General features: G+C 68.4%; 51 protein-coding genes, 2 pseudogenes and 1 riboswitch. Of the genes and pseudogenes, 30 read left to right on the forward strand and 23 right to left on the reverse strand.

Annotation, left to right across the window (positions count from 1 at the left end):
• Positions 1–479 (reverse strand): LysR substrate-binding domain-containing protein (locus BPODLACK_RS23640; RefSeq protein WP_236577722.1); only part of this gene is annotated, 479 nt, incomplete at its 3' end.
• Positions 480–520: 41 nt separating this feature from the next.
• Here BPODLACK_RS23640 and BPODLACK_RS19430 point away from each other — a divergent pair.
• Positions 521–907, forward strand: coding sequence for a DUF5997 family protein (locus BPODLACK_RS19430; RefSeq protein WP_024497380.1), 387 nt, complete (start codon positions 521–523; stop codon positions 905–907).
• A 19-nt stretch (positions 908–926) separates the two neighbouring features.
• Here BPODLACK_RS19430 and BPODLACK_RS19435 read toward each other — a convergent pair whose 3' ends face one another.
• From BPODLACK_RS19435 to BPODLACK_RS19450, 4 genes are all read right to left on the reverse strand, one after another.
• Positions 927–1,103 carry a response regulator transcription factor gene (locus BPODLACK_RS19435; RefSeq protein WP_375295681.1) on the reverse strand — a complete coding sequence of 59 codons (177 nt, stop codon included), beginning with the start codon at positions 1,101–1,103 and terminating at the stop codon, positions 927–929.
• Between the two features lie 189 nt (positions 1,104–1,292).
• Positions 1,293–2,603: an amidohydrolase family protein gene (locus BPODLACK_RS19440; RefSeq protein ID WP_024497381.1), complete on the reverse strand. Its 1,311-nt coding sequence runs from the start codon at positions 2,601–2,603 to the stop codon at positions 1,293–1,295.
• Positions 2,600–3,580, reverse strand: coding sequence for a PDR/VanB family oxidoreductase (locus BPODLACK_RS19445; RefSeq protein WP_159406001.1), 981 nt, complete (start codon positions 3,578–3,580; stop codon positions 2,600–2,602). The genes BPODLACK_RS19440 and BPODLACK_RS19445 overlap by 4 nt, the downstream gene beginning before the upstream one ends.
• Positions 3,581–3,660: 80 nt before the next feature.
• A complete protein-coding gene (locus BPODLACK_RS19450; protein WP_159406002.1) occupies positions 3,661–4,257 on the reverse strand; it encodes a helix-turn-helix domain-containing protein in 597 nt (198 codons plus the stop codon).
• A gap of 254 nt (positions 4,258–4,511) precedes the next feature.
• Here BPODLACK_RS19450 and BPODLACK_RS19455 point away from each other — a divergent pair, with 254 nt between their 5' ends.
• The 18 genes from BPODLACK_RS19455 (at position 4,512) to BPODLACK_RS19540 (ending at position 25,802) form a co-directional block, all read left to right on the forward strand.
• Complete coding sequence (locus BPODLACK_RS19455) at positions 4,512–5,831, forward strand: amidohydrolase family protein (RefSeq protein ID WP_159406003.1); 1,320 nt, start codon at positions 4,512–4,514, stop codon at positions 5,829–5,831.
• Positions 5,828–6,622, forward strand: a complete 795-nt coding sequence (locus BPODLACK_RS19460; protein WP_159406004.1) for an ABC transporter ATP-binding protein — start codon at positions 5,828–5,830, stop codon at positions 6,620–6,622. The genes BPODLACK_RS19455 and BPODLACK_RS19460 overlap by 4 nt, the downstream gene beginning before the upstream one ends.
• Complete coding sequence (locus BPODLACK_RS19465; RefSeq protein WP_159406005.1) at positions 6,619–7,497, forward strand: ABC transporter permease; 879 nt, start codon at positions 6,619–6,621, stop codon at positions 7,495–7,497. The genes BPODLACK_RS19460 and BPODLACK_RS19465 overlap by 4 nt, the downstream gene beginning before the upstream one ends.
• A 79-nt stretch (positions 7,498–7,576) precedes the next feature.
• A complete protein-coding gene (locus BPODLACK_RS19470; protein ID WP_159406006.1) occupies positions 7,577–8,755 on the forward strand; it encodes an ABC transporter substrate-binding protein in 1,179 nt (392 codons plus the stop codon).
• Positions 8,752–10,083 (forward strand): FAD-binding oxidoreductase, encoded by a 1,332-nt coding sequence (locus tag BPODLACK_RS19475; protein ID WP_159406007.1) that lies wholly within the window; start codon positions 8,752–8,754, stop codon positions 10,081–10,083. Before BPODLACK_RS19470 ends, BPODLACK_RS19475 begins: the two co-directional genes overlap by 4 nt.
• On the forward strand, positions 10,080–10,859 hold the full coding sequence (locus tag BPODLACK_RS19480) for a creatininase family protein (protein ID WP_159406008.1): 780 nt from the start codon (positions 10,080–10,082) through the stop codon (positions 10,857–10,859). The genes BPODLACK_RS19475 and BPODLACK_RS19480 overlap by 4 nt, the downstream gene beginning before the upstream one ends.
• Positions 10,860–10,921: 62 nt before the next feature.
• The gene (locus BPODLACK_RS19485; RefSeq protein WP_328722705.1) at positions 10,922–11,467 is read left to right on the forward strand and encodes a pyridoxamine 5'-phosphate oxidase family protein; all 546 of its coding nucleotides are present in this window, start codon (positions 10,922–10,924) and stop codon (positions 11,465–11,467) included.
• Complete coding sequence (locus BPODLACK_RS19490) at positions 11,464–12,876, forward strand: amidohydrolase family protein (RefSeq protein ID WP_159406010.1); 1,413 nt, start codon at positions 11,464–11,466, stop codon at positions 12,874–12,876. Before BPODLACK_RS19485 ends, BPODLACK_RS19490 begins: the two co-directional genes overlap by 4 nt.
• A gap of 299 nt (positions 12,877–13,175) precedes the next feature.
• Positions 13,176–15,392 carry an MMPL family transporter gene (locus tag BPODLACK_RS19495; protein WP_159406011.1) on the forward strand — a complete coding sequence of 739 codons (2,217 nt, stop codon included), beginning with the start codon at positions 13,176–13,178 and terminating at the stop codon, positions 15,390–15,392.
• A 2-nt stretch (positions 15,393–15,394) separates the two neighbouring features.
• Positions 15,395–16,030: a TetR family transcriptional regulator gene (locus BPODLACK_RS19500; RefSeq protein ID WP_159406012.1), complete on the forward strand. Its 636-nt coding sequence runs from the start codon at positions 15,395–15,397 to the stop codon at positions 16,028–16,030.
• Between the two features lie 191 nt (positions 16,031–16,221).
• Positions 16,222–17,505, forward strand: coding sequence for a hypothetical protein (locus BPODLACK_RS19505; RefSeq protein ID WP_201450630.1), 1,284 nt, complete (start codon positions 16,222–16,224; stop codon positions 17,503–17,505).
• A 181-nt stretch (positions 17,506–17,686) separates the two neighbouring features.
• On the forward strand, positions 17,687–18,850 hold the full coding sequence (locus tag BPODLACK_RS19510; protein WP_159406030.1) for a phosphatase PAP2 family protein: 1,164 nt from the start codon (positions 17,687–17,689) through the stop codon (positions 18,848–18,850).
• Between the two features lie 341 nt (positions 18,851–19,191).
• The gene (locus BPODLACK_RS19515; RefSeq protein WP_096274746.1) at positions 19,192–20,460 is read left to right on the forward strand and encodes an ABC transporter substrate-binding protein; all 1,269 of its coding nucleotides are present in this window, start codon (positions 19,192–19,194) and stop codon (positions 20,458–20,460) included.
• A 149-nt stretch (positions 20,461–20,609) separates the two neighbouring features.
• Complete coding sequence (locus tag BPODLACK_RS19520) at positions 20,610–22,616, forward strand: ABC transporter permease (RefSeq protein WP_159406013.1); 2,007 nt, start codon at positions 20,610–20,612, stop codon at positions 22,614–22,616.
• A complete protein-coding gene (locus BPODLACK_RS19525; RefSeq protein WP_159406014.1) occupies positions 22,609–23,502 on the forward strand; it encodes an ABC transporter ATP-binding protein in 894 nt (297 codons plus the stop codon). Before BPODLACK_RS19520 ends, BPODLACK_RS19525 begins: the two co-directional genes overlap by 8 nt.
• On the forward strand, positions 23,499–24,239 hold the full coding sequence (locus BPODLACK_RS19530; RefSeq protein ID WP_096274748.1) for an ABC transporter ATP-binding protein: 741 nt from the start codon (positions 23,499–23,501) through the stop codon (positions 24,237–24,239). Before BPODLACK_RS19525 ends, BPODLACK_RS19530 begins: the two co-directional genes overlap by 4 nt.
• A 45-nt stretch (positions 24,240–24,284) precedes the next feature.
• Entirely contained in the window at positions 24,285–24,983 is a 699-nt protein-coding gene (locus tag BPODLACK_RS19535) for a TetR/AcrR family transcriptional regulator (RefSeq protein ID WP_159406015.1), read from the forward strand.
• A 186-nt stretch (positions 24,984–25,169) separates the two neighbouring features.
• Positions 25,170–25,802 carry a pyridine nucleotide-disulfide oxidoreductase gene (locus BPODLACK_RS19540; protein ID WP_159406016.1) on the forward strand — a complete coding sequence of 211 codons (633 nt, stop codon included), beginning with the start codon at positions 25,170–25,172 and terminating at the stop codon, positions 25,800–25,802.
• Here BPODLACK_RS19540 and BPODLACK_RS19545 read toward each other — a convergent pair.
• A complete protein-coding gene (locus BPODLACK_RS19545) occupies positions 25,754–27,016 on the reverse strand; it encodes an oxygenase MpaB family protein (RefSeq protein WP_159406017.1) in 1,263 nt (420 codons plus the stop codon). The genes BPODLACK_RS19540 and BPODLACK_RS19545 overlap by 49 nt on opposite strands.
• Before the next feature lie 120 nt (positions 27,017–27,136).
• Between BPODLACK_RS19545 and BPODLACK_RS19550 the strand changes: the two genes are divergently transcribed.
• The gene (locus BPODLACK_RS19550) at positions 27,137–27,718 is read left to right on the forward strand and encodes a TetR/AcrR family transcriptional regulator (RefSeq protein ID WP_159406031.1); all 582 of its coding nucleotides are present in this window, start codon (positions 27,137–27,139) and stop codon (positions 27,716–27,718) included.
• Here the strand turns inward: BPODLACK_RS19550 and BPODLACK_RS19555 are convergent.
• From BPODLACK_RS19555 to BPODLACK_RS19570, 4 genes are all read right to left on the reverse strand, one after another.
• Positions 27,715–28,203 (reverse strand): DUF4442 domain-containing protein, encoded by a 489-nt coding sequence (locus BPODLACK_RS19555; RefSeq protein ID WP_236577724.1) that lies wholly within the window; start codon positions 28,201–28,203, stop codon positions 27,715–27,717. The two genes, BPODLACK_RS19550 and BPODLACK_RS19555, sit on opposite strands and share 4 nt — an antisense overlap.
• A 153-nt stretch (positions 28,204–28,356) precedes the next feature.
• Positions 28,357–29,937 (reverse strand): MFS transporter, encoded by a 1,581-nt coding sequence (locus BPODLACK_RS19560; RefSeq protein WP_159406018.1) that lies wholly within the window; start codon positions 29,935–29,937, stop codon positions 28,357–28,359.
• 109 nt (positions 29,938–30,046) lie between these two features.
• A complete protein-coding gene (locus tag BPODLACK_RS19565; RefSeq protein WP_096274753.1) occupies positions 30,047–30,250 on the reverse strand; it encodes a hypothetical protein in 204 nt (67 codons plus the stop codon).
• 143 nt (positions 30,251–30,393) lie between these two features.
• Positions 30,394–31,578, reverse strand: coding sequence for an ATP-grasp domain-containing protein (locus BPODLACK_RS19570; protein WP_159406019.1), 1,185 nt, complete (start codon positions 31,576–31,578; stop codon positions 30,394–30,396).
• A 233-nt stretch (positions 31,579–31,811) separates the two neighbouring features.
• Here BPODLACK_RS19570 and BPODLACK_RS19575 point away from each other — a divergent pair, with 233 nt between their 5' ends.
• The 4 genes from BPODLACK_RS19575 (at position 31,812) to BPODLACK_RS19590 (ending at position 35,000) form a co-directional block, all read left to right on the forward strand.
• On the forward strand, positions 31,812–32,936 hold the full coding sequence (locus tag BPODLACK_RS19575) for a DMT family transporter (protein ID WP_006436713.1): 1,125 nt from the start codon (positions 31,812–31,814) through the stop codon (positions 32,934–32,936).
• Positions 32,937–32,997: 61 nt separating this feature from the next.
• Positions 32,998–33,864, forward strand: a complete 867-nt coding sequence (locus tag BPODLACK_RS19580; protein WP_006436714.1) for an SCO6745 family protein — start codon at positions 32,998–33,000, stop codon at positions 33,862–33,864.
• Positions 33,861–34,322 carry a nuclear transport factor 2 family protein gene (locus tag BPODLACK_RS19585; protein ID WP_006436715.1) on the forward strand — a complete coding sequence of 154 codons (462 nt, stop codon included), beginning with the start codon at positions 33,861–33,863 and terminating at the stop codon, positions 34,320–34,322. The genes BPODLACK_RS19580 and BPODLACK_RS19585 overlap by 4 nt, the downstream gene beginning before the upstream one ends.
• 9 nt (positions 34,323–34,331) lie before the next feature.
• Positions 34,332–35,000: a phosphoribosyltransferase gene (locus tag BPODLACK_RS19590; protein WP_006436716.1), complete on the forward strand. Its 669-nt coding sequence runs from the start codon at positions 34,332–34,334 to the stop codon at positions 34,998–35,000.
• Here BPODLACK_RS19590 and BPODLACK_RS19595 read toward each other — a convergent pair.
• The 6 genes and pseudogenes from BPODLACK_RS19595 to thiO form a co-directional block, all read right to left on the reverse strand.
• Positions 34,942–37,582 (reverse strand): annotated as a pseudogene (locus tag BPODLACK_RS19595) (LuxR C-terminal-related transcriptional regulator). The gene BPODLACK_RS19590 and the pseudogene BPODLACK_RS19595 overlap by 59 nt on opposite strands.
• Before the next feature lie 129 nt (positions 37,583–37,711).
• Complete coding sequence (locus tag BPODLACK_RS19600) at positions 37,712–38,470, reverse strand: ABC transporter permease (protein WP_006436718.1); 759 nt, start codon at positions 38,468–38,470, stop codon at positions 37,712–37,714.
• Complete coding sequence (locus BPODLACK_RS19605; RefSeq protein WP_159406020.1) at positions 38,467–39,435, reverse strand: ABC transporter ATP-binding protein; 969 nt, start codon at positions 39,433–39,435, stop codon at positions 38,467–38,469. Before BPODLACK_RS19605 ends, BPODLACK_RS19600 begins: the two co-directional genes overlap by 4 nt.
• 64 nt (positions 39,436–39,499) lie before the next feature.
• Positions 39,500–40,321, reverse strand: a complete 822-nt coding sequence (locus BPODLACK_RS19610) for a thiazole synthase (RefSeq protein ID WP_006436720.1) — start codon at positions 40,319–40,321, stop codon at positions 39,500–39,502.
• Positions 40,314–40,514: a sulfur carrier protein ThiS gene (gene thiS, locus BPODLACK_RS19615; RefSeq protein WP_006436721.1), complete on the reverse strand. Its 201-nt coding sequence runs from the start codon at positions 40,512–40,514 to the stop codon at positions 40,314–40,316. Before thiS ends, BPODLACK_RS19610 begins: the two co-directional genes overlap by 8 nt.
• A gap of 2 nt (positions 40,515–40,516) precedes the next feature.
• Positions 40,517–41,593: a glycine oxidase ThiO gene (gene thiO, locus BPODLACK_RS19620; RefSeq protein WP_159406021.1), complete on the reverse strand. Its 1,077-nt coding sequence runs from the start codon at positions 41,591–41,593 to the stop codon at positions 40,517–40,519.
• Positions 41,587–41,696: riboswitch (TPP riboswitch) on the reverse strand. It overlaps the preceding gene by 7 nt.
• Before the next feature lie 47 nt (positions 41,697–41,743).
• Between thiO and thiE the strand changes: the two genes are divergently transcribed.
• The gene (gene thiE, locus BPODLACK_RS19625; protein WP_236577725.1) at positions 41,744–42,445 is read left to right on the forward strand and encodes a thiamine phosphate synthase; all 702 of its coding nucleotides are present in this window, start codon (positions 41,744–41,746) and stop codon (positions 42,443–42,445) included.
• A gap of 453 nt (positions 42,446–42,898) precedes the next feature.
• The gene (locus tag BPODLACK_RS19630; RefSeq protein ID WP_006436724.1) at positions 42,899–43,276 is read left to right on the forward strand and encodes a hypothetical protein; all 378 of its coding nucleotides are present in this window, start codon (positions 42,899–42,901) and stop codon (positions 43,274–43,276) included.
• A gap of 16 nt (positions 43,277–43,292) precedes the next feature.
• Here the strand turns inward: BPODLACK_RS19630 and BPODLACK_RS19635 are convergent, their stop codons facing one another.
• Positions 43,293–43,775 carry an NUDIX hydrolase gene (locus BPODLACK_RS19635; protein WP_006436725.1) on the reverse strand — a complete coding sequence of 161 codons (483 nt, stop codon included), beginning with the start codon at positions 43,773–43,775 and terminating at the stop codon, positions 43,293–43,295.
• A gap of 327 nt (positions 43,776–44,102) precedes the next feature.
• Here BPODLACK_RS19635 and BPODLACK_RS19640 point away from each other — a divergent pair, with 327 nt between their 5' ends.
• The 3 genes from BPODLACK_RS19640 to BPODLACK_RS19650 are packed head-to-tail and all read left to right on the forward strand — an operon-like array spanning position 44,103 to position 49,252.
• Positions 44,103–45,548 (forward strand): hypothetical protein, encoded by a 1,446-nt coding sequence (locus BPODLACK_RS19640; RefSeq protein WP_159406022.1) that lies wholly within the window; start codon positions 44,103–44,105, stop codon positions 45,546–45,548.
• Positions 45,545–46,576 (forward strand): glutamate ABC transporter substrate-binding protein, encoded by a 1,032-nt coding sequence (locus BPODLACK_RS19645; RefSeq protein WP_159406023.1) that lies wholly within the window; start codon positions 45,545–45,547, stop codon positions 46,574–46,576. Before BPODLACK_RS19640 ends, BPODLACK_RS19645 begins: the two co-directional genes overlap by 4 nt.
• Before the next feature lie 6 nt (positions 46,577–46,582).
• Positions 46,583–49,252 carry a serine/threonine-protein kinase gene (locus BPODLACK_RS19650; RefSeq protein WP_159406024.1) on the forward strand — a complete coding sequence of 890 codons (2,670 nt, stop codon included), beginning with the start codon at positions 46,583–46,585 and terminating at the stop codon, positions 49,250–49,252.
• A 43-nt stretch (positions 49,253–49,295) separates the two neighbouring features.
• On the opposite strand, the gene BPODLACK_RS19655 is transcribed toward BPODLACK_RS19650, so the two are convergent.
• From BPODLACK_RS19655 to BPODLACK_RS19675, 6 genes and pseudogenes are all read right to left on the reverse strand, one after another.
• The gene (locus tag BPODLACK_RS19655) at positions 49,296–50,513 is read right to left on the reverse strand and encodes an acetate kinase (RefSeq protein ID WP_159406025.1); all 1,218 of its coding nucleotides are present in this window, start codon (positions 50,511–50,513) and stop codon (positions 49,296–49,298) included.
• A complete protein-coding gene (gene pta, locus BPODLACK_RS19660; RefSeq protein ID WP_159406026.1) occupies positions 50,510–52,768 on the reverse strand; it encodes a phosphate acetyltransferase in 2,259 nt (752 codons plus the stop codon). Before pta ends, BPODLACK_RS19655 begins: the two co-directional genes overlap by 4 nt.
• A gap of 15 nt (positions 52,769–52,783) precedes the next feature.
• Positions 52,784–54,409 carry an FAD-binding oxidoreductase gene (locus BPODLACK_RS19665; protein ID WP_159406027.1) on the reverse strand — a complete coding sequence of 542 codons (1,626 nt, stop codon included), beginning with the start codon at positions 54,407–54,409 and terminating at the stop codon, positions 52,784–52,786.
• A gap of 4 nt (positions 54,410–54,413) precedes the next feature.
• A complete protein-coding gene (locus BPODLACK_RS19670) occupies positions 54,414–54,971 on the reverse strand; it encodes a TetR/AcrR family transcriptional regulator (protein WP_006436732.1) in 558 nt (185 codons plus the stop codon).
• A complete protein-coding gene (locus BPODLACK_RS23940) occupies positions 54,961–55,377 on the reverse strand; it encodes a hypothetical protein (RefSeq protein WP_369403354.1) in 417 nt (138 codons plus the stop codon). Before BPODLACK_RS23940 ends, BPODLACK_RS19670 begins: the two co-directional genes overlap by 11 nt.
• A pseudogene (locus BPODLACK_RS19675) lies at positions 55,349–56,035 on the reverse strand (NAD-glutamate dehydrogenase domain-containing protein); the annotation flags it as partial. The pseudogene BPODLACK_RS19675 and the gene BPODLACK_RS23940, both read right to left, overlap by 29 nt.
• An 86-nt stretch (positions 56,036–56,121) precedes the next feature.
• On the opposite strand from BPODLACK_RS19675, the gene BPODLACK_RS19680 reads away from it, so the two are divergent.
• Positions 56,122–57,069 (forward strand): PucR family transcriptional regulator ligand-binding domain-containing protein, encoded by a 948-nt coding sequence (locus BPODLACK_RS19680; RefSeq protein WP_159406034.1) that lies wholly within the window; start codon positions 56,122–56,124, stop codon positions 57,067–57,069.
• Positions 57,070–57,114: the final 45 nt, after the last annotated feature.

Consider the following 57,114-nt stretch of genomic DNA (forward strand, 5'->3'; position numbering starts at 1 on the left):
GCGTCCTCGCTCCGCTCGGTCGGCGCTACTCGGCCAGCAGAACCACCCGCATCCTCGCTCCGCTCGGTCGGCGCTACTCGGCCAGCAGGGTCGACGAATCCCGACACCGGTTCGTCGAGTGGCCACAGGAACTGCTCGTCGGCGAGGTCGGCCAGCGTCAACTCGTCACCTGCAGTGAGCACATGATCCTTAGGAACCACGACGACGGTGGTCTCCTCATACAGCTCGATGGTGTGATGCGGTCCGGCCTCGCCGTGACGCAGCGCGTCGGGCAGGCGCGTGATCGCCATCTGCACACTTCCCTGTCCGATGGCGTCCGCGCACTCGGCAACCTCGAGGGCGACCAGCTCCAGCGGGGCGTCGGGTCGCCGCTCCTCCCAGATACGGACCCACTTGCCGGGGGTCACGCCGGGGACGTACGCCAATCGAAAGGCCGGAGACCCGGAAACGCCTGCCCGGTCGGGTGTGGTCACGACCAAAGGCTACCGCCCGATACCCTGGGGCAATGAGCTCGCAGTCGATGAAGCCGGCCACCGCCGCCAAGAAGCTGGACGTCTACCTGCCGGCGACCCCTGCCGAGTTCCGCGACGGTTCCATCACCCGCGCTGAACTCGCCGCCCTGCAGGCCGACCCACCGGAGTGGCTGAAGACCCTCCGCGCGGAGGGACCGCACCCGAAGAACCTGGTCGCGGCCAAGCTCGGCGTCTCCAACTCCGCTCTGGTCCGCAACGGGATCACCGAGGCGCTGACCACCGCGCAGATCAACGAGCTGCTGGCCGAGATGCCCGAGTGGCTGGTCGCCGAGCGCGCCACCCAGGTCGAGGTCCGGCGTGAGGAACGACGCGTCAAGTCGCTCCACGAGGACCAGCGCCGGGACCGCGAGGAAGCCGAGAACCCCGAGGACTGACCAGGCGGATCCCCTCCGGCTACCGCACCGGCCGCCGCCCCGGCACGACGAGTCCGCATTCATACGCCACCACCACCAGCTGTGCGCGGTCCCGCGCACCGAACTTCGTCATCGCCCTGTTCACATGGGTTTTCGCGGTCAGCACACTGATCTGCAGGTGCTCGGTGATCTCGGCGTTGCCGAACCCCTCGGCCATGTGGACGACCAACAACTGGAAAGAGGTTCCGCTCCAGACCAATCCGGGCGGACTCCACATCGTCGCCCTGGTGGGTGCCGCGGCCCCGGTCCCGTTGCGCTGACCTCGATACGCGGCGTCCTCGCCGCGCTGGGTCGTCGCTACTCGGCCGACAGGGGCATGACCCTGCACCCAGTCATGGGGCGCGGGTCATCCCGACAACCGCTCGTCGAGCATCGTCGTGAGGTCGTTCGCCAGCGCTCGCGAGTCCGCGGTCACCAGCACTCCGTCGCGGACCACCCAGCGGCCGCCGACCATCACGTCGCGGGGTCGTCTGCCGGGCCCCGCCCAGAGAAGACCGTCGAGCGCGTCCGGGACGCCGGCGTCAAACACATCGGAGCAGTCCCACACGCACAGATCCGCAGCCGCGCCGGGACGTAGGTGTCCGAGCTCGGGGCGGCCGAGGCCCGTGGCGGACCCCTCGGTCGCCATCGCGAGACAGTCGCGGGCCGACACCGGGTCGCCGATCAGTCCGGAGACCTGCATCGCCAGTCGCGCATCCGCGAGGAGGTGGCCGGCATCGTTGCTCCCGCCGCCGCTGGTACCGAGCCCGATGCGTACGCCGGCGCGGCCGAGGGCGGCCACGCGGGCGACACCCCACCCCATCGGCACATCACACCCCGGCGCGTGGGTGGCGTGGGCACCCGACCGCGCCACCAGATCCAGTTCGTCATCGGTGATCTCGCACAGGTGCGCGACGGTGACATCGGCGGCCAGCCAACCCCAGTCGTCCAGTAGTTCCAGAGGGCGCCGGCCGTACCTCTCGGCGGCGATCTCGACGTCGATCTGTTCGTTGGCCTGAGTTCGACGACGCAGTCCGAGACGTGCTGCAACTTCGGACAGTGCCGCGAAGGTCTCCGGCCCGTCGGCATGGACGCCCGACGGACCGACGGCGAGCTGGGTGAGGCCGTCGGGTGACACACCGTCGGTCGCCCCGGCCAGGTGAGCGTCGTGGATGTCGACGACCGACTGCGCGGCGGCATCCGGGTCGTCTCGGGCGGTGCCGCGTACGAACACGATCCGTCCGCCCAGGCGGCGGGCCGCGCCGATGGTCGCGCCCGCCATCGCGACCGGGTCCTGATCGCGCGGCCAGGTGAGGTGGTGGTCGGCGACCGTGGTCACCCCGCACAACAGGGATTCGGCGACGCCGACTCCAGCCGCGGCGGCGGTGAGCTCGGGGTCCACCGCGGCCTCGGTGTAGCGCCGCGCCATCCTCGCGAGCCAGTCCCGCATCGGCAGGAATCGACCGTCCGGACGTGAGCGGAAGGCACTCTGCAGTAGGTGATGATGGGCATTCACCAATCCAGGCGTGATCACGCACCCCGAGGTGTCGACGACCTCGGCATCCGATGGTCCCGGACCCGACGCGATGACCGCGCCGTCGACGACCACCGGGCCACGCGACACGGTACCGCCGTCCACCAGCACCGCTTCCGCCCCGGCGAGAACGATCGGACTCACAGCTCGAGCACCAGACGCCCGCTGGTACAACGGGATACGCAGATCATCATCGACTCGTTCTCGGCGCGTTCCTCCGGCGAGAGCACCGCGTCCCGATGGTCGACCTCACCGCTCACCACCCCGGTCTCGCAGGTGCCGCACATCCCCTCGCGACACGACGAGGGCGCCACCACCCCGGAGCCGTCGAGGGCTTCGAGGATCGTGCGGTCCTCCGGAACCGTGAGCGTCACCCCGGACATCGCCAGCGACAGCTCGAACTCCCGGTTGGGAACACTCTCCGCGATCGCCGCGGTGAACCGCTCGGTGAACGAGTCCACCGCCGGTTGCGGTGCACACGCGTCGGCGACCGCGTCGAGCATCGCCGCCGGACCGCAGGCGTACACCGCGGTTCCCCGGGCCGACCCGGAGAGCGCATCACTCAGAGTCAGCCGGCCCGCCACGCGCGACTCATGCACGATGACGTGGTCAGGATGAGCCGAGACGAGGTCGTCGACATACGCCATCTCCGCCCGCGTTCGCCCGATGTACAGTAGTCGCCACGGCCGGCCCGCCGAACGCGCCTCGTCGATCAGCGCGAGTATGGGGGTGATCCCGATCCCACCCGCCACGAACACGTACTCCAGCGCGCGGGTGAGTGCGAAATGGTTCCGCGGCAAACTGATCCATGTCTCATCACCCACCGCGAGGTCGTCGTGCACCGACACCGAACCGCCGCGTCCGTCGGCCCGGCGCTCGACCACGACCCGGTAGACCCCGGGATCGGCGGGACACAACGAGTACTGGCGCACCACTCCCGAGGGCGCGACGAGGTCGACGTGGGAGCCCGCCGACCAGGCGGGGAGTGGGTCATCGGACACGGCGGTCAGGACGAACTCCTCGACACGCTCGGCGACCGGCCTGCGAGCGGCGACGCGCACACGTAAGGGTTGCGCACGACCAGGAGAAGACGTTGCAACCCCGGAGGAAGACAGGGACATCGGGGGACTCCTCGATTCGGCGAGGCCCGTCCGGCTCCCAGCCACAGGAACCACACCCTCACCGACAGCCGCGACGATCGCTACGCCGACGCCTGCACCACGATCAGATGCGCGACATCAGGGCCGACCAGTCGCCACCGATGAGGAATGCCGCCAGCGTAGTAAAGGCTGTCGCCGGTTCGCAATTCGACGATGCGTCCGTCGGACAGATCGACCTCGATCTCACCGGAGACGACATGTAGCCACTCATCCTGCTCGTGCCGGTAGAAGTCGCCGAATTCCCTTGTACCCAAAGCATGTTCCTGGGGATAGAACGCCGCGTCACCGTTCACCAGCAGACGGGCATGCCCGGCGTCGTCCCCCGTCTGCGGGAGCACGGCACCCTGATCGGCGCGCACGATCTGCGCGCCCGGGGGTGCGTCGGCCGGGGCGTTCCCGGCCCGGCCCGGGTCCGCGGCGAGCATGAGACTCACCTGAGTCGTCCCCAGCGCACGGGCGATACGCTCCAGCGTCGTCATACTCGGCCGCGCGTACCCGCGTTCCAACTGCGACAGGAAGGAATGCGAGATGCCAGCCTGTGCAGCGAGATTCGCAAGGGTCGTATCCTGCTGTTTTCGTCGCCGTCGGATCTCGGCACCCAGCGACGCCTGCGCCGCATCCGGCTCCTCCAGTGCCATTCGGTGCACCTTTCACACTCCGGCGTTGGTTACACATCCGCAGCCGTGGTTAACAGCGAGGCAACAACACGTTCCTATATTCAGGGGTGTTGACGTGGTCAACAATTATCACGAAACCGCTCCCGCCGATCCCAGCCCCGGCGGAACCACCGAGACCGGCGCACCGAGGCGTCGAGATCGATCTCTGCCGCACAGCCCACGAGCGCAACGTCGCACTCACGTCCAGAACCACCGGCCGCCAACGGAGTTCACTCATGCAGGACACCCCGCACGGACCCGTGCACGGCATCACCGCGTCGTTGACCGACGGCACGCTCGCCGATGTCGAGCTGCTGTCCGGTCCCGACGGGGTGGTGCGCGTGGCGACGATCGCGCCCGTCTCCGACCGGAACCCACGAGACCACACCGCCCGGGCCGACCCGCGGTGGCTCGATCTGCGCGACTTCGTCCTCACCGCGTCCGCCGCCGAGCCGCACGCGCACCTGGACAAGGCCTTTTCGTGGACAGAGCTGAATCCGCCGCTCGGCGACCTCGACGCGGCGATCACGGTCTGGCGAGCGGGGAGCGTCCGTCTCGACGAGGAGTCTTTCCGCCGGCGGGCGACGCGGGCGATCACCGCCCTGCTCCGCAACGGGATCACCGCCGTCCGAACACATGTCGACGTGCCGCCCGGCCCAGATCCGCTCCGGGCCACCCGGGCGCTGGTCGGCGTCCGGGAGGCCATGCGCGACCTGGTCACGATTCAGATCGTCGCGCTGGCGAATCCGCTCACCCCGACCGAGGTCGTCGTCGAGGCACTCGACGCCGGCGCGGACCTGGTGGGCGGAGCACCGCACATCGCCGACGACCCGCGCGCCGAGGTGGCCCGGCTGGTCGGCCTCGCCGAATCCCGCGGAGTCGGCATCGACCTGCACACCGACGAGTTCCTCGACGGCGACCACCACACCATCGACCACTTCGCCGACCGCGTCGCCGACTGGCCCGCGGATCGTCTCCGAACCGCCGGACACTGCTGCCGTCTCGACACCATGCCTCTCGACGAACTGGAACGGGTGGCCGACGCCCTCGCCCGCGCATCGGTGTCGGTGGTCGCATTGCCGATCACGAACCTCTATCTCCAAGGACGGCAAGGACCGTCGAAAGGCCGGCGCGGCATCACCGCGATCGACGTGCTCCGCGATCGCGGTGTCCTCGTGGCCGCCGGGGCCGACAACATCCGCGATCCGTTCAACCCGGTGGGACGCGCGGACCCGCTGGAGACCGCGTCACTCCTGGTCACCGCCGGTCACCAGAGTCCCTACGCGGCAATGTCACTGGTCACCGACAACGCCCGTACCGCGCTCGGCCTACCCGTCGCCGGACCCGTCGTCGGGGCACGTGCAGATTTCCTCGCGGTCCGGGGCACCGACGTACTCGACACCATCGCGACCGCCCCCGCGGACCGGGTGGTCCTCGTCAACGGTTCGATCGTGGCCCGCACCGAGACCACCACCTGGACCGCAACCCCGGCCGAGTCCCGCGCCGGCGCCACTGATCACGCCACACCGGCTCCCTATGTCCTGGAGACGTCATGACCCCATCAGCGTCGATCCCCTCAGCGCCGACCCCGTCGGCCACACCACTCGAACTCGGTCATCCACTCGTCGGTTTCGAGCACGCCGAATTGACCTATCCAGACGGAACCCATGCTCTGCGGGACGTCAACCTGACCGTCCGGGAAGGCGAGTTCGTCAGCGTCGTCGGCCCCTCGGGATGCGGTAAGTCGACCCTGCTGCGACTGTCCTCCGGTCTGGAGACGATCACCGACGGGTACATGCAGTGCGGCGCGGACCGTATCGGTTACGTGTTCCAGGACGCCACGCTCCTCCCCTGGCGGTCGGTCGCCGACAACGTCGCCCTGCTCGGCGAACTCGACGGTGTGCCGAAAGCGGAGCGGCGTCAGAGGATTGCCGCTGCGCTGGAGACAGTGGGCCTCAACGGTTTCGAGGATCATCTGCCGCATATGCTCTCCGGCGGCATGCGCATGCGTGTGTCGCTCGCCCGGTCGCTCACCCTCGACCCCGACCTGTTCCTCTTCGACGAGCCGTTCGCCGCGCTCGACGAGCTGACCCGCGAGCGGCTCGGGGTCGAGCTCACCGAGCTGTTCGCCGTCAAACGCTTTGCGGGCCTGTTCATCACCCACTCCGTGGCCGAGGCAGCATTCCTGTCCACGCGGGTGCTCGTGATGTCCGGGCGTCCCGGCACGATCGTCGACGAGATCGAGATCCCGTTCGACTTCCCACGCTCTCCGGACCTGCGTTTCGAGCCCGAGTTCGCCGCGATCGCCGGTCGGATCTCCCGCTCGCTGAGGGAGGCACACTCATGACGGTCCCCACGGGCACCACGCCCGCCGCCGACACCACGGCGGTCGTCGACACCGGCTCGACCACGGAACTTGCCGTCGCAGCCGCACGCAAACGGCGACGACGCTCCCGATCGTTCGTCTCGTTCGCGGCGCCACTCGTCGTGCTGGGCATCGTGATCGGCCTCTGGTACCTCGTCACCTACGCAATCCTCGACGAGGGCAGGCGTTTCCTCATGCCGGCTCCGCACCGCGTGGTCACCGACGGCTTGCTCGGCAGTGCCGCGCCGTCGATGTGGGAAGCCCTCGGCCGGACGACGACGGTGGCCCTGACCGGTCTGGCCATCGCCGCCGTCATCGGCATCGTGTGGGCGGTGGTGATGTCCCAGTCGCGCATGATGGAGACCGCGTTGTTCCCCTATGCGGTGGTGTTGCAGTGCATACCGATCCTGGCGCTGGTTCCCCTCGTCGGCTTCTGGTTCGGGTTCGGTTTCAGCGCAAGGGTTTTCGTGTGTGTGCTCATCGCACTGTTCCCGATCGTGTCCAACACTCTCTTCGGTCTGCGGTCGGTGGATCGGCAGATGCGCGACCTGTTCGCACTGCATCACCCGAGCCGGCTCACCGTGCTGCGCAAACTCGAGTTCCCCGCGGCGATGCCCGCCATCTTCGCCGGACTCCGCATCTCCGCCGGCCTGTCCGTGGTGGGTGCGATCGTCGGCGACTTCTTCTTCAAACAGGGGAACCCCGGCATCGGCATCCTCATCGACAACTACCGGTCACGACTGCAGTCCGAGGAACTGTTCGCCTCCATCGTGCTCGCGTCGTTGCTCGGGGTCGCCGTCTTCTGGCTCTTCGGCCGGCTCGGCAACCGGATCGTCGGCCGCTGGTATCAGCGCTGACACGCCCCGCCCCACCCTGCTCGTCCCGTTCATCCCTGTCCGTCCCCCGACCGTGATCGGCTCTACCGAAAAGGAACTCATGAACACACACGTCTGGCGTCGCCTGTCCAAGGCCACCGGGGTGGTGGCCGTCGCCGCGGCCGTCGCCTTCACCGCGGCCTGCGGTTCCGACGACACCGCCGAGTCCTCCGGCTACACCGGTCCGATCGGTCCGGTCGACCTGAGCGCGAACTGCCCGGACAAGGTCGTCATCCAGACGGACTGGAACCCCGAGGCCGAGCACGGCCACCTGTATCAGCTGCTCGGACCGGACCCGGTGATCAACGCCGGCAACAAGCGGGTGACGGGACCACTGTTCGACCGCGGCCAGTACACCGGCGTCGACGTCGAGATCCGCGCCGGCGGACCGGCGATCGGCTTCCAGTCGGTCACCTCGCAGATGTACTCCGACCCCGAGATCCTGCTGGGCTACGTCGACACCGACCAGGCGATCCAGAACTCCGAGTCGAACCCGACGGTGGCCGTCATGGCTCCGCTGGACATCAGCCCGCAGATGATCATGTGGGACCCGGCCACCTACCCGCAGGTGAAGGGCATCGGCGACCTCAAGCCGGTCGATGCGCGCGTGCTCTACTTCGAGGGCGCCACCTACATGGACTATCTGACCGGTTCCGGCGTCCTGTCACCGGATCAGGTCGACGGCAGCTACGACGGCACGCCCGCGAACTTCGTCGCCGCCGGCGGCAAGACCGCCCAGCAGGGCTACGCCAGCTCCGAGCCCCAGCTCTACGAGGAGGAGGTGGAGGGCTGGAAGAAGCCGGTCTCCTACCAGCTCGTCCACGACGTGGGCTTCCCCACGTACAAGTCCGCGATGGCCGTCCGCGCAGGCGCTCTGGAGGAGAACACCGCCTGCCTCGAGCAGCTCGTCCCCGTCCTCCAGCGCGGCGTGGTCGACTACCTCGCGTCGCCCGAGGCCGCCAACAAGGTCATCCTCGACGCCGTCGAGCAGTACGACACCGGGTGGGTCTACACCCAGCGCAACGCCGACTACGCACTGGAGACCATGGCGCAGCTGAAGCTCATCGGCAACGGCCCGAACGGCACGGTCGGCGACTTCGACACCGCACGCGTGCAGCGGGTGATCGACGTGACCACCCCGATCTTCGACAAGCAGGGCACCCCCGTCGTCGAGGGCATCACCCCGGACACGGTCTCGACCAACCGGTTCATCGACACCTCCGTGGGGTTGCCGTCGTGACCTCCCCGGTGATCGCGGTCGGCACCGACGACGGACGACCCGACTTCGGTGCGGGCGACGTCGACGCGCTGGCCGACGATCTCCTGTCACTTCTCGGGCCGCGCGGGATCAGCACGCTACCCCGCGCGCTGGAACGCGCAGGCCGGGACGGATCGGGGATGAGCCCGATCCTGTCCGCGCAGGATCTCGGGACCCCCGACCTCGTGTGCTACCCGCGCACGGCGGAGGTGGTGCCCGCGATCGTCCGCGCGGCGGTCGCCCGGGGCGTTCCGATCACCACCCGCGGGAAGGGCACCGGCAACTACGGGCAGGTGATCCCCCGGTTCGGCGGTCTCGTCCTGGACATGACCTCGCTCAACGGGATTCACGAGATCACCGATCAGACGATCACGGCCCAGGCAGGTGCGCGGATGATCAACCTGGAGCAGACCGCCTGGGGTTCCGGAAGTCAGCTGTGGATGTACCCGTCGACGGTGCAGTCCACGCTCGGCGGCTTCCTCGGCGGCGGGTCGGCCGGCACCGGCACGATCGTGCACGGTCGCAATCACGAGGGTTTCGTGACGGCGCTCGACGTCGTCTACGGCACCGAGGACGCCGAACTGGTGCACCTGGAAGGTGCTGACGCACAACCTTTCGTCCACACCTACGGGGTGGCGGGTGTCATCGTGAACGCCTCGGTGCGCGTCGAACCACTCCAGGAGTGGCGCTGTCTGTACGCCAGCTTCGGGTCGACCCGGGAGGCCTTCGACGCCGCCCACCGGCTCTCGTCGGTCGAGCCGAGACCGCGACTGCTGTCGGCGGACGGTCCCACCGTCGTCGAGGCGCTGCCCGCCGACCCCGCCTTCGTGCGGGGTCGCGCGAATGTACGCGGAATCATCGACGCGAGAGCACTCGAGGAGTCCACCGATCTCATCGCCCGCGCCGGCGGCCGGGTCGAAGCGGTCCGCGAGGGCATCGCCGAGACGATCAAGCTGTCCACGCTGTCCTACAACCATCCGACCTGGTGGCTGCAGAAAGCGCAGCCGGACAAGTGGTTTCACATGGAGGTGCGCGGCGACGCACTGGTCACCCGCCTCGAGGAGGTGGAGAAGGTCTACGAGGGTGGGATGCTCCACCTCGAGGTCGGTCACGGGATGATGTTCGGGATGCTCAACGGGATCTACCGCAACCCACAGCAGGTCATCGACGGGGTCGCCGCCCTCGAGGAACTCGGGGTCGGCGTCCACTCACCTCACCAGTGGTACGTCGATCTCGACGCCGAACGCGTGCAGACGCTCGCGGCCCGGACCGACCCGAAAGGCCTTCTGAATCCAGGGAGGTGGATGTGACCGCAGCGTTCGGGTCCCGCCGCTACGCCGAACTCACCACCGCCGAGATCGACTCCGCACTCTCCCGGCACTCGATCCTCGTCCTGCCGACCGGCGCGATCGAACCGCACGGCGCGCATCTGCCGCTGGCGACCGACCTCATCGTCGCCGAGGCCGTGTCGGCCGCCGTCGTCGCACGCGGAGCCGCAGCCGGACATGACGTCTGGCTGCTCCCCGCACTCGGTTACACCAAGTCCGACGAGCATGCCGCACTCCCCGGCACGATGTGGCTGCGACCGTCCACTCTGTTCGAGACGATCGTGGACATCGGGTCGTCGATTGCCGCGACCCCCGCACGACGGCTGCTGTTCCTCAATGCGCACGGCGGCAATTCGGCACTGATCGAGGTGGCGGCACGTGAACTGCGTCGACGCTTCGGCCTGCAGACGTTCTTCACCTCCGGGCCCGGTCGGGCCGGTCCCACCGAACGAGGACTGGGAATCCATGCCGGGTGGGCCGAGACGTCGATGATGCTGCATCTGCGACCGGATCTCGTCCAGATGGACAAGGCCGTCGCCGCGGTGGCCGACGCAGTGGCCGATTCGAACCACGTCGGCTTCACCAAAGCCGTCAAGTTCGGTTGGCTGTCGACCGATTTCGCCGAGTCGGGGGTCATCGGCGACCCCACCGGGGCAGACGCCGCCATCGGGGCGGAACTCTTCGAGGAGCGCGTCATCGCCCTCGTGGATGCGCTCGCCGACATCGCGACCTTCGACCCCGGACGGGTGCGGCGATGATCACCAGCGGGGTGGAGTTCGGAAGTGATTGTCCCCCCGAGGAATACCGCACCATCGATCCCATGGTGTTGCTCCGACGCTGGCTACCGCCCGCCGACGCCGCACCCGCACTCATGGCGCTCTCGACTCTCGGGCGCGACGGGTATCCGCGCGTGCGCCACGTGCTGCTCAGTGACGCCGACGACGCCGCGGTGTACTTCCACACCGACAGCCGGTCGTCGAAGGTGTCCGAGCTGGCCGAACTGCCACGGGCCGGTATCGCGGTGGCATGGCCGCAGCGGGGACGCCAGGTGGTCGCGCACGGCACCGTGCGCAGGCCGACGGAAGACTCTCTCCGCGAGACCTTCTCGCGCCGTACCCGCTACCTGCAGCTGCTCGCCTGGTGCAACGATCACGAGATGTCGGCACTGCCCACCCACGATCGACATCGACGATGGGCGGAGTTCGACGCCACCCATCCGACACTGAGCCCGCCGGACACGTGGACGGGTTTCGCCATCGACATCCGCGAGATCGCTTTCTGGCGCGGCGATCCGGACGGCCCCTCGCAACGGATCCGCTTCATCCGCACCGACCATTCCTGGACATCGGAGGTTCTTCCCGGATGACGGCCACGACCTTTCACAATGCGCTGATCCTGCCGATCGCGGGAGACAAGCCCTGGTTCCGGGGATGGCTGACCGCGGACGCCGGCGGGCGGATCTCCGGCATCGGCGAGGGCGCCCCACCGGCGGATGCGCCGGGAGTGCGACACGACCTCGAGGGATGTTTCCTCGCACCGGGTTTCGTGTCGGGTCACAGCCACATCTACACCGGCGGCATGCGCGGTGTCGCCGCGGACAGCCCGCTCTACGAATGGGTGTCCCGCAACAGCCTGATGCTGCTCGGCGCCGACGCCGACGACCTCTACTGGATGACCCTGGCCGGCGGCCTGGACCACCTGTCGTCGGGTATCACCTCGGTGTACAACTTCACCCAGTCGCGGGTGATCGCACTGTTCGACTACGAGAAGTCGGTGCTCCGCGCCGAACGGATCCACCCCGCCGAGTTCGTCAACCGCCAGGTCGACGGGTTGGCGGCGTCGGGTATCCGGTTCGTCACCAGCGTGCGACTCGACGACGAACAGCTCGCCGAGGACGAGGCCTTCCACGGATTCGACGAGGTCGTGCGACATCTCGGCACCGTCGACCCGGCCCTGAACCTGGGTGGCTCGGTGTACGGCTCCGTCCAGTGGTCCTCCGCACCGGTGACCGCCGAACGCGAACGCGCCCTGATGGATCGGTACGGCATCACCAACCAGGCCCACTTCGTCGAGACCGCGGAGCAGATCGACATCCAGCAGGCCAAATTCGACTGGTACGACGCCGCCGGTGTACTCGGCCCCGATTTCGCGTTCGGTCACTTCGTGCATCCGACGGACCGGATGGTCGCGCGTGTGCGCGACACCGGTTCGTCCGTCGTCTGGCAACCGATGTCCAACGGTCGGCTCGGCTCCGGCATCGCCGACATCCCGCGCCTCCTCTCCGACGCCGTCACGGTCGGCATGGGTGTCGACGATCAGTCCTGCACGGACGTTTCGGATCCGTTCGAGAACATGCGCACCGGGCTGTTCCTGCAGCGCGGTCTGCGCAGCGACACCGCGGTGCTGTCCCCGGCGGACGTACTCGCCCTGCACACCATCGGATCGGCCACCGCGATCGGGGTCGCCGACCGGGTCGGCTCCCTGGAGGTCGGGAAGTACGCGGATCTGGTCGTCGTCGATCCGTACTCACCGCACACCGGGCCGATCTGGGACCCGGTCGCCACCTACGTTCTCGGATGCGGACTCCGGAACCTGCGTGAGGTCTTCGTCGGTGGCCGGTCGGTATGGGCACGCGGCGTATCGGACCCGACGCGGTCCGAGGCCGATCTCGAACTCACCGAGCGGATGATCCGCTCGGCGGCCCGCTCGGGGATTCGCCCGGCCGTCTCCCCGCCTGCCGATCGCGCCCGGACTCTCGCCATCCGAAGCAGCTGAACTGACCTTTCGCGACCACCCCCGTCGACGCACGTCACACACGCCCAGCCGCGGTGGCCGGCGCCGCCCCGTGGCGTCCGAATTGCGCAATTAGTCCCAGAATTCACCCTCGTTCGCGTGACTAACGGGAGCGTGCAGGTCACCCTTGTCTTCGTGCCGGACTCGGGGGCCTGTGCAAAAGTGGTACTCAGTAACTAGTGTTAGTCACTAACACATGTGGCGGCGACGCTGCATGTCACTCGATCGGTCGGCACAGACGCCGGCCTCTGGGCTCGAAAACCGAAAGGGTTCACCACGCCATGGCGTCGTATCTGTTCAAGCTCGGGAGGTTCTCCTTCCGGCACAAGTGGGCCGTCATAGCGGTCTGGCTGATCGCGATGATCGCGGTCGTCTCGCTCGTCGGCGTGCTGAAGCCGAAGTTCGCCCAGGACTTCAGCCTGCCCGGGACCGATTCGGGCACCGCCACCGAGCAGGTGCAGGAGTACTTCCCGCAGGTCATGAAGGAGCAGGAACGCGCGTCCACGAGCATCGTCGTGGCCGCGAACGACGGCCTGCAGAATCACACCGAGCAGATCAACAAGCTGGCCGAGGATCTCCGCACGCTGCCGGACGTCATCGCCCCGGAGACCGTGGTGAACCCGGTGATGGCTGCTGCCGTCGACCCGGCCGTCGCCGCATCCGTCCTGGGCGACAACGGTCGCGTCGGCTTGATCCAGGTCCGTCAGAACATCACGATCATGGATCTGACGACCGAGAACAAGGAACAGCTCGTCAAGATTCTCGACGAAAACCGCGGCAATGGTCTGCAGGTCGAGGCCACCGGCGCGCTGATGCAGGTGATGGAACAGGGCGGCGCCGCCGAGCTGATCGGCTTCGCCATCGCGTTCGTGGTCATGATCGTCGCCTTCGGCGCCCTGATCGCCGCGTTCATCCCGCTGGTCACCGCCATCGTCGGCGTGGCGATCACCATCATGTTGCTCACCCTGTCGGCCGAGTTGCTCTCGATCAACCAGTCGGCGACCGCGATCGTCACCATGCTCGGCATCGCCGTGTCCATCGACTACGCGCTGTTCATCGTGTCTCGGTACCGAGCCGAACTGAGCCGGGGCGGTGATGCGGCGGACGCTGCCGGCCGCGCGGTCGGAACGGCCGGATCGGCCGTCGTGTTCGCCGGCCTCACGGTCATCATCGCGGTCGTCGCCCTCGTGGTCATCGGCATCCCGATCATCACCCAGATGGGTGCCGGCGCCGCCGTTGCCGTCCTGATCGCAGTGCTTGCCGCACTCACCCTCATCCCCGCTCTCCTGGGTGCCTTCGGTCGTCACGCCTTCCGTCCGAAGATCCCGTGGATCAAGCACGCCGAACAGTCCGAGGACGGCGACACCCTGGGCGTCCGCCTCGGCCGCACCGTCGTCAAGGCGCCGATCCCGTTCATCATCATCGGACTCCTCGCACTCGCCGCGGCGGCCATCCCGGCCACGAAGATGGAACTGGGCCTGTCGCTGTCGACCGAGGACGAGGCTCCCGCGCAGGCATTGCTGAGCAAGGGTTTCGGTGAGGGCATCAACGGCCCGCTGCTCGTCATCCTGCACGACGACGACGCCCCGATCGCGCCCGCCGCAGACGACGCCGTCAAGCACATCTCCACCCTGAAGGACGTCGTCAACCCCGAGTCGCTCACCTGGATCGGCAACGACGGCGGACAGAACGGCAACACCGCACTGATCACCGTCACGCCGAAGAGCGCACCGTCCTCGCCGGCGACCCACACGCTGATGGAGAACATCCGTGCGTACGCACCGGTTGTCGACGAGCAGGGCGCCGAACTGCATGTCGGTGGACAGACCGCGATCATGTCGGATCTGTCGCAGAAACTCGACGACGCGCTGATCCCCTATCTGATCGTCGTCGTCGGTCTGGCGTTCCTCATCATGATCGGCGTCTTCCGCTCCCTGTGGGTGCCGCTGATCGGCACGCTCGGCTTCATCTTCTCCGTGCTCGCGACCTTCGGCATCACGGTCGCGATCTTCCAGGAGGGCTGGTTCGGCATCATCTCGCACACCCAGCCGATCATCTCGTTCCTGCCGATCTTCCTGATCGGTGTGGTCTTCGGTCTGGCGATGGACTACCAAGTGTTCCTGGTGACCCGAATGCGCGAGGAGTACATCCACGGCATGACCGCCAAGGAGGCCATCGTCGCGGGCTACCGGCACGGCGCCCGTGTGGTGACGTCGGCGGCGATCATCATGATCAGCGTCTTCGCCGCGTTCATGCTGTCCCCGGAGACGACCGCCAAGATGATGGGCTTCGCCCTCGCCTCGGCAGTCCTGTTCGACGCCTTCGTGATCCGCATGCTGGTCGTCCCGGCCGTGATCGCCCTCCTCGGCGACCGCGCCTGGACCCTGCCGCGCTGGCTCGACAAACTCGTCATCAACTTCGACATCGAGGGCGAGTCGGTCCGCCACCGTGGACTCGAGGATCCCGACGACACGAAGACGCCGGTACCGGCGGGCTGACCGTGTCCACGGCACGATCCCACACCGACGTCCCGGGCAACCGCCCGGGGCGTCGGCCCGGGTTGCGCGAGCAGCAGAAGATGCGTACCCGCAACGCCATTCGTGAGGCCGCCCTGCACCTGATCTCCGAACAGGGCTACGCGAAGACGACCGTCGAGCAGATCGCCGAGGCCGCCGGTGTCTCCCACATGACGTTCTTCCGCTACTTCCCCACCAAAGAGCAGGTGGTCGTGGGTGGGGAACATTTCGAGGCCGAGGCTCGTGCGATCGTCGAGTCGATGCCCCGAGGCCTCGGGCACTTCGACCTCATCCGCCGGCTGTTCACCGAACTGGACCGCCTCACCGCCGACGATCCGTGGGTGGGCAATCCCCTACGGATGCAACTGATCCGATCGGAACCACTGCTGCAGAAGACCTTTCACGTCGAGGTCGAGCGAACGATGGCCGGGATGCGACAGCTCCTCGCCGACTATCTCGGCCGCGACGCCGACGACTTCGCGCTCGGAGTGTTCCTCGACGCGGTGGCCGGCGTGACCTTCCGCCTCGCGGCCCAGGCCGAGGAGAGTTCCACGCAGCCGCAGATCGAAACGACCCTGCGGGCCATCGACCTTCTCGAGCAGGGGCTTCCGCTCGACTGATCCCTCTGAAAACAGCCCCTGAAGAGCACCCACCACAGCCGACCCGGCGACATATATTGTCGACGGCCGGCCTGAGGAGGGTCGATTTCAGGGGCACATTTCCGGAACGGCTTTCTCGAGCGTTTCCGAATGTCGCAGTGCGCCGGTGCGACCCGACCTACGATGAGCTGATCCGCGCAGGAGGGCTCAGCATGCGACTCACCCGACGCCTCCAGATCAGGCTCTGGCCACGCACTCTCGCGGTTTCTGCACTGACATTCGCCCTCACCGCGACATCGCTCATCGCAGCCTCGCCACCGACGGCCCGGGGTTTCGCCGAGGACATCTGCTACACGCCGGGGGCTCCACCGCACAGCTGCGGACCGCTGCCGGTCGCCTGCCCACCCGACAACCCGAACGATCCGATCTGCGGGGCACGCGCATTCCTCCGTTACGCCTACACGCTTCGCCAGCCGCTCGGCGGGCGCAGTCTGGTGCACACCGACTCGACCTACATCATCGCGCGCAAGGTCGGATTCTCCGTGCGCGACGCCTACTGGATCGCCGCGTACAGCGAGGCGACCGACCTGGGCACCTTCGTTCCCCGTGACATGCGCGGGAATCCTCTCCCGAACGCTGGAGCACTCACCACGAAGGACATCGGCGGCCTCGTACGCACCCACTTCGCGACCGGCGGCTTCCTGTTCCACTTCCTGCCGACGATGCGCGGACCCCGAACACCCCAGCCGAACGGGTTGCGGCCCAACGTGAACGACCCGCGGCACGAGGTGATGCTCACCCACATCCGCAAGTGGGCGATGGACGGCCCGGGCAGCGCCGCACCGCTGTGCACCGGCGGTTTCACGAACCGCACGGCCACCGGCGACTACGCCACCGGCGCAACCTGTTACGGCGGTGAGCAGCCTGTTCCGATCAACGGTCAGTACAGCCTCGTCGATCCGATCGACATCCCCTTCCAGAACATGACCGGCCGCCAGGTCATCTCCGACGGGGTGACCTCGGACCGGTTCGACTCCTACATCGGCAACCAGTCGGCCAATGCGCGGACCGGCATCTACATCCACGCGCTCGGCGACCGCATCTCGCACCACGTGTGCACCGACGAAGGACGCATCACCCCGCCGACGCCGCGCCAGCGCGCGTTCGACATCGACCTGTTGGTGCCGGGATGCGATCAGGGGCCGCACGCGGTGCGCCACGAGTTCGAAACCGGAGTGGACTTCGGCAAGCTCGAGCAGCAGGACCGCACGACCGAGGCGACCCTGTCCATGGTCTACGACGAGCTGGTGAACTTCGCCCGCCTCCGCGGCACCCTGGACCCGTCGGCGACCACGCCGGTCGTGAAGACCGCGGTCGTGACCAACGGCCTGCTGCCAGCCCTCGAGCGCCGCAACCCGGAAGCCCGTCTCCGCGCGGTCACCTCGGTCGGCTGTCGTCTCGGTGTGCCGGCCTTCCCCGGTAGCCCGGCCTGCTGACACCTCCTCCTCCGCCGGGGGCCGCCTCAACGAGTCCGGCAGGGGGCACCCCGACGCCCCGGCCGTTCGACCGGCGAACAACCTCTACGATCGGGTAGTGATCTCGGACAGCGCCGCCCGTCCCCGCACGACTCCCGCACGTCGCCCGCGGCGACGGACCCTCTCACGGTTGCTGGCGCCGCTGATCGCGACCGCGGCCGCCGTCGCCGCCACCGCTGCACTGGTCGCGCCCACGCAGGCCGCACCGGCGAAACCCGCGCCCGCGCCGTTCCCGATCGGCGACCTGGCACGGCTGTACCCGTCGGACGTCTCCTCATTCCCGGGCGGCATCTACCTACAACCGATCGAGACGTTCAGCGCGCTGCGCCGGGACCATCCCGAGATCATGGCGCAGAACCTCGACAAGGTCGTGGCGATCAACCAGGCCGCGGCCGACGATCCCGCCCTGCAGCGACGCGCCCTCACCGACGCCCACGACGATCCGCTCGTGACGATGTCGGATGCGTTCGGGCAGCAGCTCGGACGCCACTTCCGGGACGCACTGGCCGCCGGCCGGCTGCCCAAGACCAAGGCGATCTTCAGTGACTACCTGGCACGCGGTGGCGGCCTCGCCAACACGACACTCGTCGAGAAGTACGTGTTCGACAACGACCGCCCGTTCGTCGTCGCCCCCACGCGAATCCGGAAGTACACACGCGCCGGCGCGAACGAGTACGACGCCCTCGGAACCAATCCGTCCTTCCCGTCGGGACACGCGGGCATGTTCTTCTGGCGCGGAACCCTTCTCGCGCTGATGCTTCCCGAGTTCGCCCCGCAGTTCCTCACGCGCGCTTCCGAGGGTGGATATCACCGCATCGTCCTCGGTGTGCACTACCCGCTCGACGTGATCGGGGGTGCGATGGTCGGGCAGGCGGCGGCCGCCGACCGGTGGAACGACCCGGGCTTCAACCGACTGCTCCGCGCGTCCGCCACCGAGATCCGTCGTGAACTCGAATGGCGTTGCGGCGCCCCGCTGCCCATCTGCATCGAGCAGGACACCCCGTATCTGACCGACGCCGAGGCGAGGCGCATCTACACCGATCGCCTCACGTACGGCTTCGGTCGCGTTGCCTCACCCACCCATCGGATGGTCGTTCCGCAGCAGGCCGTCGACATGATCGCACCGGCCTTCCCGTCGCTGTCGGACGCGCAGCGTCGCCAGATCCTCGTCGCGACCGCACATCCCGCCGGGTACCCACTCGACGACCAGCGGCCGGGACGCGCCTCCTGGCAGCGACTCGACCTCGTGCGGGCTTACACCGCGCGCGTGACCGTCGACCGCGACGGCGACGTCACCGTTCACTGACGACCCGCTCCACTTTTCTTACTGAATCGTTTGCCCCACTGCGCGTTGCGAACTCGCCGAACGCGCCAGTTCGGCGTGCCGATTGGACCAGTGTGAGTCCAGTTTGCCGGAACAGCTTGACACCGCCGTAAGGATACGGCTAATTTTCGGGTGGTCCACGTCACACCCGACGGGGACTCACCGCCCGTGACCAGGGCGGACGGTGCCGAACCTCGGATCCAGTCCGACGACTGGGTTAACGAACTCAATCACCCTCAAGCCCCGCCGGGGCGATGTCGTCATGCCCTCGTTCTCGGGCTGCTTCGTCGTGCCCGGAGATCATCGGGAAAGGCAGTCGAAACATGCGTTTGTCGAACTCTCGAAGAGCCGGTCGGTTGGCGGCGGTCGCCGTCGCCGCGGCGTGCGTCTTCTCGGTCGTGTCGTGTAGCAGCGACGACGGCGGATCGAATGGCTCCGCCGCGGATTCCAGCGGCGCCAAGGCCTCCGGCGAAGCGATCAAGGTCGGGTTGTTCAACCCTTCGAAGGGCCCGGCCACACAGCCCGGGGTCACGACCGGCAAGCAGGCGGCCGTCGATTACATCAACAACCAGATCGGCGGCATCAACGGCCGTCCCATCGAGATCGTCGACTGTGGCATCGACCAGACCGCACCCGAGTCGACGGTGTCCTGCGCCAACCAGTTCGTCGAGGCCGGCGTGGTCGCCGCGATCGACGGTTTCAACGCCGAATCCGCCGCCGCCGTACCGATTCTCACCGCCGCGAAGATCCCGCTGGTCGGCCAGATCCCGTTCAGCACCATCACCGGGGCATCGCCGGCGAACCGCGTGTACTTCGGTCCACCGCCGGCCGCGTTCCTCGTCGGCTTCATGCAGCAGCTCAAAGCCGAGGGCAAGACGTCACTGACCCTGGCGAACGCGGATCTTCCCCAGGCCCACCAGGTCTTCGACGGGCTCATGAAACCGCTCGGCGCACAGCTCGGCATCGACGTGAAGTCGGTCTACTACCCGCCGACCGGCCCCAACTTCACGCAGCTGGCCAGCCAGCTCGCCGAGGGCAATCCGGCCGCCGCCGGACTCATGACCTCCCCCAACGACAACGTCTGCACCAAGCTGGCACAGTCGCTGCGCTCGGTGAAGTACGAGGGGACCATGTTCATGGCCGCGTGCACCGACTTCATCGACACGCTCGGCGCGCAGGCGGTCGGCGCACAGACCTACTCTCCGTTCTGGCAGCCGCCCGCCCTCGACGCCACCCCAGCGGAGGTCAAGGGCAACCTGGAGACCGCACAGAAGTTCATCGACGATCAGAACGGCACCGCCGGCTTCTACGCCTACGGCACGTTCTCGATCCTCGCGGACTTCGCGACCACGGTCGGCAACGCGAAGCTCACCGAGTACACCGGGCCGAGCGTCCTGCGCACCCTCAAGGCGATCAAGGACTACCAGTCCTTCATCGGCCCGAAGCTGACCTGCGGCAAGACGACGACCCCGAACTGCACCACCGAGATGCTGCTGTTCAACGTCGTCGGTGACAAGAAGACCGAGCCCGCCACCGGCGGTTTCATCACCCCGCTCCCGGCAGCGCTCCAGCGCATCCCGGGCGCCTACTGAGCGATACACCGCGCGGTGGGGCGGGCCTCGACCCGAGGCGCGTCCCACCGCACCCGCTCTCCACGAACCGATCTCCGGGTGGCACGTCCACCCGTCCGCGCCATCCGACCGCGTGAGATGCACACGCGCCGAACGAATGAGTACGCCACATGGGCCAGTTCCTCCAGTTCGCCTTCCTCGGGCTAGCCGCCGGTGCCATCTATTCGGTACTCGCGTCATCCCTGGTCGGCATCTATGCCGCCACCGGCATCATCAACTTTGCCCAGGGCGCCATCGGCCTCTACTCGGTCTATCTCGTCGCGGCGTTACGCACGGACGGCAGTCTCGTCCTGCCCATCGGCACCGTGAGTCTCGGCAGTGAGGACAACCCCACGTCGATGGAACTGGCACTGGTCCTCGGTGTGGTCAGTGCCGTGGTCTGGGCGCTGCTGGCGCATGTCCTCGTCTTCCGGCCCCTGCGACACGCGCCCGTGCTGGCGCAGGTGGTCGCGTCGGTCGGTCTCATGTTGTTCCTGCAGGCCCTCGTCCAGTTGCGCTTCGACACGGAAAACCTCTTCGCCCAGTCGATCCTGCCGGAAACCACCGTCGAGATCGGCGGTGCCGTCGTCAACGTCTCCGATCTGATCCTCGCCGGCGTCGCCATCGCGGTGTCCCTGCTGCTGTGGGCCTACTTCCGGCTCACCACCCTCGGTGTCGCGACGCGCGCCGGGTCCGAGGACGAACTCGCCGCCCGCCTGTCCGGCTACTCCCCCGACCGTCTCGCCGCCATCGTGTGGGCGATCACCGGCGCGGCAACGGGTCTGATCGTCGTGCTCGCCTCGTTCACCATCGGACTGACCGTCACGAGCTACACGTTCTTCGTCATCCCCGCACTCGCCGTCGCCCTGGTCGGGCGGCTGACCTCCTTCGGGATCGCGTGCGCCGCAGGCCTTGTGCTCGGAGCCTTCCAGTCGGTCATCTCCTGGCTCGCCACCAAGAGCTGGTGGCCGGAATGGGCGCAGGCCGGACTCGGCGACGCCGTGCCCTTCGTCATCGTGGTCGTCGCACTGTTCCTCCTCGGCGGCCGTATCCCGTCGCGCGGATCGCTCGGCGAGGTGCGCATGCCCGCGGTGCGCATCCCGCGCATCCGGATCATCCCGACCGTCGCGATCATCGCAGCCGTCGTCATCGCGATCCTGCTCACCTCCGGCACCTGGCGGTTCGGCGTGGTCACCTCGGTGATCCTCTCCCTCATCGCCCTGTCGCTGGTTCTGCTGACCGGTTACCTCGGCCAGATCTCGTTGGCGTCCATGGCCTTTGCCGGTGCCGCCGGATTCGCCCTGTCGAAGCTGACCACCAACTGGAACGTGCCGTTCCCGTTCAGCATGCTGTTCGCGGCACTCATCGCGACCGGTCTAGGCGTGTTGGTCGGCGTCCCGGCCCTCCGCATCCGCGGCGCGCAGCTCGCGGTGGTGACCCTGGCAGCGGCACTGGCGATCCAGAGTTTCGTGTTCAACAACCCCGCCATCACGGCATTCGAGGGCAACATGATCGCCGACCCGACGATCTTCGGCATCGACCTCGGGGTACGCGACGGCACCAATCTCGTCACCCTTCGGTTCGCGCTGATGGTCCTCGTCGTCGTCGCGATCGCCACCCTCGTCGTCCTTCGGTTCATGGGCGGCTCGACCGGCCGCGCGTTCCTCGCGGTCCGTTCCAACGAGCGCGCCGCGGCGTCGGTCGGGATCAACGTCGCCGCAACGAAACTCCTCGGCTTCGCCCTGTCGGCCTTCCTCGCCGGCATCGGCGGCTGTCTGATCGGTTACAGCCGCGGGCAGCTCTCGGCCGGTTCGTTCACCGTCATGATCGGCCTGACCCTGCTCGCGATGACCTACGTCGGCGGCATCACCTCGTTCGCCGGCGCCGTCATCGCCGGCATCATCGGTCCGCTCGGCGTCGGCTATGTGTTCCTCACCCAGACCCTCAGTCTCGGTGAGTACTACGAACTCATCGCCGCCGGCAGCCTCCTGCTGATGGCTGTGCTCAACCCCGTCGGCGTGGCCGGGGCGGCGTCGGAACTCGGTGACAAGATCCGGGCCCTGCGGCACCGGAAACCAGACCCCAAAACCGAGGCGCCCGGCGCGGCGCAGAGCACACAGGCAGGTGTCCATGTCTGAGTCGACCGCATCCGATACCGCCGTCCTGGACGGGACCGCGCTGCTCCGAACCGGCGGGCTCTCCGTCCGATATGGCGGAGTCAGCGCCAATTCCGATGTCGACATCACCGTCGGCGCCGGCGAGATCGTCGGACTGATCGGCCCCAACGGCGCGGGCAAGACCACCTTCGTCGACGCCGTCACCGGGTTCACCAAGGCGACCGGCACGGTCTCACTCGCCGGTGAACGCCTGGAGAAGGCGTCGCCGCACCGTCGGCGCCGAGCGGGTATGGCACGCACGTGGCAGGCCGGTGAGCTGTTCACCGACCTCACCGTCTCCCAGAACCTGGCCGTCGCCGTCCAGCCCGTCGGTCTGCGCGCGATGCTGTCCGACGTCGTCAACGGTTCGCGGCCGCCCGCCGAGACCATCGATCGGGCACTCGACCTGGTCGGCCTGCGCGACGCCGCCGATCAGCTGCCCGGCGAACTCACTCTGGGACAACAGAAGTTGGTGGGCGTCGCCCGGGCGCTGGTCGGTGGGACACGGCTCGTCCTGCTCGACGAGCCCGCCGCGGGCCTCGACACCCACGAGAGCCGTGACTTCGGCGCCGAACTGCGGCGCATCGCCGCCACCGGCATCGGCATCCTGCTCATCGACCACGACATGTCGCTGGTCCTGGACGTCTGCGACCGCCTCTACGTGCTCGACTTCGGAAAGGTCATCGCCAGCGGCACACCCGCCGCCATCCAGGACGACCCGGCGGTGATCTCCGCCTACCTGGGAAGCCCGGAGGTCGACCCGGATGTCGTCGCCGAACTCGACGCGGCGGATTCGTCCGGTGCCCCATCCGATCCCGCCACCGGCACCCAACCCTCCCCCACCGACGCGCCCGAGGAGAACCGATGAGCACCGACACCTCCGCCGCGAAGCCCGTCCTCGAACTCGACGACATCACCGTCGGTTACGGCGGTGTGCCGGCGGTACGCGGCTTGAGTGCCTCGGTCCGCCCAGGGGAGATCCTCGCCCTGCTCGGGCCCAACGGTGCCGGCAAGACGACGACCCTGCTCGCCGCCGTCGGCGCACTGCCGCTGATGTCGGGCTCCGTCACCGCGCTGGGCGAGCCGATCGACCACCACATCGAACGCAACGCGCGCCGTGGAGTGACCCTGGTCCCCGACACCCGCGGTCTCTTCCACAAGCTGTCGGTCTCGGACAACCTGCGGCTCGCCAAACGCAAGAACGGCACCGACCTCGACACCGTCTTCGAGTACTTCCCGAAACTGAAGACCATGCGTTCGCGGCACTGCGGCAACCTCTCCGGCGGTGAGCAGCAGATGCTCGCCCTCGCCAAGGCCCTGCTCGCGCGTCCGCGGGTTCTGCTCATCGACGAGATGAGTCTCGGCCTGTCGCCGGTGGCCGTGCAGGATCTGCTTCCGCGGCTCCGCTCGTTCGCCGACGAACACCAGATGGCGGTGGTCCTCGTCGAACAGCACATCGACCTCGCGCTCGGGATCGCCGACTCGGCGATCGTCCTGCACCACGGCCGGGTGGCCCTGTCGGCGAGCGCCGCCGAACTGCGCAGCCGACGGGACAAGGTGGAGGCCGCGTACTTCGGCCGCACCATCGAAGAACAGGCCTCCTGAGACCGGTCACGACGAACGACACCACCGAACGAATCCGGGGACGACGTGGTCATCGCCGACGATCAGAACGCGAACGGGACCGACGGGTCCGCTCGCCGGCGCGTCGGGCGTGACCGCCCCGCGCGCAGCACCCGCAACCGTCCGACCGACGAGGAGTTGCTGGACGCCGCCTGCGAGGTGATCGCCGAGGTGGGCGCCGACCGCGCGACCATGACCTCGATCGCCGAACGCGGCAGCACCACGCGGGTGACCCTCTACGCCCATTTCGGGTCCCGCGACGAGCTCGTCTCACGCGTCATCGCCCGCGAACTCGAGATCTTCACCTCGTTCATGTTCCGCGTCTACGACGAGAGCGAGGACATGCCCTACGGGGCGCGTGCCCGCCATTCGGTGCGGTGCCTGTTCGATTACGCCCGCAACCACCCCGCGGGCCTCCGCGTGCTGATGGGACACAGCGAGGGCGGAGGCGGCAACCGGCGCTTGTACGCGGCGCTCGAACCGCGTATCTCCGCCCGGCTCCGACAGAACTACGCCGAACAGGGCGCCGACATCGCGGCCGGCGCGGACACGCTCGCGTCCCTGCTGCTGGGCATGAGCCTCGACGTCGCGCACCGTGCGCTCATCGTCGACGGCGCCGGCATCGACGAGGCGTGTGACCTCGCGGTCACCGCCACCATGGCCGTACTCCGGGACGTCCGGCCGGAACAACTCCAAGCGCTCGACGCCTCCCTCGAACAGCACTGACAGCCGAATCACCCGGCGTCGCCCGCACGATCGGCGGCCGGTCCCGGGCCCGTATCCAAGACCCGGACAAGTCGACCCCAAGTTTCCCGCAAGCGGGCCGGGCGATTCTTTCTCCTGTCACACGAACCCCCGCGGTCGAACCGCCCCCGGTACCCCCGGACCACGGCCGCCCAGGAGAGGAACACCATGTCGCGTCCGCAGAACATCCAGTCCGACACCGATCAGCTCGAGACCGAGGAGATCGGCCCGCTTCCCGGCCCGCGCCGGCCGCTGTGGCAGATCGGTCGCCGCGCCACCGTCATCGTGGCCTGCCTGGGCTTCAGTGCCCTTGCGGCGTGCAGCTTCAGCGTCGGCACCCAGACGGTCGAGGAGGCCTCCGACATCGATGTCGGCGAGTGCCTGCAGATCGGTGAGGAGGACGGCGAGGGCAAGGTGGCCGCGACCAAAGAGGACTGCGAGGGCACCGAGGGGCTGACGTTCTACGCCGCCGACAAGGTGAGTTCCGGTGCGGAATGCACCGCCGACTACACCTCGAGCCTCACCTTCAGCGGAGGTGACCAGAAGCTCTGCATGACACCGAATTTCGCGACCGACACCTGCTATCAGATCCCACTCAACGGCGGAGAACTCGCCGACTACCGCGAGGTCGAATGCAGCACCTCGCCGGTGGAGAACACGATCATCGCCAAGACGGTCAGCCGTGGCGACGGATCTATCACCTGCCCCGGGGATCAGACCAGGTGGACCTTCACGCAGCCGGCGTCGATCGGTTACTGCCTGACCGAGGATGTCACCGCCGCAGGCGAATTCGGCGGCTGAGTCGCCGGCTCGGCCACCGGCGGCTGGCCCGACGATGCGGAGTTCGCCGCCGCGTCTACCAGGCCGTGACCGACCCGGTAGTCGACGCGCATCCGGGCCATCTCCGCATCGCGCACGCGATAGGCCTTCTCGATCCGCGCACGGGCTCGCCGTGCGCCGCCCCGGCGCTGTGCCGAGCCGGCCAACGCGAGGGCCGGACCGACCCGACCGAGAACGTGCTTGATCGTCCCGTCCGGGATACCCAGGGCGTCCGCGTCGTGGTCGCCGATGAACACCCGCTGCAACCCGTACATGATGTTGGTGGCCAACCGGTTTCGCAGGACACGCGGGCCGGGGAGCACGTTGGCGAGCTCCGGGACGAGATAGTCCTCGGTGAGCGCGACCACGAAGTCGTGATCGTCGGGTCCGGGTCCCGGCGACGTCAGGCGATACAGCTCTTCGATGCGGACATGATCGGCCTCGCAGCTCGGATTCAGTTCTGGACTCATGCCGACGACATGCCCGACGTAACGCCAGAGATGGTAGATGTCCTCCAGTTCCCGATCGGTGAACCGGACCCCGAGTGTGTGCATGGCGGCGATCGCGATGTGCCCGAACTCGGCGATCGTGAAGGCCATGTACGGCTGTGGAATCGGCACGCCACAAGCCTTTTCGTCCCAGTCGCCCCGCTTCCACAGCATCTGCCGCACATGCGCGTGGATCATCCGGACCCGCACGGTGTACGCGAAACCGTCGCCGTCGCGGCGCATTCCGCCCGGCGTGATGACCTGGCTGAGCCACTCCCCGACCTCCACCGACCGCATCGCCGGCTGCGACACGTAGCGCCCGGTGGTCGCGAGCGGCTTGGCGGCGATGGTGTTCCCCGCTCCGCGCACCAGTGATGCCGCGCCCAGCACGATGCCGAGCGGTGCGGTGTTGACGATGAGCGCATCTGCGGCCCGGGCCATCCGGTCGTGGTCGGCCCAGGCCGGCTCGTCGTCGAGGAAGGTGAACAGCGCGCGCATGGAATCGGTGGACTCGTCGAGCGAGGAGATCCCGTGGGCGAGTGCGTTCCGGAGCACGGAGGTCGTCGACCCGCCCGGGTGCGAGTCGGCCGCGACCGCGTCGGCGAGGGGATCGGCGAGCCACATCTGGTCGAGCCAGACCCGCCCGGCCTCTCCGTATCGCTGCACCGCGAGGTCGGCATTCACCAGATCAGACGGGATCCCCTTCATGAATCCATGAAAACACGAGCGATCCTCACTTACCATTCACTTTCTATGAGCCCGTCCCCGTCATCGAAGAAGGCCACTCAACAGGCACGGAAGTCGCCACGGCAGCAACGCAGCCGCGAGATGAGGAGGCTTCTCCTCACCTCTACCCTCACGTTGTTGGACCGGCATCCGGACCGGCGGCCGACGACCGCCGAACTCGCCGCTGCAGCCCACATCAGCATCGGCACCGTCTACCGCTACTTCGCCGACATGGACGCCATCGTCGAGGAACTACGCCTCGCCGCGGTCCACGACATCACCGCCACCCTCGCGAGCGGCATCGGACGAGCCCTGGACCAGCCGCCACTCGACGCGATGACCATCGTCGTCGAGACCCTCGTGGCGTCGTTCGAATCCCACGCATCGGTACTCCGGGCGTCGCTCGAACTCCAGAACAACGGTTTCGGCGACGCCTGGGCCGAGGTCGAGGGGCCGCTGCTCCCCCTGGCCCGCATCCTGCCCTCACGCCTGCGTCCCGACCTCGACGATCGGGCGATCGACGACCTCGTCTTCCTCACCATGGGTGCGACCGCGAGCCTGTGTCTGCGCATCGCACTCCGCCGAACCCAGCAGGCCGACCGTGAGGCACTGATCGCCATGGCAGCCCGAATGTTGCTGGCGGCCTTCGACACCACGAGTGATTCGCGAGCCGTCGGCAACTAGGCCGCGGCGACCCCGGGCTTCACCAGCGTCTTCCGGACGTACACCTGGCGACGGACGCGTGCGACGACCGACCCCGACTCGTCAACGATCTCGGTCTCGAACCACGTGAGACTCTTGTGGCCGGAGGCGGTCTCGACGCGGATCTGTTCCACGACCGCGGGATCGACGATCATGGTCGCGGTGAGACGACCCTGCCCCGGACTGACGTAGTCGATCTCGCCGGCGGCATCCCACACGACGTAGCCCTTGCCGAGCTGATGCATCAGGAGAAGTGCGTAGAACGGGTCGGTCATCGACGACAACGTCCCGCCGAACGCGGTTCCGAAGTAGTTCCGGTTCAGCTTGCTGATCCGATACGTGACCGTGGCCGACGACCAGTCGTCGGCGATGTGAGTGACGCGCACGCCCGCACCGAGGTACGGCGGCCACAGACTCATCCCGAGCCGCATCTTCTTCGCGGTCATCCGCATTCTCGAGAACCCCATCCTATGTAGACCTACATAGGACAGATAAGCGGTCGGATCGGCGGAACGTCAAGAGGATCGTGGTCGACAGTGACGAGCGTCATCCCGATGGAGATCCTTCCGCGTTCTTGCCACAGAATCAGCAGGAACCGGGCCTGTCTCGCCGCGAGGACCTCAGAGGCTGCGCTGCTTCGCGTACTCCGCCATCGCCGCGCGCTCGCCGTCGTGCTTCGGGTAGAAGAAGAACACGATCGCGGCGCCCGCCAGCACGATGACCGCGGCGGCGCCGTAGGCGCGGTTGTCGCCGTGCACGAAGGCGTCCCGGGCGGCGCCGATGATCTGGTCGGCGTACTGCGGATAGCGTTCGGCCAGCACCTCGGCGCTGGAGAAGGACTTGGTCAGTGCGGTTTCGGTCTGCTCGGTGATCTGGTCGGCCTGCGGCGACGCGGCGATGGTCTCCCGTAGATGGTTCGCGTAGCCGGCGGTCAGGATGGCACCGAGTGTCGACTGCAGGATGGCTCCGCCGAGGTCGCGCTGCAGATCCGACATGCTCGACGCCATGCCCGCCCGCTGGACGGGAACCGATCCGGTGAGCGATTGCGAAGCCGGGGTCCCGGCCAGTCCCACACCCACACCCACGAGGACGTAGACGAGGCCGACGTGCCAGAAGTGGGCGTGGGAGTCCCAGGTCAGCATCGCGAACACGAGTCCGGCCACGATGAAGGCGTAACCGGACAGCAGGGTGAAACGCGATCCCGTGCTCTGCACGAGCTTGGCCGACTGCGGCGCGACGATGACCATCGCACCGGCGGCGGGCAAGATCGTCGCGCCGGCGGCGAGGGTCGAGTAGTCGAGCACGTTCTGCATGTACTGCTGGCCGATGAACATCGCGCCCATCAGCGTGCCGAAGACGATGAGCCCGCCGACCGCGGCGACCCAGAAGGTGCGTCGGGCCGCGATTCGGAGGTCGAAGAGCGGAACACGCACGCGCAGTTGCCGCCAGACGAATCCGGCACCGGCGACGATCGCGATCACGGCGAGGATGTAGACCTGGAGCCGCTGATCTCCGTTGGGCGCGAAGTTGATCGCGAGGACCAGCGCGCCGACCATCACGATCGAGACGACACCGCCGAGGTTGTCGACGACCGCCGCCTCGTCACCGGTGTCGGTGGGCACCAGTCGCCACGCGGCCGCCAACGCGAGAACGGCCAGCGGAAGGGTCACCAGGAACACCGCGTGCCAGCTGAACACCTCAAGCAGCGCACCCGACATCAACGGGCCGAGCGCCGAGATCGCCCCGCCGAACGCCGACCAGGCGGCGATCGCCCTGGTGCGCCTGGGTCCCGACCACAGCGCGGTGATCACCGCGAGGGTCGTCGGGAAGGCCAGGCCCGCAGCGATACCGCCGACCAGGCGGGCACCGAAGAGAACCTCGATGGTGGGCGCGAGCCCTGCCACGAGCGACGCCGGGATCGACAGTGCCATGCCGAAGACGAGCATTCGTTTGCGGCCGTGACGATCTCCCAGCGCACCGAAGTACAACACCGAGGCGGCGAGGCCCAGCGAGTATCCGACGGCGATCAGGTTCAGTTGCGTCGAACTGGCGTCGAGATCCTTGCCGATATCGGGCAGAGCGACGTTGGCGACCGCGAGATTGATGTTGGCCACGCCCGCGACGAGAATCAGCGCGATGAGAATCGCACGCGCGCGTGCCGGTGCCGTGCCTGTTTCGACCTCGGGCGTCGTCGACGTCATCGGTGAATCGTACGTGCGGAAGCACTGCCCGAGCAGGGCTTCCGCACGTCAGCGGCACGGAATTGCCACGCCCCGGGCACCGAACAGTCCGGGGAGGGATCGGCGTGTGTCAGATGCAGACGCTGAACGACAAGGAGCCGAGCGGAATGTCCAGGCAGAGCGACACCGACCCGACGGCCTGTTGCGGCTGGATCGGTGGCGACTGGGCAGGTGCAGCCGACGCCGCCGGCACTCCGGCGAGTCCGAGTGTGCACACCGCGGCCGCCGTTGCGGCACCGACAGTCAGACGACGGGTGATCTTTGACTTGTTCATGATTGAGCCCCCTCGAGCACATTTCCCCCACACCGAGACCTGCTCACGTGACCCATCGCCGCAGGTGGTGCTGGGTCCTGAGTCTACGCCGCGGCGTGCCCGATCGCGTCCCACATCTTGGGGACATTCGAGGAGGACCGGGCTCAGAGGCTGATGCGCAGACCGTCCCACTCGTGGTCGTGCATGAACCCCTCGGCGAGTCCGACCCGGTACTTCGCACAGCTGCGCAGGATGCCCGCGTATGCGAACGGGAGCATCACCGCCGGCATCTGGTCGCCGGGCCGGGTGATCACATCCGATGCGCCGCGGAAGTCGCGGATGAACTGGCGGAAGGACCTGCCGTTCCGGGAGGGGGCACGCCAGCCGTAGAGCATCATGCCGAGACCGATCATCTTGTCGACATCCGTTGCGGGGGTGATGATCTCCGTGTCGGGATCGGAGGTGCCGAGGAAGGCGCGGTCCACGCCGTCGCCCGGGGAGAACATCATGATCCCGCTCGTCGCGCGCGGATTGCACTCGATGCAGAACAGGTCCTTGTCAGGGCCTTCCTCGATGAAGTCGAAGCCGATCTGCCCGGTGAAGTCGACACGCTCGACGATGTCGGCGACCCACGCCTGGATGCGCGGATGGTCGACGGACCGGAAGTTCAGACATGAACTGCCGTCGATGGCGTAGTCGACCGGATAGGTGGCGTGCGCGTAGATCCGGCCCTTGTGGCACACCGAATAGGTGCAGTACTTGTCGCCCGAGATCCACTCCTGCGCGACCCACGGGTTCTGCTCGTCGTGCTCGAGCCAGGTCAGCGGATCCCCGGGCTGCACCTTGTGCACCTTCTGCGAACCGCGCGAGTAACTCCGCTTGAGCGCGAAGGGCTTGTCGAAATCGAGCGATCCGGCGTCCTCTGGTCCGGCGACCCGCGCGAACTTGCGCGTCGGGATTCCGAGTTCGACGAGCAGTTCCTGGAATTCGTACTTGTGGTGCAGGCGGTTCTCGATGTCGAAATCGGAGAGGAAGAGCCGGCATTGCGGCGGAAACAATTCCGCGAGCATCGCGATGATGTCGGTTTCCTCGTGGACCGGGATCACCATGTCGACGTCGTTCTCCTCGACGATCCGCGCGAGCGCACGACAGTACGCGAGCGGCTCGAACTTCGGCGGCGGAACCCGGTGGAAGTCACTCACCCCGTTGGAGAATCGGCTGATCGCGACGGCCACCGAATCGACGGTCGTCACCCGATGGCCACCCGCGGCCATGAGCCGTGCGAGTTCCAGGGAGAGGAACGACCGACCGAAAGTGATCAGTACATGAGCTCGTCCGGCGCTGTCCACTCGACAGAGTGTAGGGGGTACCGGGTGCCCGGGCGCGACGCCTCGGTTCCCGTGCCTGTTGAACGGAATTCGGACACCGCGGGAATATTCGGTACCGATCTGTCGGTTCGACCTGTTAGTTTGCGCTCGACCGGTCTCTTCGGGCCGGTCGGACGCGTAGTGGCACGCGATCGGGTTGGACGACGGACCGGATGTTCGGCGAGACCGGGCGTCCGGACCGGGTTGGAGGTGGCATGCAACTGTTCGTGGTCGGTGTCATCGCCGCATGCCTTGCCGCCGTCGCCTACGGGATGTCGACGGTTCTCCGTGCGCTCGGCGCGCGCCGGGTCGCCGCGACGGCCGCCGAGGAGGGCAAGGGCATCACCACCGGGACCGGTGCCCCCACCATCTCCTCGACGATGTCCACCTTCGTCGATCCCGCCTTCATCCTCGGCACCACGATGGTCGTCATCGGTTTCGCCGGTGGATCGCTCGCCGCGCGGTTCCTCCCGCTGTTCCTGTCGCAGACCATCGTGTCCGCGAACCTCGTCGTCACGGCACTCCTCGGGACGATCATCCTCAACATCGCGCTGCACACGCGCGAATGGGTCGCCATCTGGCTCGTCGTGATGTCGCTGTGCCTTCTCGGTGTCTCGTCGTCGCACCACACCGGCGGCGGTGAAGAGATCGGCTTCCACTGGGGCCTGTTCCTCGTGACCCTCGCGCTGTGTGCGTTCGCCCTCGTCGGCGTCTACAACCTCGGTTCGGCCGCGGCCGCCATCGCCGGCGGTGCCGCGGCCGGTCTGCTGTTCGGCATCATCGCCATCGCCGTGCGCATCCTCGGCGGCGTCGAACCGTTCGATCCCGTCGCCCTCCTGACCGACCCGGCGGCATGGACGATCGCCACGGCGGGCGCGGTCGGCTTCTACGTCCAGACCGTGGCCCTGCAACTGGGTGCGGTCAACGGTGTGACCGCAGTGCTGGTGGTCGGCGAGACCGCCGGCCCGAGCCTCGTAGGCGTCGTGTTCCTCGAGGACACCGCCAAGCCGGGACTCGGCTGGCTGGCCATCGTCGGCTTCGTCGGCGCGGTCATCGGCGCCGTGCTGGTCGCCTGGTACGGCTCGGTCGACCCCGATCACCTCGGCGAGGCCCCGCCGATGAAGGGCGGCTGGCGCCGCGGCCGCGAGGAGCCGGAGGACGAAACCGACGGGCTTCCCGACGACTTCGATGCCGATGAGTTCGAAGCAGAGGCCTTCGAAGAGGACTTTCGCCGGGAACCGTTCGAGCCCGGCCCGCTCGCCGAGGCCGTCGAGCCGCACCCGGGTGACCCCGGGTCCGACCACCGGTCCGCCGGCAGACGGGACTCGCAGCGCAACTGATCGGGACGTATCTCCCCACCAGATGGTTGACACCCGTTCCACCGGTGGAGATGGTGGGGTGATGACGCCCACCGCGACGGAGTCGCTCGCCCGCCTCGCCTACGAGACCCTCGAACCCTTCCACGTCCTCGCCTACTTCAACCCGGGACTCGGCCGGGCACAAGAGGACACCGGTCTCGACGGCCACGCGTTCTACGTCGGCGCCCGCGGAGCTCCACTCGGTCCCTGCGCCGCCCCGGTTGTCTCCGCCGCCTTCTACAACTTCAACCCCGAACTGATCGCCAAGTCGTGGAACGCCGCGATCGACGCCGGTCTCGACCGCGTCCACGAACGTCGCCACGCGATGCTCGACGATTCCCTGCGAGAGATCCTGGGTGATTCCGCCGACGACGCCCTGCTCGACGAACTCGCCTCCGAGTACACCGAACTCGCCGTCGGCCTGCCGCTCGGCGGTCGTCCCCTGACGGCCGCGTGGGCTTCGGCACCGATCCCGGACACGCCGCGCCTGCGGCTGTGGCAGGCGACCGCGATCCTGCGGGAATGGCGAGGCGACAACCACATCGCGGCCCTCGTCCTCCACGGACTCAACGGATTCGACGCGGCCGTCTTCCATGAGGCCCAGCTGCCCGATCCGGAGGTGATACGCCGGGTCATGGGCAAACGCGTCGTGCTGCTCACCCGCGGCTACTCCGAACAGGACTGGGAGGACAGCGTCGACCGGCTCGTCGAAGCAGGCCTCGCCGAACGCGTCGACGACGGTCATCGCCTCACGGCACAGGGCGCCGCGGTGTACGACGACATCGAGGCGACCACCGACGCCGCGGGTGAATCCCGGTGGGCCGGGACCGCCGAGTTGCTCGAGCGGACCCGTCCGATCGTCAAGGCCGTGATCGGCGCCGGGGTCCTGCCCGGAACGAGGCGCAGATGAGTGGCCACGCCGAGGATGTGCGCGAGATCGAGAGCCTCAAGTACCGGTACCTGCGGGCACTCGACACCAAGGACTGGACCACGTTCGCCTCGACGCTCACCGCGGACGTGACCGGCAACTACGGCGCGACGCTGTCCTTCGGCACCCGGGACGAACTCGTCGGATACATGGAGGCCAACGTCGGGCCGTCGGTCATCACCGAGCACCGCGTGGCCCACCCGGAGATCGAGATCTCCGGCGACACCGCCCGCGGCCGCTGGTATCTGCAAGACCGGGTGATCGTCGTGGACTTCTCGTTCATGCTGATCGGCGCCGCCTTCTACGACGACACCTACCGCCGGACCGAGGACGGCTGGCGCATCAGCGCCACCGGCTACGACCGCACCTACGAGGCCACCATCGGACTGGTCGACCTGCCGAGCTTCGCGCTCGAGGTCGGCCCGGCCGTACGAATCTGAGGACGTGACATGTCTGAGCGAGTCTTCTCCGACCGGGTGGCGGCGGGACGAGCCCTGGGTGAGCGGGTCGCCGAGGTACTGCGGGCACGCCCCGACACCCGCACGGCGAGGCCGGTGGTGATCGGACTGGCCCGCGGCGGTGTGCCGGTGGCACGCGAGGTCGCCGATGCGGTCGACGGCGATCTCGACGCCCTGGTGGTACGCAAGATCGGGGCACCGGGGCATGCGGAGTTCGCGATGGGGGCCCTCACCGCCGGCCATCTGGTGGTCAACGACGACATGCCCCGGCGACTCGGGGTGTCGAGCGCCCAGTTCGACGCGGCCGCCGACCGGGAACGCCGCATCCTGCACGACCGCGAAGCGCTCTACCGCAGCGGCCGGCCGCCGGTCGAGGTCGAAGATCGGGTCGTGGTGCTGGTCGACGACGGCCTCGCCACCGGCTCCACGATGGCGGTGGCCATCGACGCGCTGGACGCGGCCGGCGCGTCGCGGCTGATCGTGGCCGTGCCCACGGCACCGTCGGATTCGGTCGGCCGGCTCATCGACCGCGGGGTCGACGAGGTCGTCGTGCTGACCATGCCCGAACCGTTCGAGGCGGTCGGACTCTCCTACGAGGACTTCAGTCAGGTCGACGACGATGAGGTGATCGCATGTCTGGATCGCGATCACCGGCCTTGAGCAACAACCTGGCGATGCCCTCACGATCGGTGACGTCCAGTTTGGTGGACGCACGGTAGAGGTGGCCCTCGACGGTGCGTACCGAGACCGTGAGCCGTTGCGCGATCTCCTTGTTGGACAGTCCTGCCGCAACGAGATTCGCGATCTCGCGTTCACGCGCGGTCAACGGGAGCGGTTGTGCCGCGGCGATCAGTGCGGGCGTGCGCAGTCCGCCGCACTCCGACGCGAGTCGATTGGCCGACGCCGCCGAGGCCACGGTCGCCGACCGTGCGCCCGCCGCGTCGTGCAGAACACTCGCCTGCGCGGCCGCGTCGGCTGCCGACAGCCGCACGCCCAGTGCCTCCAGATCGGCTGAGCACAAGTCGAGTTCGACCGCGTCGCCGGCGGCGAGAGCGGTTGCGTGCCGGGCGTAGAGCGGCGCCAGCGGACCGTCGACCAGTCCCGCGAGTTCGGTGAGACGCTCGGCGACGCCGGCATCGCCGAACCGGGCCGCAGAGTGCAGTGCCTCCGCCTCGACGGCGAATTGTCCCGACTCCCTTGCTTCTTCCGCTGTCCGGTGAACCAGCGCGACGGCTCGTGAGATGGTTCCGGCGGCCGCCGACTGCCAGGCCTCGGCGATGTCGAGCATCGGACCGAAGATCGCGACGTGCTTGCCGTACCGCGCCCGGGCCTTCTCCAGGACCTCGGCGGCACGGTCGGCCTGACCGAGCGCACTCAGCGCCTGGATCAGGAAGATGTGAGCCGGGAAGTTCCACGACTCGGAGAACTTCCCGCTGTCCAGGATCGCGAGGGTCTGCTCCATCCGCCGGGTCACGGAGACACATGCACCGCGCGAGAGCTCCACGGCGGCAACGAGAATCTCCGACATCGCCCAGCCCAGGTACTGCGCGGTCTGCGCGGCCGTCATGAACCGCCCGGCCGCCGCATCCGCGTCGTCGAGCCGACCGGTCAGCGTGAGGGCGAGGATCTCGCCGAAGCCGGTCGGGAATCGGAGCAGACCATCGACCTCCACCTCCCGGGAGTGCGCGGCGAGGGCCTCGACCTCGTTCCCGCAGCCCGCGACCGCCCTGGCGAGACTGCCGCCGAACACCGCCCATTCGATCGCCCAGGGCAGCTTCCGCTTCTCGGCGAAGACGCTGTCCGAGAGCGAGATCGCCTCACCGATGCGGTTCTCGAACAGCGCGCATGCCGAGGCGATACCGGTGACGATCGGGACGAGCGCCGGCCGCATGTCCCGCGTGCGCAGCATCTGCAGGATCTCGTCGGCGCGGTCGGCGTCGCCCAGCGCCCAGAAGGCGTTGCCGATTCTCAGGTTCCCCCACAGCAGGAGTTCTCCCTCGTCGAGATCGCCCGGCGAGAACCCCGAGAGGATCTCCTCGGCCTCGTCGGGATGGCCCTGCCACATCCGGGCGCGGGCAAGCAGTTCGGCGACGTCGAACCCCGGCGCCCTCGTCCAGGGCCGCCCGCGCGAACCGTTCGCCGAGCGAGGTCTGCGCGAGTTTCAGGGCATCACTCGCCGCGGTCCGGACGAGCGACAGGTCGATGTCGACGTCGCTCTCGATGGCGAGGTCGGCGAGCCTGATCCGCTCGGCAGGGGTGTTGGTGGGACGCGACCTCAGCGCCGCGACGAGGTTGCCGCGCAGACGCCGTGACGACACCAGGCCGAGCCGGCGGCGGATCACCTCACCGAACAACGGATGGAGGAAGGCCACATCCAGTCGGCGACCGTCCCGCGTGATGCGGACGAGTCCGGCGATCTCGGCCTCCTCGACCGCCTCCTCGCCGGCGAGTTCGGCCAGCACGTCGATGTCGAGCGGTTCGCACAGGCTCAGGTACTTGAGCGCGTTGAGAACCGAGGCGTCCAGTTGTTCGATGCGTCCCTCGAGCAACGATGCGAGTTCGGAGGTGATCGCGGCGCGCCCGCGCAACTGCCAGACCCCGTTGACCTGTCGCAGCGTGTTCGCCTCCCGGGCACCGTCCACGAGATGCCTCAGGAACAGTGCGTTCCCACCGGACGCCTCCCACATCTGGGTGGCCGAATGTTCCTCCAGCTGCCCGCCGAGGACCGATTCGATCAGCTCGACACTCTGCTCTTTGGTGAACGGCGACAACGTGATACGGGTGAGGTGGTTGTCCTTCCACAGCGACGTCACGGCATCGGGCACCGCTTCACCGCTACGGACGGTCGCCACGATGTGCACCGCCCGATCGATCGCGAGCTGGTGCAGCAGGGTCGCGGACAACTCGTCGAGCAGGTGCGCATCGTCGACGCCGATGACGACGTCACCGTCGGCGAGCAGTGACTCCCGGGCTGCCGCCAGATAGCTGACCGGATCGCTCGACGTCGCGGGTCCGACGAGATGGGCGAAGACCCCCAGCGGAATCGATCGCGCCGACTCCGTCCCGGCCACCCACCGCACGCCGGTCGGCAGTTCGGCGGTGGCATGCCGGGCGAGGGTGGTCTTGCCCACCCCCGAATCGCCGGTGAGCACGACTCCGCATCCGCTCGTCTTCCCACTGAGCGCAGCGAGGATCGTGCGGAATTCGCGCTCGCGCTCGACCAGCGGCCACGTGGTGGACATGACAGGGGATTTTAGTCCGCACCGGAGCTCCGCGTGCTCTGACGAATCGTCATGGACATGTCAGCAGGACGCGCAATGCCATGTTCCCGCCGCGCTTGTGGCGGACGGTGGGGCCGTCAAGTCCGCGAATCACGCATCCCGGGCATTGGTCACGATGATCGCGATCGACAAGAGGATCGCGGTGAACGTGGCGAAGTACACCAGCGAGCCAAGGGCATTCCAGTGAAAGGTGTCGTTCCCACCGGACAGGAAGTTCCACCCGTTGAGGAAGGGCAGGAACGGCGTGATGTTCTCACCGATGCGCGGGAGCACCGAGAGGATGCGTTCGAACGCGAACATCCAGCCCAACACGATGGCCACCGCGCCGGCGGAATGCCGGACCAGCGCACCCACCGCGAGCCCGATCAGCGCACACAGCATCGCGAACACCGGCGTGCCCCAGAGCTGTCGTACGGTGTCCGGCCCACCGAGCGCGATGCCGTTGCCGGTGAGCGCCTGCCCCAGGACCACCCCGAGGAGACCCACGACCGCTGCCACCACGAAAGTGAGACCGCCGAACACCACGGTCTTCGCGAGAATCACCAGCGGCCGTCGGGGGGTCGCGGCGAAAGTCGTTCGGATGGTGCCGAATCGGTATTCGGTGGTGACACCGAGGACGGCCATGATCGCGAAGATCGCCACGCCGAACTGGTTCACGCCGACCAGATAGTCGATGGTCCGGGTGTCGACCGACGCGGGGTCGGCATAACCACCGGACAGCAGCCAACCGAGCAGCGCCGCAACGCCGATGCCGAACACGACCACCATCGCCAGGCACCAGTACGGGGACCGGGTGCTCGTCAGTTTGATGCGTTCGGCGTCGATCGCCGCAAGCGCCGGGCCGATCATCGCCGACCCCCTTCCGGAGTGGGAGAACCGGATTCGACGGGCCGGAAACCGTCGCCCCCGTGATAGTCGACGGCGTGTGCGGTCATCGACATGAACACCTCCTCCAGCGAGGCCGACTCGGCGGCGAGTTCGTGCAGCGTCACACCGGTCGCCGCCGCGATGTCACCGACCCGGTCGGTCGTCGTGTCGGGCACCCGCATCACCGGCCGCCCCTGGGCGTCGGGCGCACCCGGTGCCGGCGCGAGTCCGGCCTCCACCAAGGCGGTGTGCAACCTCTCGAGTTCGGGTCCGCGCACCCGCACCGACTGCCGTGCCCTTCCGGTGAACTCGCCGACCGAACAGTCGGCGATCAGTCGTCCACGCCCGATGACCACGAGATGGTCTGCGGTGAGCGACATCTCGGTCAGCAGGTGGCTGGAGACGAGTACGGTGCGTCCTTCAGCGGCCAACTGCCGCATGAACCCGCGTATCCAGACGATGCCCTCGGGATCGAGCCCGTTGACCGGTTCGTCGAACAGCAGGGTGTGCGGGTCGCCCAGGAGCGCACCGGCCAGTCCGAGCCGCTGCGACATGCCGAGTGAGAATCCGCCGGCCCGTTTGCGGGCCACCGACGTCAGTCCGACCGTCTCGAGCACCTCGTCCACCCGGGACACCGGAATCCGGTTGCTCGCCGCGAGCCACCGCAGATGTGACCGCGCGGTGCGGTTGGGGTGAACCCAGTGTGCGTCGAGCAACGCACCGACCTGACGGAGCGGATGGTCGAGGTCGCGGTACTGCACGCCGTTGATGGTCGCGGTCCCCGAAGTGGGGCGGTCGAGACCCAGCATCATGCGCATCGTCGTCGACTTACCCGCGCCGTTGGGCCCCAGAAAGCCGGTGACCCGTCCCGGGTTCACCTCGAACGTGAGATCGTCGACCGCGCGCTGACTCCCGAAGTCCTTGGTCAGATTCGTTACCCGCAACACGACACGACCATAGCCGCCCGCCCTTCGAGCGGGATGGCTCCTCTCGCCGAGAACTCGATTCGGGTCACGCGTGATCGGGCATCGGTGACGACGCCTGCGCCCAGAACCTCTTGGGAATCCGCCCTGCCCGCGCCGCGAGGCGGCCCGCGATCACCGCATGCCGCATCGCCGAGGCCATCCGCTCGGGATTCTCCGCACGTGTGACCGCGGTCGCGAGAAGCACCCCGTCACAACCGAATTCCATGGCGAGGGCCGCATCGCTGGCGGTACCGATACCCGCGTCGAGGATGACCGGGAGCGGGTCGTCGGAGGCGGTCGCACAGTGGTCGACGATCATCTCGATGTTGTGCGGGTTGAGGATTCCCAGTCCGGTGCCGATCGGCGAACCGAGCGGCATCACCGCGGCGACACCGAGGTCGGCGAGTCGCGCGGCGAGAACCGGGTCGTCGTTGGTGTAGGCGAGCACCACGAAGCCGTCGGCCACCAACGAGGCCGCGGCGTCCACGAGTTCGACGGCATCCGGCATCAGGGTGCGCTCGTCGGCCACCACCTCGAGTTTCACCCAGTTCGTCTCGAACGCCTCCCGGGCCAGCTGCGCGGTGAGCACCGCCTCGGCGGTGGTGTGGCAGCCGGCGGTGTTGGGCAGGACCGCGATGCCGAGACGGCGCAGCAGGTCGAAGACACCGGTCCCGGACGCGGCGTCGACGCGACGTACCGCCACGGTCGTGAGTTCGGTTCCCGACGCCACGAGGGCCCGCTCCAGGCTCGCGAGGTTTGTCGCGCCACCGGTTCCGGTGATCAGACGAGAAGAGAACTCGCGGCCGCCGATCCGGAGCGGGTCGGCGTCGGAACCGCCGGCGACGTCGACGACCTCGGACTCAGCCACCCTGCACCGCTGTCACGATCTCGACGACCGCGCCCGTGGTCATCGTGTGCTGCGACCACTGTCCGCGCGGGACGACCGCACCGTCGACGGCCACCGCGATCCCCCGGTCCGGTAGGCCGAGGCGGGCGACGACGTCCCCCACCGACACGTCGTCGCCGACGTCGAGGTTCTCTCCGTTCACGGTGATGGTCACGGTCATGCTCCTTCCAGAATTCCCAGCACATTGTCCGCAGTGCCCGGCGCGAGGACGATGCCGTTGCGCCCGTGTCCGGTCGCGACCACCGTGCGGTCGTCGACCCGCTTCACGATCGGTAACCCGTCGGCGGTGCACGGCCTCAGTCCGGCACCCGCCTCCACCAGCTCGTAGGTGCGCAGACCCGGCATCACCTCGATGGCGTCCGCGAGCAGATCGGCGACCCCACTAACCTGCGGGGTGCGGTCACCGAAACCGCCGGCCTCGTATTGCGTTGCGCCGACCACGATCCCGTCCTCGCGCGGCACCAGGTACACCGCTCGGCCGTGGAGCCGGGCACGGACCACGTGCCCAGGCGGCGGCACCGACCACCGCGTCCGGCGCAGTCTCAGGATCTCCCCTTTCGCCGCGTGGAGCGGCACGTCGGGAAGCAGTTCCGCCGTGCCGAGTCCGGCGGCGACAAGGATCTGGTCCCGCGGGCCGGCATGGTCGTGGACGTCGGCCAGGCTGCCCACCCGCGCCTCGGTGAACCGCACCCCCGCGGCGGCCCCTGCGCTGCGCAGGGTCGCCAGCAGACGACGGTTGTCGATCGACCACTCGCCCACCGCCCGGTAGCCACCGACGAGCCGCGAACTCAACGACGGCTCCAGCGAACGGATCTCGCGACCCGTGACCGTGCTGAGTGTGGCGTCGGTCCGCGGTTGTTCGGCCCAGACGAAGTCCGCGAGATGCTGCAGGTACTCGGCGTCGGCGGCGGACGCGGCGACGAACAGGGAATCGGTGGCCGTGACGATCGCGGGGTCGCCGAGACGCTTCACCAGCGTCGGCCAGCGCCGCACCGACTCCACCGACATCGCGAGCGCCGCTTCTTCACCCGGATGCCCCTCGCCGAGCAAACCGAGCATGCCGCCCGCCACCCACGACGCCCGCTCCTCGTGCCCGGCGTCGACGACGCGGACCTGCCAGCCCGCATCTGCGGCAGCGAGCGCACAGGTCAGACCGATCACGCCACCGCCGACGACGGTCAGCGCACGGTCGGGCTGCTCCGGGTGGGGTTGTTCCTCGACAACATGGCTCACGCCAGATCACCTTCCTTCGCCGGAATGACCCGGATCAGGTTCGACGGTCAGCGGAGGGTCCGCACTCTCAGCCCGGCCGGTCCGGGCTCCCGTGTGTTCTCGCGGTCCACCCTACGCCCGGCCCGCACCGGCGCGGCTAGCCTGGTCGCCGTGACGACTGCCCCCGAATCGCGTGCTCGCGAACTGCGCCGCCGCCTGGACTCCGCCCGGCTCTACCTGTGCACCGACGCGCGGCGTGAACGCGGCGACCTGCTCGAGGTCGTGAACGCCGCCCTCGCCGGCGGCGTCGACATCGTGCAGCTTCGCGACAAGGGGTCACCCGGGGAGAAGAAGTTCGGCACTCTCGAAGCCCGCGAGGAGCTCGAGATCCTCGCCGCGATGCGGGACGTCGTCGACGCCCACGGCGCATTGCTCGCGGTCAACGACCGCGCGGACATCGCCGCACTGTCCGGCGCCGACGTCCTCCATGTCGGACAGGGTGACCTGCCGCCACGGGTCGCGCGCCGGATCGTCGGCCCCGAGACGATCGTCGGTGCATCCACCCACGACCCCGGGCAGGCTGCAGCAGCCGCCGCCGACCCCGACGTCGACTACTTCTGCGTCGGCCCGTGCTGGACCACCCCCACCAAACCGGGTCGGACCGCCGCCGGGCTCGATCTGGTGACGACGACCGCCGCGGCGATGTCCGAACCCGGGACTCCGGACAAGCCGTGGTTCGCGATCGGCGGCATCGATGCTCCGCGGGTGCCGGAGGTGACCGCCGCCGGAGCGCGCCGCATCGTCGTGGTGCGGGCGATCACGGCCGCCGCCGACCCTGCTGCGGCGGCCGCGGAGCTCCTCGCACGGCTGTAGCGCCCGGGCCCGGAAATCCGCCCCGAGAAACCGCCCCGGAAAAGCACCCTCCGGGGCGGCGCCACGTGCGTATCGTCACCGGTCACGCTCTGGAGGGCGTACTCCGGGGGTCGATTTCAGGGGCGGATCACCGGGGCAGATCTCAGTGGTGAAAATCCATTTGCCGCACTCACCACAGAGGTCTAGGCTGGACCGATCATGATGTGCATCAAGCGCGCGCTCGTAACCCGCCGCAGCGGGGTCTGATTCTGACCGACCCCCCGCTGCGGGTCGGTTGCGCGCTCTTGTCGGTCATCTGTTCTTCGACCGAAATCGGCTTTCGAGATGCATCCTCTTCATCTGCCTCACCCATCCTTCTCACGACACGGACACGCGACCGCGCCGTCGGCTGACCCCATCACCGAACACTTCCGCCGTCCGCTGCCCGCGGGTATGCGCGAGGAGGTCATCGGGATGAGCTGGCAACGATTCACCGACGAATATGCGAGCGGCGGCACCATCCGGCTCGGATCGTGGTCGGTCGCACCGGCCCGTCAGGACCTCGTCGAATGCCGCGCGACCATCGCGATCGCCGATCGCATCATGTCGTGCAGCGCCGTCGCCGCCGGACCGCTCGGCGCGATGACCTCGATCCTCTACGACCTCGGCGCGCCGGTTCAGATCCTGCGACTGCACCAGCGCGAGATCGACGGCGCAATCGCCACGTTCCTGCTGTGCGAGAACAACGGCAGGCAGGCGTGGGCGTTCGGCGAGGGCAGCACCGGCGACGAGGCGAACATCGCGGCGCTGGTCTCCGGGGCCAACCGACTGCTCGGACCCGCTCCGAAGTGAGCGGGTGGGGTGCTCGCTACGCCTGCGGGTCGAGTGCCGCGATCCGCTCGCGCAGTGTAGGCCAGGCCAGGCCGAATGCCGGATGCAGCGGAAGCTGGTCGACGTGCTGTTCGGAGACCCAGCGCAGTTCCGTCGATTCGAAGTTGGCCACCGTCTGCACCGGTTCGTCGGTCTCGGCGATGACCGTCGTATAGGTCCATCCGCCGGGCGCTTCGTGGGTGACGACCGCGGCGAGAACCCGCAGTTCGTCGCCGCTGATGCCGGCTTCCTCCTCGGCCTCCCGGATCGCGGTGTCGATGGCGCCCTCGTGCGAGTCCCGGGCGCCGCCGGGCAGTGCCCAGGTACCACCCTGATGGGACCACGCGGCGCGATGCTGGAGCAGGACCCCCGTCACGCCGTCGGCCAACGGCGCCCGGAGCAGCAGACCCGCTGCGCCGTGAACACCCCAATACCGTGAACCGTCGGGATCGATCACCCAGCCGTCGCCGTCTCCGCGCACCACACCTCCTTGCAGACCCGACGAGCCGATCGCCGGATTCCTCCACCGTAAGTGAGACACGCGCGGCCTGCCAGGGCGATCCGCCGAATCAGTGAGAGGTATGGGCTCCGGCCCGACCCGACGACGGGCCGAGCCGTCGGCGCGCGACGTGCGACCGCGATGCCCGGAGGAACCCTCACCGATGGCATAGGCTGAAACACGCACGACCCGGTGAGCGATGACCCCGTTGAGTCATTTCTTCAGACAGGTCGCGGGAGCCGGAACGGGGGCCGGCGACCGAGCGGCCACACCGGAGACGATCCAGCGTTCGAGAAGGGGATCAGCTAGGTGACCGGCGATGCGTCCTCCGTGCGGACGGCACTCACCCGTGGCGGTCGCACGTTCCGTCCCGCCCAGTCATCGCCGCCGATCCGCCAGGTCCTCGCCGATCGTCGTGAGCTCGTCGCGACCGCCCGCGAACGTGCGCAGTCACCGTTCCAGACGCTCCGGCACTATTCGGGCACCACACCGGGCAAGCTGATCATCATCTGCGTCATCCTGTTCCTCGGCTGCCTGTCCACCGGCCTGTACGCCTCGACCGTGCTCGAAGACCGCACCCAGACCCTGCAGCGTCTGATCGATCGCACCGAACCGCTCGCCGAGGCCGCTCAGGTCCTGTACAGCTCTCTGTCGATCGCCGACGCGTCCGCGAACGCGGCATTCATCTCGGGCGGTCTGGAAACTCCGGATCTGCGGCAACGCTACTCAGACGCCCTGGCGACGGCCGCGTCGTCGTTGATCCTCGCGACCGGCACCTCCAGCGAGCCGGGGCCCGGGATGGCCCAGAACGCGGCCGAGCGTGCCCTGTCGTCGGACCTGGACACCCTCTCGACGTCGATCCCGGTCTACAGCGGACTCATCGAGACCGCCCGCACCAACAACCGGCTGGGCAATCCCGTCGGATCGGCCTACCTGGGCCAGGCGTCGTCGCTGATGCAGGACAAGATCCTGCCGGCCGCCCAGCGCCTCTACGAGCGGCGGTCGATGGCTATCGCCGACCCGCAGCATTCGCTGACCCGCCCGCCGTGGACGGTCTACGTCCCGCTGTTGCTGCTGCTCACGGCGATGGTGCTGACGTCGCGCTACGTGGCGCGCAGGACCCGCCGTCGCTTCAACCTCGGACTGGTCGCCGCGATCGGCGCGCTCACCCTGGGGACGGTGTGGCTGCTGGCGTCGGGCCTGATGTCGGTCGCCGCGACCAGCAACGCCCGAACCGACGGCGCCGACCCGCTTCGCGAACTCACGGCCGCCCGCATCCTGACCCAGCAGGCCAGATCGGCCGAGACCCTGGCCCTGATCCGCCGCGGCGACCAGGGCGGACTGGAACGGACCTTCGCCGCGACGACTGCCAGGATCGACGGCATCGTCGACGACGTGCGCACATCCAAGGAGACCGGTTCGGTGTCGGCGGAGCAGCTCGACTCGGTGAGCTCGGCGCTGGCGGAGTGGAAGCGCACCGATGCCGGCGTCCGGCGGTACATCCAGACCGGCAACTTCGACCGCGCCCGGCAACTCACCGTCGGGGACGGACTGAACAGCTCGGCCCGCGCGTACACCGCCGTCGACACCGCCCTCGTCGACGCGATCACCACCGCGCGGACGTCGTTCCGCGACGACATCAACACCGCGCAGCGAGTACTCGGCTTCACCGGGACCGGGATACTCCTGCTCTCGGTCCTCGCCGCCATCGCGATCGTCGGCGGACTCGTCCCCCGAATACGGGAGTACCGATGATCCCTCGCCGACTCGCCCGCCGCCGGTCCTCCCACTCCGGCCCCGCCCGCCCGCGCCGTCCGGTGGCCGCGGCCGTCCTGCTGCTCGTGGCATTCGTCGCGACCGGTTGTGTCCGGTTCCCCGCCGCCGAGTCACCGCCCCCGACCGCGACCGTCGGCCCGCTGGTGCTGCCCGGCGTCCAGACCGACGTGCCCATCGAACCGCCGCCGAGTTCGGAGGCGTGCAACGCGACGCTCACCCTGCGCCCGCCCGCACAGATGCCCGCGCCCGGCCGCATGCCGCCGAATTCGACGATGGCCGGGATCTTCGAACGCGGCCGGCTCATCGTCGGACTCGACATCGGCTCCAACCTGTTCAGCTTCCGCGATCCCATCTCGGGCGACATCCAGGGCTTCGACGTGGACATCGCCCACGAGATCGCGGGTGCGATCTTAGGTGACCCGCGGCGCGTCGAGTTCCAGGTGCTCAGCTCCGCACAGCGGATCGACGCGTTGCGCGACAAGACCGTCGACGTCGTCATCAAGACGATGAGCATCACCTGCGACCGGCTGCGCGACATCAGCTTCTCCGCCCCGTATTACGTGGCGTCCCAACGCATCCTGTCGTTCCGCAACTCGAACATCGCCGGACCGGCCCAGCTCGCCGACAAGCGGGTCTGCGCAGCCCGCGGCACCACCTCGATCGGCCGGATGCAGTCCATCCAGCCGCGGGTCCGGATCGTCAGCACCACCACCTGGGCCGACTGCCTGGTGCTGATGCAGCAGGGACAGGTCGACGCGGTGACCAGCGACGACGCCATCCTGGCCGGACTGGCCGCACAGGACCCATGGGTCCGGGTCGTCGGTCCGAGCCTCGGGGAGGAGTTCTACGGCGTGGGTATCCCCAAGGGCGAGGACGACATGATCCGCTTCGTCAACGGGGTGCTCGAACGTGCCCGCGCGACCGGCCGCTGGCAGGAGATCCGCGACCGCTGGCTGACCATCCTCGACAGTGGATTCGGCGCACCACAGCCGTACTACCGGGATTGATCGCGCATGGACTTCGCCGGCGAACCATCACACACAGACCGTCACGGTCCCGACGACCGGGACGGGCCCGCTCCCGACACCCCGGAGGAGATCGGTACCCAGCGCGTCTCCGTCGCCGACCTGATGGGTGACGACGACCCGGTCACCGACCGGCACACCCGCGACGGGCACATCACCGACGGGAGCACCGCCGGTGGTGGCACCACGGACGAGAGCACCACGGACGGGGGTACCACCGATCAGGTGGTCGAGGTCGGTACGCAGAAGGCCGATCTCGGCGCCCTGATCGCCGAGACCGACGACACCACGGAGCCCCGCGCCATGCCCGACCCCGGCGCCGTATCCGACACCGAGATCGGAACACAGGCGGCCACACCCGCCTTCACGGTCGGCATCGCGCCACCGGACCGATTCGACGGTCGGACCGATCGGGTGGTCCGCACGCGGGCGACGCCGAGCACGGAGCCGGATTCCGGACCACTCGGACGGCGACTCATCCCGCGCCGACGCCCCCCGGTCCACGAACGTCGACTCGGCAGCGGACTGGTCGAGATGCCGAAGATCACCGACATCGAACCCGAGGACGCGGTCATCGACGATCCGGTGATCGTCGAGGGCAAGCGATTCTGCTGGCGCTGCGGCAAACCCGTCGGCCGACTCGAGGGTGAAGGGGAAGGTCCCCCCACCGGCGACTGCGCCAACTGTGGTGCGCGGTACTCGTTCGTGCCCGGTCTCGCCCAGGGGACGCTGGTGGCCGATCAGTACGAGATCGCCGGCGCGATCGCCCACGGCGGACTCGGATGGATCTACCTGGCCATCGATCGCAACGTGAGCGACCGGCCCGTCGTTCTCAAAGGCCTTCTGAACTCGTCGGATTCGGAGGCACAGCGCGTCGCGGTGGCCGAGCGTCAGTTCCTGGCGTCGGTGAACCATCCCGGCATCGTCAAGATCTACAACTTCGTCGAGCACGTCGCCGAGGACGGTGAGCGCTTCGGCTACATCGTCATGGAGTACATCGGCGGTCAGACGCTCAAGCAGATCACCTCGGGTGACCCCGAGAGGGGGTTGCTGTCCGTCGAACAGGGTCTCGCCTACATCCTCGAGGTGTTGCTCGCCGTCGGCTACCTGCATTCGGTGGGTCTGGTCTACAACGACGTCAAACCCGAGAACATCATGGTCGGGAGCGACGAGGTCAAGCTCATCGACCTCGGTGCCGTCTCGCCGATCAACGGTTACGGACACCTGTACGGCACACCGGGTTTCCAGGCGCCGGAGATCGTCAAGACCGGCCCCCAGGTCGCCACCGACATCTACAGCGTCGGACGCACCCTGGCGGTGCTGACCGTGCCGATGGAGATGCGCAACGGCCGGTACGTCGACGGACTCCCTTCCCCCACCGAGACCGCCGTCTTCCGCGACAATCCGTCGTTCTACCTTCTGCTGCAACGTGCCACCGCGCCCGACCCGGCCGACCGGTTCTCCTCCGCGGAGGAGATGAGCACCCAGGTGCTCAACGTGCTCCGCGAAACCGTCGCGGTGCACACCGGTGTGCCCCGGCCCTCCCTGTCCACGGTCTTCACCCCGCAGCGCTCGACCTTCGGCACAGACCTGATGCTCGCCCCGGTCGACGGCTTCTTCGACCCCGACCAGGCCGCCTTCTACGATCCGGTCGACATCGCCACCGCACTCCCCGTGCCCCTGGTGAACCCGCTGGATCCCGCCGCGAGCCTGTTGACCTCGGCGGCCCTGTCGGATCCGCGGCAGACGCTCGACTCGATCAACACCGCACGCGCAGAAGGGTTCGCGTCGATGTTCGGCGGCCGTCCGGTCAAGAACGCCCACCCCTCGCTGGAGATCGACCTGGCCGAGGCCCGCGCCCACCTACAGCTCGACGACGTCGACACCGCTCTCGCGCTGCTCCGCGATGTCCGTGAGCACCACGGTGATTCGTGGCGGGTGGAGTGGTACATGGGCATCTGCGCGCTGATGAACGACGAACCCGAACTGGCCTACGAACGGTTCGACGAGGTGCTGGGGGCGATGCCCGGCGAGGTGGCACCGAAGCTCGCGGTGGCCGGAACCGCCGAACTGATCGGCCGGTGGCTCGCCGACGAGAACGGGTCGTCGAAGTCGTCCGACAAGATCTCCCGGCTCTACGACGTCGCGCAGCATCACTACCACGATCTGTGGCTGACCGACCACAGCATCGTCACCGCCGCCTTCGGCCTGGCCCGCCTCGCCGTCGCGGCCGGCGACTACGACGGTGCGATCCGTCCCCTCGACGAAGTTCCCGCCACCAGTAGGCATTTCAACACCGCCCGGGCGACCGCGATCATCGCCCTGGTGCACGGTCGTCCCACCTCGGAGGTCACCCGCGAGCAGATCGTCGAGGCCGCACGACGACTCGAGCAGATCCCGGACTCCGAACCACGCAAGTCACGGATGCTGCTGATCGTGCTCGGCACCGCCCTCGGCTGGATTCACGACAATCCCGACGCCGAGAACGCCGACACCGAGCCCTCGACACTCCTGGGCTTCCCCTTCACCGAGTACGGAATCCGCACCGGCACCGAGAGATCCCTCCGCCAGCTCGCACGTCAGACCCGCAACAACCGCGAGCACCGGTTCATGCTCGTCGATCTGGCGAACTACGTGCGGCCGAACACGCTGTTCTGACCTCGATACGCGGCCGGCGATGCGGCGACGAGGTCGATGGCTGCTACCCGGCGGGCAGTGCTGCGACCAGCGCCGCCGACTGCCGCGCGATCGCGAGCTCTTCGTTCGTCGGGACCACCAGGACGTCGATCGCACTGTCGTCGGCGGAGATCCGACGCGCCGATCGGTCGGCGGCCGTGTTGCGGTCCGGGTCGACGACGATTCCGAAACGCTGCAGCCCGTCGAGTGCATCGGCGCGGACGCGTGCCGAGTTCTCGCCGACGCCGGCGGTGAAGGTGATCGCGTCGAGCCTCTCGAGGGCGAAGGTGTAGGCGCCGAGGTAGTGCCGCAACCGGTGGATGTAGACGTCGTAGGCACGGCGGGCGTTCTCGTCACCGGCATCGACCAGCTCGGCGATCGAGCGGAAGTCGTTCTCGCCGCACAGTCCTCGGAGTCCGGACCGATGGTTGAGCAGGGTGTCGATCTCGTCGACGGACAGGTGGGCCACGCGGTTGAGGTGCAGCACGAGGCCGGGATCGATGTCGCCGCTGCGGGTTCCCATCACGAGACCCTCCAGCGGGGTCATCCCCATGCTGGTGTCGACGGGCTGTCCACCCGAGATGGCCGACGCCGACGCCCCGTTGCCGAGATGCAGCACGATCTGGTCGAGATCGGCGAGGTCCTTCCCGAGGAACCCGGCGACGCGGCCCGACACGTACTCATGGCTGGTGCCGTGGAATCCGTACCGCCGGATGGCGTGTTCGGCCGCCACCTCGCGGTCGATGGCGTAGGTCGCGGCCGCGGGCGGCAGCCCGTGGAAGAAGGCCGTGTCGAACACCGCGACCGACGGCACGTCGGGAAGCAGGGCCCGGGCCGCCTCGATACCCACGAGATTGGCCGGATTGTGCAGCGGCGCAAGGGGCGAGATCCGCTTGATCTCCGAGATCACCCAGGAGTCGACGAGTGTCGGCTCGTAAAACGACCGGCCGCCGTGCACCACGCGGTGCCCGACCGCGGCCAGGTCCGCGTGCACCAGGTCGGTGCCGTTGTCCGCGAAGAATTGTTCGGCACGCAGGACCGCCGTCAGGTGATCGGGTAGCGACACCGACTCGGTGACCGTCTCGCCGTTCTGTTCGTGCGTGATCGACGAACCGGCGTCGCCGATGCGTTCGGCGATCCCGTCCGCGAGGACGACGCCGGTGTCCGGCTGGACGAGTTGGTATTTCAGCGACGACGAGCCGGCGTTCAAGACGAGGACCGCGCCGGCGGTGCCGGCGCTCAACGCGCCTCTCCGGTGGCGACCTCTTCGGTGCCGGCTTCTGCGGTGCCGGCCTCTTCGGTGGCGACCCCATCGGTGCCGACCTCTTCGGTGCCCACCTCTTCGGTGCCCACCTGCTGCGCCTGGATCGCGGTGATGGCGACCGTGTTGACGATGTCGGACACGAGCGCGCCACGGCTGAGGTCGTTGATCGGCTTGTTCAGGCCCTGCAGCACGGGGCCGATCGCGACGGCACCGGCGCTGCGCTGCACCGCCTTGTACGTGTTGTTGCCGGTGTTCAGATCCGGGAAGATCAGTACCGTCGCCCGCCCGGCCACCGGGGAGTCGGGCATCTTGGTCTCCGCTACCGACGGTTCGACCGCCGCGTCGTACTGGATGGGACCCTCGACGAGCAACTCCGGCGCGCGTTGCCGCACGAGTTCGGTTGCGGTTTTGACCTTCTCGACGTCGACACCCGATCCGGACGTGCCGGTGGAGTAGGACAGCATCGCCACGCGCGGATCGATGCCGAAGGCGGCGGAGGTCTGCGCCGACGAGATGGCGATGTCGGCGAGTTGCTCGTCGGTCGGGTCGGGGACGATCGCGCAGTCGCCGTAGGCGAGCACCTTGTCGGCCAGGCACATGAAGAACACGCTCGACACCGTCGAGACCCCCGGCTTGGTCTTGATGATCTCGAACGCCGGCCGGATGGTGTGGGCGGTCGTGTGCGCCGCTCCCGACACCATCCCGTCGGCGCGCCCGGTGTGCACCATCATCGTGCCGAAGTAGGAGACGTCGATCACCTTCTCCCGCGCGCGGTCGAGTTCCATGCCCTTGTGCTTGCGGAGATCGGTGTAGATCCGGGCGAACTCGTCCAGGTACTCCGAGGTGGCCGGGTCGATGACCGTGACCCCGGCCAGGTCGAGTCCCAGCTCGATTGCCCGCTCCTGCACGACATCCGGGTCACCGAGCAGGGTGAGGTCGGCGACCCCGCGGCGGAGGAGCCGGCTAGCCGCCCGCAGGATGCGATCGTCATCGCCCTCGGGGAGCACGATGTGCTTGCGCTGTGCCCGTGCACGGGAGATGAGCCGGTACTCGAACATCTGCGGGGTCACGACCGACGGGACCTCGACGTTGAGGTTGCGCATGACCACCTCGGGATCGACGTGGGTCTCCATGAGCGCCAACGCCGCCTCGATCTTGCGTGCCGACCCGGCGCCGAGCCGGCCACGGGTGTGGGCCGCGGTCCGCGCGGTGTCGTAGGTGCCGTGCGGGCAGCTGATGATCGGCAGCGTCGGCTTGAGCCCGCTGACCAGCGCCTCGATCATCGGATGCGGTTTGAGCCCACCGTTGAGGATGATGCCCGACAGCCGCGGGAATCCCTGTGCCGTATTGGCATTCACGAGGGCGAGCAGGACGTCGGAGCGATCGGCGGGCGTGATGACGACCGTGCCGTCGGTGAGGCGCTCCAGAATGTGCTCGACGGTCATGCCGCCCACCATCACCCGCAGCGCCTCGTGGTCGAGGAGTTCCTCGTCGCCGCTGTACAAGGTGGCACCGAGCGACTCCTTCAACTCACCCATGGTGGGCGCGAACAGGATCGGCTCCTCGGGGAGACACAGACTCGGCACCCCGGTGCGGCGCAGCGTCGCCCGGATCTCGTCGAGCCGATCAGGGTCACAGCGGTTCGCGACCATGGCGATCGGTGTGGCATGGGCGGCGCCGACCTCGGCGAGCAACCCCTCGGCGAGGTCGGCGATCTCCGCCGGGGACCGGTCGATGGCTTTCAGTGCGAGCACCATCGGCGCCGACAGGTTCGCGGCGATGCGTGCGTTGAAGCTCAACTCCGACGGGGTGCCGACGTCGGTGTAGTCCGAGCCGACGATCACCACGCGGTCGCACCGCGTTGCCAGTGCATGGAACCGGGCGACGATCTCGCCGATCGCGGCATCCGGGTCGTCGTGGACCTGCTCATAGGTCACGCCCAGGCAGTCCTCGTAGGGAACGTCCACGGAGTCGTAGTCGATCAGGAGATCGAGCAGCGGGTCCCGCTTGTCTCCGTTGGCGCGGGTGATCGGGCGGAAGACGCCGACCCGGCCGCCCGTCGCCGCGAACAGGGCCAACAGCCCCAGCGCGACCACGGATTTCCCGGTCTCCCCCTCTGCCGAGGCCAGATAGATGCTGGTCGTCGACTCGCTTCCGGCACCTCTGTCACCGGCAACTCGATCTCCAGCAGAGCGGTCGGAAACGGCAGCGTCGGTGGCCATGCGCCCCAGCATAGTGGCGCCCGGTGATCAGATCAGGATGCCGGGATTGCAGACGCCGTCGGGATCGACGGTCGCCTTGACCGCCCGCAACGCGTCGAGTGCCAGCGGACCGATCTCGTCGTGGTAGGCGTCGCGATGGTCGCGACCGACGGCGTGATGGTGGGTGATGCTCGCGCCCGCGGCCCTGATCGCGTTGTTGGCCGCGGTTTTCGCCGACGCCCACTCCGCGATCGGATCGGCGCCGAGCGGTGCCACCACGGTGAAGTACAGGGACGCACCGGAGGCGTAGACATGGCTGATGTGACACATCACGAGTGGAGGTGTGCCCGATGCGGTCAGGGTGTCGGTGATCGCGGCGGTGACCGAGGCGCGCAGCTCGTGCAGCTTCGACCAGTAGGTCACGGTCTCCAGGGTCTCGACCAGCACTCCGGCGTCGAGCAGCGGGTCGCGCAGGTAGGGCCCGGCGAAACGTCCTGTGCGCCAGGACTCTCCGTGACCGCTTCCCAGGGCCGTACCGCCGGCGTCGACGAGCACCTCCGACGCGGCGTCGCGGCGTCGGCGCACCTCCTGATCGCCGCCCTCGTATCCGGTGATGACCAGGCAGCCCGTCGAATCACCGCCGAGCTGCGCGGGATCGGCGAGATTGATCGCGGTCTCGACCTCGTCGGACAGCCGGATCACGGTGGGCAGCGGGCCGTCCTGGGCGAGTCGTCGCAAGGCGGTCGCGCCGTCGGCGAAGGAGTCGAACCGCCAGCCGTCGAAGAGCCGGGTGGCCGGGACGGGACGGATCCGGACCCGGACGCCGGTGATGACGCCGAAGGCGCCCTCGGAGCCGAGGATCAGCTGGCGGAGGTCGGGTCCGGCCGCGGACCGTGGCGCCGTGCCGAAGTCGAGGGTGCCGCGCGGGGTGGCGAGGACGAGCCCCTCCACCATCTCGTCGAAACGGCCGTACCCCGCCGACGACTGGCCCGCCGACCGGGTCGCCGCGTACCCGCCGATCCCGGCTCCCTCGTAGGACTGCGGGAAGTGTCCGAGCGTCCAGCCCCGGTCACGCAGGAGTGCTTCGGCGGCACTCCCCCGCAGACCCGCCTGCAGGGTGGCGACACGGGAGACCTCGTCGATCTCGACCAGACGGTCGAGACGCCGGAGGTCGAGGCTGAGGACACCGGCGAATCCGGCTCGGTCGGGCGCGAGCCCGCCCACCACCGAGGTCCCGCCGGTGAACGGCACGACCGCGACCTTCGCGGCGGCGCAGACCTGCAGGATTCGCACGACCTCGTCGTGATCGGCCGGGTAGATCACCAGGTCGGGGGCGTCGACGGCGTCACCCGCACGCAGACGCAGGAGGTCGGGAGTCGAGTAGCCGCGGGTGTGCTGGACGCGCTCGTCGTCGGAAGCGGCCACGTACCCGGCGCCGACGACGGCTTCGAGGTCGGCGCGAACGGCCGCCGGCAGGGTCGATTCGCGCGGGGTGATCGACTCGGGTGGGACGCCCCGGTCCTCGGTGGCGTCGCCGGCCAGCGCGGCCGCAGCAGCGGGTAGCTCGGTGACGCGCGCCGGGTCGCCCCAGCGCGGCCGCCGCATCTCGACGACGGGGATCGCGGTCTCGTCCGGCTTCGGCTCGTCACCCGTCCGATCCGTGCCGGTCGTCATGAGGTCACTGCTCGTTCTTGACGACCGCGCGTACGACGAGGTCGGCGATCTGCTCGTCGGTGAGCGAACTGTCCGGGATGAGCATCAGGGAGTAGATCGTGCGCACCAGGAACTCGGCGGCCCCACGCGGGTCCGGGACGAGCTGGTCCCCGATCTGCGGTTCGAGATCGGGCAGCGTCTGGTCGACGATCTGGTGGATGAGGGTCGGACCCGACGAATCGCTGGTCGCGACCAGCGCCCGGACGACTTCCTCGGGTTCCTTGCGCAGCACGTACTGCAGGGCCTCGTGCTCGCGGATGTAGGACAGCACGTTCACGACCTGCGCGCGCACCTTCCCCGCCGCGTCGGGCGCGGAGGCCGACCATTCCCGCAGCTTCACCCGCAGAAGGGACACCTCACGGTCGACGATCGCTGCGACCAGCGCATTCCGTCCGCCGAACATGCGGTAGGCGGTGGCCCGGGCGACGCCGGCATGACGCGCCACGGACGTCAGACTCAACGTCTTGGCGCCGAAGCGGGAGACGAGTCCCACTCCGACCTCCACCATGCGGTCACGATCCATGCGAAAAACTTATCGAATCAGGGTGCCCGCAGGTCCGGGCGCCTCCGATCAGGCTACCGTCCATCGGCCACCGACCGGATGTGCCGGGCGGCCACCGCGAGCGTCGCCAGGCGAAGCGTTCGGCCGCCTCGATCTCGCCCTGGGTGACCGTCACCCTCTGCAGCGCCGTCTGGTTGGAGAGTTCCCAGGCCTCGATGGCCTCGGTCGGCCAGTAGGAGACCGCGGCCGCCCGGACCGGGTCGTCGGCCAGGGTTCCGACGACGTCGCAGGTGAGGTCGCGGAGTGCGCGGTACAGGTCGTCCCGCAGCCCGGAGCGGGCCAGCGCATGCCAGCGATCCCCTCGGGGCAGTGCCGAGAGACGGATCAGCCCATCGGTCGACGTCGATGTGGTCGGACAGCGCGAAATAGACGGCCCCGACGGTCGCGATGTCGCACCCCGTCTCCTCGGCCACTTCCGCGATGTCGAGGACGCTGTAGCGGTACAAGCCCTCGGCCACCCGCCGTGCGATCGCCGGCGGAACCCCGGCCTCGGTGTATTGGGCCACCGCCGATTCGATGCGGGCCGCCTCGTCGCGGCGCAGCCAGATCGACACCTGCGGCGCCGAGTCCCGGACGATCCGGAAGCGCTCGATCGTCTCCGTCACCGGGATCGGCTGCGGGCGGCGCGTCAGCAACCAGCGCGACGCACGGTCGAGGAGCCGGCGCGCCTCGGCGATGATCTCGTACTCTACCTCGGGACGCAGACCGGCCGCCTCGATGTCGGACTGCAGCTCTGCCAGTCCCATAACCTCCACGGCGACGACGAATGCCCGCACGATGTCGGCGGCCGCCGCGCCGGTCTCCTCCCGCAGCCGGAACGCGAACGTCAGGCCGCCGAACGCGAAGAGATCGTTGACGAGTTCGGTGGCGATGACCTCGGTCCGCAACGGGAAGTCGTCGACATCGCCCAGATCCGCGAGGGCTTGCGGGAAGTACCGCGTGAGCCGGTCGGAGAAGTAGGGATCGTCGAAAGCGCCCGTCCCCGCACAGAGCTCGGTCTTCACATCCAGCTTCGCGTGCCCCATCAGCGTCGCCAGCCCGGCGACGTCAGGCCCTCGCCGCGTCGGGCCAGCGCCGCGAACCCCTCTGCGGTCGGCACCCCACCGGTTACCTGGAGGGGCTCGCGGCTGCCGGAGCGGTCGGGGTGATCGCGGAACTCCTCGACGCCGACGTACCCGATTCCGTTGCGGCGAACGCTGATCGCCTCGAGCTGCCCGTGGTGGTCCTCGAACGCGCGATCCGCTTCGTGGACGTCACCGAAGAGGTGCACAGCGCCATCGTCGCCGACCAGTACGAGGAGGTCGTCTTCTCGCGGCACGTCCACGAGGTGTTCACCGGACTGGGGATGCGCCGGGCGGAAGTCACGGAGATCGTCGAGGCCGCAGCCGAACTCATCGACTCGGCGGTCGTCCTGGAGGATCTCACCCGGCAGGTGCTGGCATTCGCCGGTCGAGTTACTCCGACGAAGGATCTGTTGCGCGACTGGGAAAGACGCTCCCGACTCACGCCGACCGGACGGGAGACCTCGACCTCCGGCCCCGAGGGATGGCTCACCGCGCCGGTGGGTGCGCATCGCCAGGAGTGGGGACGGCTCGTGGTCCCCCACCCCGGCGACCTCGGCGAACGCGCGCGCATGCCGTTGGAACGCGCCGCGCAGGCCCTCGCACTGCATCGGATGATCGAACAGAACTGGACCGAGCTGGAGATGCGTGCCCAGAACGGTCTGGTCGACGATCTGCGGCTGGGACGGATCCCCGACGAGGCCGAAGCCACCGCACGCGCCCATGCGCTGGGTCTGCAGCCGGGACTGACCTACGCGCCGTTGACGATTCGCGTCGTCGAGTCGGTGAGCGCCGACCAGGTGATGGCACAGGGCCGCTTGACGCGGGCGCTCGATTCGGTGCGGCACTCCGTGCGGGGTGTGGGACGCACGGCATTGACCGCGCTGCGTCCGACCGGCCAGATGGATCTGATCCTGTCGTTGCCCGCCTCCCGGAACACCGACGTGATGACCGAGGTGTGTACAGGGCGGATTCAACTGGTCGTCGCAACACCATGATCATGGAGGTGTTCGCGGTGGCTACGGCGGACTGGAGTTGGAAGA

The sequence above is a fragment of the Gordonia sp. YY1 genome, from assembly GCF_009872315.1.
Taxonomy (GTDB): Bacteria; Actinomycetota; Actinomycetes; order Mycobacteriales; family Mycobacteriaceae; genus Gordonia; species Gordonia amicalis.

What these genes read in the sequence shown, in the direction of transcription:
- BPODLACK_RS19430 (WP_024497380.1), top strand. Translation starts at nt 521, where the DNA reads ATGAAGCCGGCCACCGCCGCCAAGAAGCTGGACGTCTACCTGCCGGCG.
- BPODLACK_RS19435 (WP_375295681.1), bottom strand. Translation starts at nt 1,103, where the DNA reads ATGGCCGAGGGGTTCGGCAACGCCGAGATCACCGAGCACCTGCAGATC.
- BPODLACK_RS19445 (WP_159406001.1), bottom strand. Translation starts at nt 3,580, where the DNA reads ATGTCCCTGTCTTCCTCCGGGGTTGCAACGTCTTCTCCTGGTCGTGCG.
- BPODLACK_RS19450 (WP_159406002.1), bottom strand. Translation starts at nt 4,257, where the DNA reads ATGGCACTGGAGGAGCCGGATGCGGCGCAGGCGTCGCTGGGTGCCGAG.
- BPODLACK_RS19455 (WP_159406003.1), top strand. Translation starts at nt 4,512, where the DNA reads ATGCAGGACACCCCGCACGGACCCGTGCACGGCATCACCGCGTCGTTG.
- BPODLACK_RS19460 (WP_159406004.1), top strand. Translation starts at nt 5,828, where the DNA reads ATGACCCCATCAGCGTCGATCCCCTCAGCGCCGACCCCGTCGGCCACA.
- BPODLACK_RS19465 (WP_159406005.1), top strand. Translation starts at nt 6,619, where the DNA reads ATGACGGTCCCCACGGGCACCACGCCCGCCGCCGACACCACGGCGGTC.
- BPODLACK_RS19470 (WP_159406006.1), top strand. Translation starts at nt 7,577, where the DNA reads ATGAACACACACGTCTGGCGTCGCCTGTCCAAGGCCACCGGGGTGGTG.
- BPODLACK_RS19485 (WP_328722705.1), top strand. Translation starts at nt 10,922, where the DNA reads ATGGTGTTGCTCCGACGCTGGCTACCGCCCGCCGACGCCGCACCCGCA.
- BPODLACK_RS19490 (WP_159406010.1), top strand. Translation starts at nt 11,464, where the DNA reads ATGACGGCCACGACCTTTCACAATGCGCTGATCCTGCCGATCGCGGGA.
- BPODLACK_RS19495 (WP_159406011.1), top strand. Translation starts at nt 13,176, where the DNA reads ATGGCGTCGTATCTGTTCAAGCTCGGGAGGTTCTCCTTCCGGCACAAG.
- BPODLACK_RS19505 (WP_201450630.1), top strand. Translation starts at nt 16,222, where the DNA reads ATGCGACTCACCCGACGCCTCCAGATCAGGCTCTGGCCACGCACTCTC.
- BPODLACK_RS19515 (WP_096274746.1), top strand. Translation starts at nt 19,192, where the DNA reads ATGCGTTTGTCGAACTCTCGAAGAGCCGGTCGGTTGGCGGCGGTCGCC.
- BPODLACK_RS19520 (WP_159406013.1), top strand. Translation starts at nt 20,610, where the DNA reads ATGGGCCAGTTCCTCCAGTTCGCCTTCCTCGGGCTAGCCGCCGGTGCC.
- BPODLACK_RS19525 (WP_159406014.1), top strand. Translation starts at nt 22,609, where the DNA reads ATGTCTGAGTCGACCGCATCCGATACCGCCGTCCTGGACGGGACCGCG.
- BPODLACK_RS19530 (WP_096274748.1), top strand. Translation starts at nt 23,499, where the DNA reads ATGAGCACCGACACCTCCGCCGCGAAGCCCGTCCTCGAACTCGACGAC.
- BPODLACK_RS19540 (WP_159406016.1), top strand. Translation starts at nt 25,170, where the DNA reads ATGTCGCGTCCGCAGAACATCCAGTCCGACACCGATCAGCTCGAGACC.
- BPODLACK_RS19545 (WP_159406017.1), bottom strand. Translation starts at nt 27,016, where the DNA reads ATGAAGGGGATCCCGTCTGATCTGGTGAATGCCGACCTCGCGGTGCAG.
- BPODLACK_RS19550 (WP_159406031.1), top strand. Translation starts at nt 27,137, where the DNA reads ATGAGGAGGCTTCTCCTCACCTCTACCCTCACGTTGTTGGACCGGCAT.
- BPODLACK_RS19555 (WP_236577724.1), bottom strand. Translation starts at nt 28,203, where the DNA reads ATGGGGTTCTCGAGAATGCGGATGACCGCGAAGAAGATGCGGCTCGGG.
- BPODLACK_RS19560 (WP_159406018.1), bottom strand. Translation starts at nt 29,937, where the DNA reads ATGACGTCGACGACGCCCGAGGTCGAAACAGGCACGGCACCGGCACGC.
- BPODLACK_RS19565 (WP_096274753.1), bottom strand. Translation starts at nt 30,250, where the DNA reads ATGAACAAGTCAAAGATCACCCGTCGTCTGACTGTCGGTGCCGCAACG.
- BPODLACK_RS19575 (WP_006436713.1), top strand. Translation starts at nt 31,812, where the DNA reads ATGCAACTGTTCGTGGTCGGTGTCATCGCCGCATGCCTTGCCGCCGTC.
- BPODLACK_RS19580 (WP_006436714.1), top strand. Translation starts at nt 32,998, where the DNA reads ATGACGCCCACCGCGACGGAGTCGCTCGCCCGCCTCGCCTACGAGACC.
- BPODLACK_RS19585 (WP_006436715.1), top strand. Translation starts at nt 33,861, where the DNA reads ATGAGTGGCCACGCCGAGGATGTGCGCGAGATCGAGAGCCTCAAGTAC.
- BPODLACK_RS19590 (WP_006436716.1), top strand. Translation starts at nt 34,332, where the DNA reads ATGTCTGAGCGAGTCTTCTCCGACCGGGTGGCGGCGGGACGAGCCCTG.
- BPODLACK_RS19600 (WP_006436718.1), bottom strand. Translation starts at nt 38,470, where the DNA reads ATGATCGGCCCGGCGCTTGCGGCGATCGACGCCGAACGCATCAAACTG.
- BPODLACK_RS19630 (WP_006436724.1), top strand. Translation starts at nt 42,899, where the DNA reads ATGAGCTGGCAACGATTCACCGACGAATATGCGAGCGGCGGCACCATC.
- BPODLACK_RS19645 (WP_159406023.1), top strand. Translation starts at nt 45,545, where the DNA reads ATGATCCCTCGCCGACTCGCCCGCCGCCGGTCCTCCCACTCCGGCCCC.
- BPODLACK_RS19650 (WP_159406024.1), top strand. Translation starts at nt 46,583, where the DNA reads ATGGACTTCGCCGGCGAACCATCACACACAGACCGTCACGGTCCCGAC.
- pta (WP_159406026.1), bottom strand. Translation starts at nt 52,768, where the DNA reads ATGCTGGGGCGCATGGCCACCGACGCTGCCGTTTCCGACCGCTCTGCT.
- BPODLACK_RS19665 (WP_159406027.1), bottom strand. Translation starts at nt 54,409, where the DNA reads ATGACGACCGGCACGGATCGGACGGGTGACGAGCCGAAGCCGGACGAG.
- BPODLACK_RS19670 (WP_006436732.1), bottom strand. Translation starts at nt 54,971, where the DNA reads ATGGATCGTGACCGCATGGTGGAGGTCGGAGTGGGACTCGTCTCCCGC.